The sequence below is a fragment of the Verrucomicrobiales bacterium genome, from assembly GCA_016793885.1.
Lineage (GTDB): Bacteria > Verrucomicrobiota > Verrucomicrobiia > Limisphaerales > UBA11320 > UBA11320.
Window position 1 is genome coordinate 1 of the sequence record JAEUHE010000183.1, and the last position, 57,671, is coordinate 57,671.

The 57,671-nt window shown below is 59.9% G+C and carries 36 protein-coding genes; 16 read left to right on the plus strand and 20 right to left on the minus strand.

What is annotated here, in order from left to right:
- Both JNN07_21245 and JNN07_21250 read right to left on the minus strand, forming a co-directional pair.
- On the minus strand, positions 1-369 hold a 369-nt coding region (locus tag JNN07_21245; protein MBL9170275.1), incomplete at its 3' end, for a hypothetical protein.
- Between the two features lie 323 nt (positions 370-692).
- On the minus strand, positions 693-2,189 hold the full coding sequence (locus tag JNN07_21250; protein ID MBL9170276.1) for a serine/threonine protein phosphatase: 1,497 nt from the start codon (positions 2,187-2,189) through the stop codon (positions 693-695).
- A 428-nt stretch (positions 2,190-2,617) separates the two neighbouring features.
- Between JNN07_21250 and JNN07_21255 the strand changes: the two genes are divergently transcribed.
- Entirely contained in the window at positions 2,618-8,050 is a 5,433-nt protein-coding gene (locus tag JNN07_21255) for a VCBS repeat-containing protein (protein MBL9170277.1), read from the plus strand.
- Positions 8,051-8,333: 283 nt separating this feature from the next.
- Here JNN07_21255 and JNN07_21260 read toward each other — a convergent pair whose 3' ends face one another.
- Entirely contained in the window at positions 8,334-8,948 is a 615-nt protein-coding gene (locus JNN07_21260; protein MBL9170278.1) for a sigma-70 family RNA polymerase sigma factor, read from the minus strand.
- A gap of 201 nt (positions 8,949-9,149) precedes the next feature.
- Between JNN07_21260 and JNN07_21265 the strand changes: the two genes are divergently transcribed.
- Entirely contained in the window at positions 9,150-9,653 is a 504-nt protein-coding gene (locus tag JNN07_21265) for a hypothetical protein (GenBank protein ID MBL9170279.1), read from the plus strand.
- Between the two features lie 30 nt (positions 9,654-9,683).
- On the opposite strand, the gene JNN07_21270 is transcribed toward JNN07_21265, so the two are convergent.
- The 3 genes from JNN07_21270 to JNN07_21280 form a co-directional block, all read right to left on the minus strand.
- Positions 9,684-10,976: an ADP-ribosylglycohydrolase family protein gene (locus tag JNN07_21270; GenBank protein ID MBL9170280.1), complete on the minus strand. Its 1,293-nt coding sequence runs from the start codon at positions 10,974-10,976 to the stop codon at positions 9,684-9,686.
- Positions 10,973-12,058 carry a phosphotransferase gene (locus JNN07_21275; protein MBL9170281.1) on the minus strand — a complete coding sequence of 362 codons (1,086 nt, stop codon included), beginning with the start codon at positions 12,056-12,058 and terminating at the stop codon, positions 10,973-10,975. Before JNN07_21275 ends, JNN07_21270 begins: the two co-directional genes overlap by 4 nt.
- Before the next feature lie 86 nt (positions 12,059-12,144).
- Positions 12,145-12,408 (minus strand): hypothetical protein, encoded by a 264-nt coding sequence (locus tag JNN07_21280; protein MBL9170282.1) that lies wholly within the window; start codon positions 12,406-12,408, stop codon positions 12,145-12,147.
- A 568-nt stretch (positions 12,409-12,976) separates the two neighbouring features.
- Here JNN07_21280 and JNN07_21285 point away from each other — a divergent pair.
- Positions 12,977-13,909, plus strand: a complete 933-nt coding sequence (locus JNN07_21285) for a DUF533 domain-containing protein (protein ID MBL9170283.1) — start codon at positions 12,977-12,979, stop codon at positions 13,907-13,909.
- 288 nt (positions 13,910-14,197) lie between these two features.
- Here JNN07_21285 and JNN07_21290 read toward each other — a convergent pair whose 3' ends face one another.
- From JNN07_21290 to JNN07_21300, 3 genes are read right to left on the minus strand one after another with little or no spacing between them, the layout of a single operon-like run.
- The gene (locus JNN07_21290) at positions 14,198-15,415 is read right to left on the minus strand and encodes a hypothetical protein (protein ID MBL9170284.1); all 1,218 of its coding nucleotides are present in this window, start codon (positions 15,413-15,415) and stop codon (positions 14,198-14,200) included.
- A 21-nt stretch (positions 15,416-15,436) separates the two neighbouring features.
- Positions 15,437-16,666, minus strand: a complete 1,230-nt coding sequence (locus JNN07_21295) for a mechanosensitive ion channel family protein (protein MBL9170285.1) — start codon at positions 16,664-16,666, stop codon at positions 15,437-15,439.
- A gap of 26 nt (positions 16,667-16,692) precedes the next feature.
- Positions 16,693-17,286 (minus strand): hypothetical protein, encoded by a 594-nt coding sequence (locus tag JNN07_21300; GenBank protein ID MBL9170286.1) that lies wholly within the window; start codon positions 17,284-17,286, stop codon positions 16,693-16,695.
- A gap of 150 nt (positions 17,287-17,436) precedes the next feature.
- On the opposite strand from JNN07_21300, the gene JNN07_21305 reads away from it, so the two are divergent.
- The 5 genes from JNN07_21305 (at position 17,437) to JNN07_21325 (ending at position 24,139) form a co-directional block, all read left to right on the plus strand.
- Positions 17,437-17,577 (plus strand): hypothetical protein, encoded by a 141-nt coding sequence (locus tag JNN07_21305; protein MBL9170287.1) that lies wholly within the window; start codon positions 17,437-17,439, stop codon positions 17,575-17,577.
- A gap of 241 nt (positions 17,578-17,818) precedes the next feature.
- Positions 17,819-19,414 carry a hypothetical protein gene (locus JNN07_21310; GenBank protein ID MBL9170288.1) on the plus strand — a complete coding sequence of 532 codons (1,596 nt, stop codon included), beginning with the start codon at positions 17,819-17,821 and terminating at the stop codon, positions 19,412-19,414.
- Position 19,415: 1 nt separating this feature from the next.
- Positions 19,416-20,135, plus strand: a complete 720-nt coding sequence (locus JNN07_21315; protein ID MBL9170289.1) for an HAD family hydrolase — start codon at positions 19,416-19,418, stop codon at positions 20,133-20,135.
- Positions 20,132-21,406 (plus strand): putative Na+/H+ antiporter, encoded by a 1,275-nt coding sequence (locus JNN07_21320; protein MBL9170290.1) that lies wholly within the window; start codon positions 20,132-20,134, stop codon positions 21,404-21,406. Before JNN07_21315 ends, JNN07_21320 begins: the two co-directional genes overlap by 4 nt.
- 6 nt (positions 21,407-21,412) lie before the next feature.
- Positions 21,413-24,139, plus strand: a complete 2,727-nt coding sequence (locus JNN07_21325; GenBank protein ID MBL9170291.1) for a cation-transporting P-type ATPase — start codon at positions 21,413-21,415, stop codon at positions 24,137-24,139.
- 8 nt (positions 24,140-24,147) lie between these two features.
- On the opposite strand, the gene JNN07_21330 is transcribed toward JNN07_21325, so the two are convergent.
- Genes JNN07_21330 through arsD form a run of 5 tightly spaced genes read right to left on the minus strand, consistent with a single transcriptional unit; the run spans position 24,148 to position 29,415 of the window.
- Positions 24,148-24,843, minus strand: coding sequence for an ABC transporter ATP-binding protein (locus JNN07_21330; protein MBL9170292.1), 696 nt, complete (start codon positions 24,841-24,843; stop codon positions 24,148-24,150).
- A complete protein-coding gene (locus JNN07_21335; GenBank protein MBL9170293.1) occupies positions 24,840-26,054 on the minus strand; it encodes a hypothetical protein in 1,215 nt (404 codons plus the stop codon). The genes JNN07_21330 and JNN07_21335 overlap by 4 nt, the downstream gene beginning before the upstream one ends.
- Positions 26,051-27,277: an efflux RND transporter periplasmic adaptor subunit gene (locus JNN07_21340; protein ID MBL9170294.1), complete on the minus strand. Its 1,227-nt coding sequence runs from the start codon at positions 27,275-27,277 to the stop codon at positions 26,051-26,053. The genes JNN07_21335 and JNN07_21340 overlap by 4 nt, the downstream gene beginning before the upstream one ends.
- 3 nt (positions 27,278-27,280) lie before the next feature.
- Positions 27,281-29,086, minus strand: a complete 1,806-nt coding sequence (arsA, locus tag JNN07_21345; protein ID MBL9170295.1) for an arsenical pump-driving ATPase — start codon at positions 29,084-29,086, stop codon at positions 27,281-27,283.
- Positions 29,083-29,415, minus strand: a complete 333-nt coding sequence (gene arsD / locus JNN07_21350) for an arsenite efflux transporter metallochaperone ArsD (GenBank protein MBL9170296.1) — start codon at positions 29,413-29,415, stop codon at positions 29,083-29,085. The genes arsA and arsD overlap by 4 nt, the downstream gene beginning before the upstream one ends.
- A gap of 397 nt (positions 29,416-29,812) precedes the next feature.
- Here arsD and JNN07_21355 point away from each other — a divergent pair, with 397 nt between their 5' ends.
- A complete protein-coding gene (locus tag JNN07_21355) occupies positions 29,813-33,127 on the plus strand; it encodes a HEAT repeat domain-containing protein (GenBank protein ID MBL9170297.1) in 3,315 nt (1,104 codons plus the stop codon).
- Positions 33,128-33,547: 420 nt separating this feature from the next.
- Positions 33,548-34,474, plus strand: coding sequence for a hypothetical protein (locus JNN07_21360; protein MBL9170298.1), 927 nt, complete (start codon positions 33,548-33,550; stop codon positions 34,472-34,474).
- 839 nt (positions 34,475-35,313) lie between these two features.
- Here JNN07_21360 and JNN07_21365 read toward each other — a convergent pair.
- Positions 35,314-37,341, minus strand: a complete 2,028-nt coding sequence (locus JNN07_21365; GenBank protein MBL9170299.1) for a hypothetical protein — start codon at positions 37,339-37,341, stop codon at positions 35,314-35,316.
- A gap of 73 nt (positions 37,342-37,414) precedes the next feature.
- On the minus strand, positions 37,415-39,364 hold the full coding sequence (locus JNN07_21370) for a phosphodiester glycosidase family protein (GenBank protein MBL9170300.1): 1,950 nt from the start codon (positions 39,362-39,364) through the stop codon (positions 37,415-37,417).
- A gap of 229 nt (positions 39,365-39,593) precedes the next feature.
- Between JNN07_21370 and JNN07_21375 the strand changes: the two genes are divergently transcribed.
- Positions 39,594-41,417 (plus strand): autotransporter-associated beta strand repeat-containing protein, encoded by a 1,824-nt coding sequence (locus JNN07_21375; protein MBL9170301.1) that lies wholly within the window; start codon positions 39,594-39,596, stop codon positions 41,415-41,417.
- A gap of 12 nt (positions 41,418-41,429) precedes the next feature.
- On the opposite strand, the gene JNN07_21380 is transcribed toward JNN07_21375, so the two are convergent.
- Positions 41,430-42,812 (minus strand): hypothetical protein, encoded by a 1,383-nt coding sequence (locus JNN07_21380; GenBank protein MBL9170302.1) that lies wholly within the window; start codon positions 42,810-42,812, stop codon positions 41,430-41,432.
- Positions 42,813-42,861: 49 nt separating this feature from the next.
- Positions 42,862-44,220 (minus strand): Gfo/Idh/MocA family oxidoreductase, encoded by a 1,359-nt coding sequence (locus tag JNN07_21385; protein ID MBL9170303.1) that lies wholly within the window; start codon positions 44,218-44,220, stop codon positions 42,862-42,864.
- 532 nt (positions 44,221-44,752) lie between these two features.
- Here JNN07_21385 and JNN07_21390 point away from each other — a divergent pair.
- From JNN07_21390 to JNN07_21410, 5 genes are all read left to right on the plus strand, one after another.
- Complete coding sequence (locus JNN07_21390) at positions 44,753-47,326, plus strand: immunoglobulin domain-containing protein (protein MBL9170304.1); 2,574 nt, start codon at positions 44,753-44,755, stop codon at positions 47,324-47,326.
- A 175-nt stretch (positions 47,327-47,501) separates the two neighbouring features.
- Positions 47,502-50,249 carry a hypothetical protein gene (locus JNN07_21395; GenBank protein ID MBL9170305.1) on the plus strand — a complete coding sequence of 916 codons (2,748 nt, stop codon included), beginning with the start codon at positions 47,502-47,504 and terminating at the stop codon, positions 50,247-50,249.
- Positions 50,243-51,832 (plus strand): hypothetical protein, encoded by a 1,590-nt coding sequence (locus JNN07_21400; GenBank protein MBL9170306.1) that lies wholly within the window; start codon positions 50,243-50,245, stop codon positions 51,830-51,832. The genes JNN07_21395 and JNN07_21400 overlap by 7 nt, the downstream gene beginning before the upstream one ends.
- Positions 51,833-51,935: 103 nt before the next feature.
- Complete coding sequence (locus tag JNN07_21405) at positions 51,936-52,589, plus strand: hypothetical protein (GenBank protein MBL9170307.1); 654 nt, start codon at positions 51,936-51,938, stop codon at positions 52,587-52,589.
- A 119-nt stretch (positions 52,590-52,708) separates the two neighbouring features.
- Positions 52,709-53,173: a hypothetical protein gene (locus tag JNN07_21410; protein MBL9170308.1), complete on the plus strand. Its 465-nt coding sequence runs from the start codon at positions 52,709-52,711 to the stop codon at positions 53,171-53,173.
- Positions 53,174-53,457: 284 nt separating this feature from the next.
- Here the strand turns inward: JNN07_21410 and JNN07_21415 are convergent, their stop codons facing one another.
- Both JNN07_21415 and JNN07_21420 read right to left on the minus strand, forming a co-directional pair.
- On the minus strand, positions 53,458-54,753 hold the full coding sequence (locus JNN07_21415; GenBank protein MBL9170309.1) for a Gfo/Idh/MocA family oxidoreductase: 1,296 nt from the start codon (positions 54,751-54,753) through the stop codon (positions 53,458-53,460).
- 78 nt (positions 54,754-54,831) lie between these two features.
- Positions 54,832-57,090: a hypothetical protein gene (locus JNN07_21420; GenBank protein ID MBL9170310.1), complete on the minus strand. Its 2,259-nt coding sequence runs from the start codon at positions 57,088-57,090 to the stop codon at positions 54,832-54,834.
- Between the last annotated feature and the right edge of the window lie 581 nt (positions 57,091-57,671).

The window sequence follows — 57,671 nt, forward strand, 5'->3', positions numbered from 1 at the left end:
GGTGAGGATGTGCTCAGGCTGTGTCTGGAGCACCGGTAGATCTCGGAACGTATCAAGCGCAGCCTGCTTGAGCCCTCGTTCATAGCGAGCGGCGGTGCTCGGATCATTCCCAGCTTTCGAGCTTACGAGGGCATCCATCACAACTTGCCAGGTTCGCGTGGCAACGGTTGGATCCGCCGCAGAGAGGTAGGTGCGCGCCAGGTGAATGTTGAAACCAGGATGATAGGCGGATTCGTTCTTGGCGTTGAGCAGCCGAACTGCCTCGGCTTTGTCGGATGTCCCGAGGCTCTCCTGCTTGTTCGTTGTGCGGTCCTGGGCGTAGTAACGACCGCTGGCACCCCGTCGATACAATCGGTATGTTGGCTTCATAATCTTTGTCGGTTATGAGCCTAAGGCGCTGAAGCCAGTCCGCGTTAGCGAGCAGTGACGGAGTATCGCCACCCTTATCCAGAGCTACTCCGTAGTAGCTCTTTCGCTGGCCAATCCGCTGGCAAACCCCGCTAGAACAAAAAGCAACCAGTTGATGCACACGCACCTCGGTTGAGGAAGAAAGGGCCGACACGGCCCACACTACACTGTAGCGACGTCCGTCCTCGGACGTTCCAACCCCGATGGGCCGACACGGCCCACACTACACTGTAGCGACGTCCGTCCTCGGACGTTCCAAACCCGATGGGCCGACACGGCCCACACTACATCCCGGTCGTCCCGGCTTTGCTCTCGATATTGATCACCCGCATCCTCCAATCCTCGAACGATGGCTCCGTTCGCAAAATGCAGAACGCATCGAATTCGTATCCCAGCCGCAAACCATAAGGAGTATCTGGCGACACATTCACCGTCCACACCGATCCCTCGGCAATCCGCCGTCCCACCTCAGCGTCCACCTTCGGGTCCAACTCCTTGGCCGGAGCGGTTGGCTCTTCCTGCCAATGCCGATACACCCCTCGATTGGCGAGTAAACGACTCATCATCGGGTTCAGAACGGTTGAATGTTGATGGGCACGAAACACCGCGCGAAGACGCGTATTGGGCCCAGAGCCCAGCCGAAGTATGGCCTGCGTGGGACCCGGGCCGAAGATGGACGAGCGACCGGGATCGTAGGCCAGTGCCGGTTCTTCAGAGGTCACCGTGAAGTCGTTCCACATGAAGCCCAGGTTGACGGGCACCGTCGGGCTGGAGGGCACGCAATCGATGAAACGAGGTGAAAGCTCAGACCAAGCCAGGCCGTCCACCCCCTTCAGCACGTCGGGATGCTCGCGAAAAAAAGTCGCCTGCCGTAAAGCCGCGATCCGCTGATACCGCACCGTTGCCGGAGCCTCCAACAGGCCGGCTGGGTTGTAGCCGGGCTCGACCCCTCCATGATTGCACTGGGCGTAATTGGTGCCGCTGCCTAGATACAACGCGACCGGAAGAAAATCGAAGATTCGGGCGATCTTGACCGGGTTGAAGCTTCGGCCGTACTTAGAGACGCCTTCCTGGAAGAATCCGTAGCTGGCCGCGAGACGATAATCCTCATGATTGCCGCGCACCAGAATCACCTGCTGCGGATTCTCAAGCTTCAGCCGCAGAATGGTGTACAGGACCTCGACACCATAAACCCCGCGGTCGACATAGTCCCCCAAGAACACCAAGCGAACCTCGGGGCGGATCACTTTGAAGCCGCTCAAGTAGCCCTTCTGATTCAACCAGGCCAGCCGTCCCAGGATGGAGTGAATATCTCCATGCAAGTCGCCATTGAGGATGACCTCCGTTCCTGGACCAACTTGCTCCCGTTGAACAAAAGGTTCAAAGGCGCTGGGCTGGCGGAAGAAGTGCCCGCGTTGCAGATCGTAAAAGTCAGGACTGGGCGGGGTACCCAGCCAAAGTTCGGTTCGGGCCAGAGCGCCTGTGCGACTGGTCGCGCCGAAGGAGTCCAGCAAAGCATCCAAAGGGGCGAAAGAGCGCAACGGCAGCAGCTCGGTTGCCGGCAACCGTCCGCGCAAGACCCGGTTTTGTGGCAGTTTTGCGCAAGCCGCCTGCCAATCCGCATAGGAGGGTTGGAGCGAGTCGGGAGGGGCGAGTGGCTGCGCCAAGGCACCACCCCAGGCGATTGACCAGAGCAGGCAGAGAGCGTATTGCACCGCAGCGCGCCGAGAACGCCGGCGGCTCGTCTCCAACCACTTCAAATGGAATCGTTGTGGATTCACTCAGGTCATTACGGACTTGCCATGCCACCCTAGCGACCGACGGCCAGTTTCCCAGCAAGAACTGGAGGTGATCGAACCCCGTAGCAGTATGGAGTTGATCGGGCACCGATCCGACGAGGGTTATAGTTCCATAGTCCTGTAGCCCTCTGCAGCTTTTCGGCACCCCCGGAGGGGGATCCCAGCTACGCCGGGAGGACCCAAGCGGCAGAGGTCTGCCGCACTCCCTATTCGTCTGCCCCCCACCAGGAAATCATCACACCCGGTTTCGAGATTGAAAGCATCGGCCAAATGACCTATAAATAAACTCTGCTGATACGCATGATCCAACACCGGCCGAGTGAATAGTCTATTCTGACTGCGCTCCCTTGAACGCCCCCACTTTGCAACCCACTCGCGCGAGCTTCAAAACGAGATCGATCCCTCTGCTCTTGGCGCTAACCCTAAATGCCGGCACCTTGGATCTCCACAGCGCTCAGCCCGGCGGATGGCTGGAGGGGGAAGGATTTCGCTCCCAACCTCTTCGGGTCGCTGGCCCCGGGCCAGGCAAGGCAGGTTTCTCGAAGATGCCCGCCAGCGAGACTGGCCTGAACTTCACCAACATCCTTTCCCTCGCGCAGGCTTCCAAAAACCGGATCCTTTACAACGGCTCTGGTGTCGCAGCCGGGGATGTGAATGGCGATGGCTGGTGCGATCTCTATTTCTGTCGGCTCGAAGGCCCCAACCAGCTCTATCTGAATCGAGGCGGGTGGAAGTTCGAACTCAGCTCCGCCAATGAGACCATTGCTTGCGAAGGCCAGTTCTCCAGCGGGGCGTGCCTGGCCGATCTCGATGGCGATGACGATGTGGACCTGCTGGTCTCCAGTATCGGCAAAGGTGTGCGCAGTTTCCTCAACGACGGCACAGGCAAGTTTCAGGAATCCACCGCTGGCAGCGGCTTGGCGCAACAGTTCGGCAGCCATTCCATGGCTTTCGCCGATATCGACAACGACGGCGACCTCGATCTCTATGTGGTGAATTATCGCACCACGACCATCAAGGACGGAGGACTCACGCGCTTCGGCCTCAAGCGGGAAGGCAACCGCATCATCGTCCCCCCTGAGCACCGGGATCGATTTCGGATTCTCAAGAACGGCGACGACATCTCGGCCGTTGAGATCGGCGAACCCGATCTGCTCTATCTCAACGACGGTCATGGAACGTTCACCCTCTCCTCCTGGACCGAAGGCCGGTTCTTGGATGAGGCCGGCGATCCGCTCAAGGAAGCCCCTCACGGCTGGGGGCTGTCAGCCATGTTCCACGACGTCAATGCAGATGGCGCTCCCGATCTGTACGTTTGCAATGACTTCTTTTCACCCGACCGACTCTGGCTCAACGACGGAAAAGGCACTTTTCGTTCTGCTCCCGGACTCACGCTGCGCAAAACGCCCCTCTCTTCGATGGCCGTCGATTTTGCCGATATCAACCGCGACGGCTGGGACGACTTCTTCGTGGTCGACATGCTCAGCCGTCAAGCCGTGGATCGCCAAACAGAGCGCAGCAACTTCGAAAACGCCTTGGTGCCGTGGTGGGGATGGCCGCTCGACATCAACGCAATGGACTCCCGCCCACCCGTCCAGCGCAATACCCTTTTCCTCAATCAGGGAGATGGACGCTACACCGAAATCGGCCAGCTGGCCGGACTGGAGGCTTCCGGTTGGTCCTGGGGTTGCACGTTCGTCGATGTCGATCTCGATGGCTATCCCGACGTGTTGGTACCCAACGGCCACGGCCAAAACGCCATAGATTCCGATGTGCTCAAGGCCCGCGGCCGACGCGAACGCGAGCTGGGAGAAGCCGCCGCACAGGAGCCGTGGCCGGCGTTACGAACGCCCAATGTTGCGTTCCGAAATCAAGGCGATCTCACCTTCGAGGAAGTGGGGAAGGCCTGGGGATTCGACCTCCCCGGGATATCAAACGGCATGGTCGTGTCCGACCTGGACAACGATGGGGACCTCGATGTCGCGCTGAACAATCTCAACGAGCCAGCCACGCTGCTACGCAACGACGCCACCGGCTCGCGCATCGCGCTTCGGTTGCGCGGAACTGCTCCCAACACGCAAGGCATCGGCAGCCGTATTGAAGTGAGCGGATTCGGCGCACCACAAAGTCAGGAGGTACTGGCCGGAGGAAGATATCTCTCGGGAGACGATCCATTAAGGGTGTTCGCCACCGGGAGCCGAACCAACTCGCTCAGCATCCAAGTCACCTGGCGTTCGGGAGCGGTCAGCCGCATCACTCAGGTGAGTCCTGACCATGCTTACCTCATTCAGGAACCCGCCCGGGCGGCCGCTACAGTCGTCGCCTCCCCATCCCCTGCTGCAGCCGCACCGCCGCTCCGCACGTGGTTCGAAGAATCCACCCCACCGCTCCGTCACCAGCACGTGGTTTCAGAAACCGGAGGAGATGCACGGCAGCCTCTGCTCCCTCGCAACCTCAGCCATTCAGGTCCGGGCGTTACCTGGGCCGACCTCAACTCCGATGGACAACTCGATCTGGTGGTGGGCGCAGGAAAAGGCACCACGCCAGGAATCTTTATCAACAATCGACGAGGCAGCTTCAATCCGGTGCAGGCACCCGCCTTTCAACTCCAATCTCCCGAGGATCTATCCGGCATCGTCTGCTGGGCCACGGCCGGAAGTACCAACCGATTGCTTATGGGCATTTCCTCACACCAAGCCGTCAGCCCAGACCACGGATCCATGCTGGAGTTCGTGCTCACCGGCCAAGGCCCGGAGCGGCTGCCGAATTGGGAAGGCGGAGAAATCAATCCAGGCCCGCTCGCCATGGGCGACATCGATGGGGATGGCGACCTGGATTTGTTCGTGGGCGGCCTGAGCGTTCCTGGACGATATCCTCGAGCCACGCCCTCCCGACTCTACCGGCAATCGGGAGGCCGATTCTCAGCAGACACCGGCAACACCAAGATTCTTAGCCAGGCCGGCCTGGTTAACGGAGCGGTGTTCACCGATCTGGACGCTGACGGGTTGCCCGAGCTGGTACTCGCCTGCGACTGGGGCCCAGTTCGGGTGTTCCAGAATCGGGGTGGACAGTTTACCGAAGCCACGACGTCGCTGGGATTGGATCGCTGGATCGGCTGGTGGACTGGTGTCTCAGCGGGGGATTTCGATGGCGACGGACGAATGGATCTAGTCGCCGCGAATTGGGGTCGCAACCATAAGTATCAAGCCCATCTCAACCACGGACTCCGGATCTATTCCGGCGATCTCGATGAGAATGGCACCTGGGATATTGTGGAAGCCTATCTCGAACCCCGACTGGGGAAGGAGGTCCCACTGCGCGATTTCAAAACCCTCTCCCAAGCCATGCCTTTTCTGCGTGAATCGTTCGAAACGTACCGCGCCTTCGCCTCAGCCAGCACCGGCGAGATGTTCGGGGATCGCCTTAAGGCGACTACCATCCACACAGTCAACTGGCTCGATTCCACCCTATTCCTCAACCGCGGCACCCGATTCGCCGCCCAGAGCCTCCCCATCGAAGCGCAATTCTCACCCGCGTTCGCCGTTTGCGTTGGCGATGCGAATGGCGATGGCCACGAAGATGTTTTCCTCAGTCAGAACTTCTTCGGAGTAGATCGCGAAACCGGCCGCTACGACGGTGGCCGAGGACTGTGGCTCCAGGGCGATGGGCAAGGAGGATTCACGGCGGTTGCCCCCCGTGAATCAGGCGTGCAGGTCTACGGAGAGCAACGAGGCGCCTCCCTAGGGGACTTCGATGGCGACGGCAGATTGGACTTGGTCGTGACCCAGATGGGAGCCAGCACCAGGGTCTGGCGCAATAGGAGCGCTCAACCGGGTCTGCGCATCAGCCTGAAGGGGCCAGCCGAGAATCGGAACGGCTTTGGAGCTCAACTCCGCTTCGTTCAGGGAACTCGGAGCGGGCCGATCCATGAGCTGCACTGTGGATCGGGATTCCTGTCCTCAGAAAGCCCAGTCGTGGTCCTCGGCTGGCCGAAGGGTCCAGCGCAGCTGTGGGTTCGCTGGCCCGGCGGAAAGACCATGCTGAAGGATGTGCCCGCCGGCACCCTGAATCTTCAGGTGAGTTTCGAGGCCACCACGACACCCCCAGCTTCCAACCCGGATCCCGCAACCGCACAACCTCCCCGACTGCCCGGCTATTCGCACGAAGCCAAAAAGCGTCTCATCGAGCGATTGCCCAAACCCATGTTCCGGGAGGTTTCCAGGGAGGTCGGCTTGAACTTTCGCCACTCGAGCAACCCAGCCTCCATTCCCAAACGCGCTGTCCTGGAGATCCCCATGGACATCGCGGGAGGAGGCGTATCCGCCGGTGACTACGATGGAGACGGGTTCGACGATCTCTTCTTCGCGGGCTTCGGGGGGGGCCGACTCTTTCACAACGAAGCTGGCCTACGGTTTACCGATGCCACCGCAAGCGCCGGACTGGCGCTCACCGGGGAGAGCCGGGCGGCCTACTGGGTGGACTACGACAACGACGGTGACCTGGATCTGTTCATCACCGGAGTGGCTCAACCCTGCCGGCTCTTTCAGAACTTGGGAGGCGGCCGTTTCGCTGACGTGAGTGACGAATCGGGTTTCTCTAGGCATGCAGACATCACCCACGAAGCCGTTTGGTTCGATGCCGACAACGACGGCTGGCTCGATGTCTACACGGCCAGTTTCGGTCGATGGGACCAGGGCCATGGACCGATCCGCAGCCAGCAGAATACCAACGCTGAACCCAACCGACTCTATTACCATCGCGTCGAAGGTGGGCGCCATCGCTTCGAAGACATCGGGCCGCAAGCGGGGGTCAACGACACCGGCTGGACACACTCGGTGGGAGCTTGGGATTTCGATCGCGACGGAAAGCCGGATCTCTTCTCGTTGAACGACTTTGGAAACGCCCGGATCTATCGGAATCTGGGGCAGCTGAAATTCCAGGAATGCAGCGAGCAAATCCAGTTTCAACCGCTCAACAATGGGATGGGATTCTCCGTCATGGATTTGGATCGAGACGGAAGTTTCGAAGCCTTCGTATCGGAGATCAGCATACCCGTGTATCAGGAAGGCCAGGCGATCCGGTATCGGATGGATCCAGGAACCATTACCCTTCCCGATGACACGCTGCATTTCCTGTCCGTCACCGTGAACAACCGCCTCTACACTGAAACTGGACGCGGCACCCTGACCAACCGCTTCGCTTCGCTGTTCGAGCCCGCCGAGATGGGATGGTCCTGGGATGGCAGCGCCATCGACTACGACAACGACGGGACGCTGGATTTCTCGATCCTGAACGGCACCGAGGAGCGCACCCCTCGCCTGAAGGGAGAGCGACGCGAGATGCACCTGGCGCAGGCCCGCTTCATCAACCGCTATGCCAACGAGCCCAACCTGTTTTTCATGCACCAGGAAGGCCATTGGTATCATGTGGGAGATTTCTCCCAGACGGACTATGCGGGCAATTCCCGTGGCTGCGCCGTGTTCGACTTCGATGGCGACGGAGATCTAGACGTGGCCATCAATGATTTCGAGGCACCCTGCAAACTCTTCAGAAACGAACAAAACCTCGGCAACTCCTGGATCCGCCTTCAACTTATCGGACGAAGATCCAACCGCAATGCAATCGGTGCCCGCGTAGAGCTCCAGGACAGCCGGGGTGAGCGCCATCACGCGTTAGTCGTCTCACGAAAAGGTTTTCTATCTCAAGATCCGATCACTCTCCACTTCGGCCTCGGCAAAGCGGAAGGAGTCACGAACGGGGTCATTCACTGGCCGAGCGGTGCGACGCAGAGCCTGGGCGTTCTCGCTGGACGAAAGAAACACCAGATCGAAGAACCGCGCTAAAAGCTCGACCACTGATAGTTGTAGCATGACGTTTACTGCCCTTCGTCTTCCGACCCCCGTGGGGGTCATAAAAATAAGCCGGGCGATCGAAGATCCCCGGAATCGACGCCCAAAAAGCAAAAGCATCGCGCAGCGATGCCACGTCTTGGAAAGGGAAGGGTGGCACCCCCATGCGGGGGTGCGGGGTTTTCGGACCCCGAACCCTTCAGGTTCCTGACGGACCATTCCGCTGCCCGTGTTCCGAGGGAGGATCTCACTCGTCCAAATCACCTCCCCGCCTACCTCATCGATTGCTCTCTAAACGTTTCACGATTTTCTTCACTAGCGATCCAACCCGATGTTTCGTCAGGTAGACCTGAGCCGACGACACGCGCAGGGCCTTAGCAACTTCACTGGCACTCATCCCTTTGGCCATGAGCAGATAAAAGATTTGGAACTGCCGCGGCGTGACTTCGGACTTCACCCGATCCAGAGCCGCCTGAAAGAGGTTCTCCTTCCACTCCTTTTCCCAGTAAGCCTCGAGTCCGAATCCGGAAGGGTCGGCAACCTTGTTCACGGGACCTGTTGTGCTTTCGTGGTCGACCTTGGGTGCAGGCTGAACATGCGCAGGCGGGCGTTTACGCAACACATCAATGATCCGTCGATGGGTGATCTTGAGCAGCCAGGACTTAAAAGAGCCCCGTTCGGCCTTGGTCTCCAGACCCGGTATTGACTTAAACACCGAGATAACCGTCTCTTGAACAACATCCTGAGCCTCGGTTTCCGTGCAACCCATCTTGCGCGCTGCCGAATAGATCAGACGCCAATAGGCATCGAAGAAGTCCTGCCAGGAACGGGAATCCTCCGTCTTCTTCAGGCGCTCGATCAGCGTCCACCGGGTGGGTGCAAGGTCATCCATGGGTATCGGGTCTGAGTTTTAGGCCATGGAGCTACTCGAGGGAAGACCACGGCTTCTTTCAAACAAAAACGAAATGGTGATAAACGGCACCAAAGACACTCGCGCCGAAACCTACGCCCAAAGGCGAATGGCGCACACCCAGTGCCCGTGACACCATTCACCGACTCAGCGAGTGAGAGACCCGAACAACGCAACGACAGAATGAACCCGATTACCCTTCAAGGCCTCGCCACCGGCTTCATCGCCACTAGCATCGCGATGGGCCTTCCCTCCCTAGCCACGCTGCTGCTCTATGCGGGCCATCAGATCCGGAATCGCCTGACCGCCCCAACGGCCGAACCCAACTTCGGCGACAACCCAGATGCGATTCTGCTGATGCTCAAAGGGATGACCCAAGCCATTGGCCTGCTGGGGCGAGCCGCAGGAGCGTTAGGACAAATGGCCATGAACCTCCTGGCCGGGGTCTCAGTGGTTGCGTTCGTGCTCGCAGTCGCCCTCTGGTTTACCGGACGTGGCCTGCAAGCCGAGGCCAACTGGGCGCGCATCAGCGGCTTCATCCTACTCTTACTTGCCCTACTCCCGTCGCTCCTGCTCGCTCTGTCGTTCCATTCCATCGGCCGGCTGCTCATGATCACCCTGATCGTCCTCTGCGCCCTGGGAATGCACGCGCTTTGGATGGGCTACACGCCCCAGCCCCAGGGATAGTTCATTGTCCATTGCACCAAGTCCGAAACCTCACGCCTCAGCCACGAGGGTGCGACCCTGGGCGTCTCGATGAAGCCGGGTCAAGAATCGGCACTCTTCATCCAAATCGATGCCGTGATCCGCTTTCAAGCGCTCGGTTACCGCTTCGCGCCAGGCAGACGGAAACAACGACGCTCCGTGAATGGCACCCACGATAGCACCGACTAGCTGGGCGTAGGAGTCGGTGTCGTGTCCCCATTCCATGGAAAGTTGAAGCGCTGCCAGAGGATCGTAGTCCGCCAACTCCAGACACGCGAACGCCACCACAAACGGGACCTGGGCCTCCCACTTCGTGGTCTGGGCGAATTCGTGATCGAGCGAGACGAACAATCGGGCGGGCTGACCCTCAGCCGATTTCACCATCGACGCCGCCAGGTTCAGCCATCGGTTGACCGCTCGCTCGGACCATCGGATCTTCTGAAACCGAAGCGGGTCGGTCTCGCGCATGGACTTCACCAGGGCCTGATAGGGAGCCGATTGAGCGCCGGGTTCATAAGAAACCGTAAGCGCGTGTGCCAGGCCCGCCACCAAAGCCGCGTTTAAATCCTTCCCGATGCCATTGTCGAAAAATCCCAACGTATACGCCGCCCGATAGGCCGCCGTCGGCTGCCCAGCATACAACACCGCCAACGGCAAGAGAGTCATCTGACCACAGCACGTGGCCAACCCTTGCCACATTCGCTCCGGTGGCAGCGCCTGCAGCAGATCTCGTTCTCCCAAAACCCATCTCGCGCCCAGCTGCCACTCCTCCAGCCAGTCTTTGGCCAGCTCCGCGTAACCGGCCCGGCCCACGACCGCCGCAGAACTGGGCCACGTCAGAAAGGCTTGCGCTAGATCCTTCACCGTGAACGGCCATCGCTTTTCACGATCAACCTGATGCAGCCCATGAAGCAGCACCAACTTGTGGCGGGAGTCGTCGGTGATCGTTCCGGGCAAGGAGTTGGGGTTCCATTGTCCATAGGACTCCGTCCCCGGACGCAGATCCCGATAGGATCGTAGCCGTAACCGAGCTGCGGCAGCCGCCCGCCCATCCGCATCCAACGTTTCACCATTCCGCCAGACCTTGGGGGGATCCGTCAGACCCTGAACCCGCTCACGAGCCTGGAACTCAATAGGCCCGCCCAATGCGTCACCAATGACCGTTCCAAAAACCAGGCCTCGAATACGATCCCCCAAATCTACCGGCGGACGCGCATCGGCTCCGACACCGAGCCGAGGAAGGGCACCCCACGCCAGACTCGCAGCGCCTAGAGTCAGAAATTTGCGCCGATGGATTCCTCTCATAAGTTCCCGGACTGCTGAGCTTCAACGAGGCGCAGCAGGCTCTGCTGCGGCTCAAGAACCATCTGCCGAGAGATCCGAAGCAATTCAGACTTCCGATCCAACCCGTATCCCACCGGCAATTGCGCGTAGCCAATGATGCGCCGCATGATCTCCACGCCCGCCAGTTGGATCATGAGCCTGTCGTCGAATGGGGCAGGAGCGAGATACGCGCGACGCCAGAGATCACGCAGATGCGCGGGTTGGCTAGAGAGGAGGAGATGAGCAAGAAAAACACCCACATCGAATTCCGCCGGGCCGTAAAATCCGAATTCAGGATCGATCACCCGCGGCCCACCGGCAGTGCGAAGCAGGCTGCCAGGATAGAAATCGCCATGCAGCAGGCTGTCGCCATCCGCAAGATAAACTTCCCGCCCCAAACGTGCCACCTCGCGCACATAGCCTTGATCGCCCTTCAAGATCCGGCTTTGCGCCGCCAGCCCATCCGTGATCGCATCCAGATCCAAACCATTGTCGACGGCTAGCGGAATCTCGAAGAGATGAGCATGATTCAAGGCGCGCATCTCGCGATTGGGCAGACGTGAGCCGTTGGAGTTGCGCCTCTCATCACGGTGAAGGCGCGACAGAAATTCGGCCAAAACCTCGATCTCCCGAGAGGAGATCTGCTGCCCGCGATACATCCCAGTATAGTCGCTGGCGATTCCCAGATCCTCGAGCACGATGACATGTGCCACCGGATCAAACGCTATCAGACGCGGCATGAGGCTCGCCAATGGGGGGTGCGCGTCCACGATGCGATAGAACTCCGCCTCGCTGAACGCACGCTCCCAGGGAGCGGCAAACTGAGGATACTTTTCAACCCAGGGCCGCGCCTGCTTCACAATCAGCGAGCTGTCTGTGGTCTCGACCCTTAGGGTGCAGTTCATATTGCCATCCCCGGCCCTGGCGGCTGACCGAACCTTTTGACCCGGACTCAGGATTTTCAGCGACAACAGGTAACCCTCAAGTTCCGATGGCTCCCCGGCATCGAGGAAGAATAGGTTCGGGCAGGTTTCCTGCCATCGGGCGCGCGGTGTAAGCTTCATAGAACCAGGTGTCGTGAGACCCTTAATCATCCCTACCTCCTCAGCACCCTGTCAAGCGACCGATGGTGGATTGCGATCCCCCTCCTTCAGTTGGGGGATCCCGAGGGAATCGGCTTCTCAGCCAACACCGGCCATCCCGGCGGTTCAAGACCTAAGAACACCGGATCGGGTGGCGCCGACTGATAGGTCGAGTTAAGAAAATCTGCATGGACCGTGATCGATTCTCCTTCCAAGACCGTTCGATTGACGAAGTCATCATTGACCGCCGGAGTTCCAAAACCCGTGCTATCCAGGAACCACGCTGCGACGAACACGCCGAGCCGCCACCTCATCCATGAGTTGTGTGCCATAGGATTCAGAGTTCTATTCAATCATGCTCGCAATTCACGCCATGATCCAGCCATTCGTTTACTCTGACGGCGTGTTGAACCCATGCACACGCTGTCCGTACGCTTCGAATCTCGTGCCAGCGTTTACAAAGCTTAACTACCTTACCGAAGGCCGTTCAGACCAAGCAGGTGTTCAACATGTTACTCGGACTCGGCTTTGCCAATCTTTCAAAGATTCTTAACCACTCCACCAACCGTTCACTTGATCCGCCAGCTCCGCCTAACAGAGTCGCTCGTTCATGCGGGCTAATGAGACAGTGTACCTTGTTACTGTCCATATGAGATTGCACCCTGCCAGCGACTAACCTATACAGACCGATGCCAGGCCATTCCCGTTTCTAGGTTAAAGTGGGTGAGATCAGTCGTTCCACCATTAGGGTTGCCGACTCCGTCGGCGGAAAAAAGCTGTAGAGGGCTACAGCAGTCCACGCCACAAGGATCCATGGGACACCCGAACCTTCGCGGGGAGTTGCCAGAGGCTTCGGACAGGCTAGTTTAAAGCGCGCATATGAACTAGCCATGCCGACTTATGACCACCGTTGAACAGGAATCCATTCTCACTCTCGCGCTCCAGGCCGCCTTCGCCGATGGGGCTAAACACGACGCCGAGCGGGCCGAAATCAAACGCATCGCCGAGGGTTTTCCGCACTCCGAGGTAAATCCGGCGGCGCTTTACCAGCGGGTGCTGCTCAAACAGGTCACGCCGGCGCAAGCCGCGGCCCAGCTCCAATCCCCCGAACTGCGCCAACTCGCGTACGAAATGGCGGTCTGCGTCTGCGATGCCGACGGCGCCCAGACGGAGGCTGAGAAGTCCTTTCTGACGGGACTGAGGCAAGAACTGAAGCTGGCGGAGTCAGCAACGGCGCCCGTCACCCACGCGGCCGAAGCGCTCGCTCTCGAACCGCTGGCGGACACGACACAGCCGCTCGGGCTCCCTTCCGCATCCCAGAACGCGGACGTGGAGAAAATGGTGATGAACTACGCCATTCTCAACGGCGCACTGGAACTGCTGCCCGAATCACTCGCCACCATGGCGATTGTGCCTCTGCAAATGAAAATGGTCTATCGCATTGGCAAAAGCTACGGCCATGAGCTGGGCCGCGGCCACATTAAGGAGTTGTTGGCAGCGGCGGGGGTCGGCCTGACTTCTCAAGTGCTGGAGGGCTATGCGCGGAAGCTCCTGGGGGGATTGTTGGGCAAGGTAGGCGGCGGAATGGTGAAGACGATCGGCAATCAAGCCACCAGCTCGGTGATGTCCTTCGCCACAACCTGGGCATTAGGCAAGTTGGCTCAGCAGTATTATTCGGGTGGACGACAACTGTCGGCCATCGAGCTGCGCTCGACCTACGGATCCCTCGTCGAACAGGCTCGAACGCTTTACTCTCGCTACGCGGGCGATATCCAGCAGAAGTCCCGAGGCGTCAACGTCAGCCAACTGCTGCCCCTCATCCGCGGGCAGTAAAGCCAACCACCTATCTAGACTCTCCCCATGAACCTTTTCCTCTCCGCGTTCTCCGCGCCTCCGCGAGAAAAGATCCTTCCCCTGACTCGGAAGGGCTGCCGGAATCCCTCGCGGAGGCGCGGAGAACGCGGAGGAGCACTAAATGAGTGAGAACCGAAGGATCGTGCAAATCAGCCCGATCATAGCCAGCTCCCCTCCATGAACCAAGCCTCGTCACCTCGGCTCCTACACTTCGGACTGTAGGGAACGCTCGTCCCGCTATAGCCTCGGCGACGGCGGTGGCTTCTGCTAGAGTGAGTTCCCATTGTCGAGCTGGACTGCTTCTCGCATCTGTTCGAGGAAGTTTGGTAGAGCAGATTGAACGCGATTCCAATTCGGGATGGGCGGAGTTCCGAGCGGATCTTCCATAAATGCCTTGGCCGCAGCTCGAATACTGCGCACGAAGGTGTTAACCGCTACCTCCTCTTCGTGACGATCGTAAGAAAGACCGTTGATCAGGGCGTCCGCGTTGTAATGCCGCAAGGTATCCTCGGCTCTCCGGATGTAGGCGCTGTAGAGCGTGTCGAAGAGTCCGGCGTCGAGTTTGATTCCTTCTGCCGCCATCACCCGAAAGATTGTCTTGGCAATGTCGGTTGCCATCCGATTGAGACCCTTGTCCACATCGCGAGCCGAGAGCTCCTGGTGCTTGTGGTCATATCGATCCGAAAGCCCCGACTGGCAAATTGCCCGGGGTGCAGAGTTGCGATAAACCTCCGCCAGCATCCCTACCTCCAGACCCCAATCAGAGGGCACGCGAACGCGCCGCACCAAGTCAAGGTCCAGGCAAATTTCACCCGAAAGGGGATAACGGAAGGTGTCCAAATAGATCAGCAAGGGTTGTGAACCCAGGATGCTCTCCAACGAACGAATGAGCGGCGTAAACATCAACCGCATGACTCTCCCGTGCAGCCGAGTGCTATAGCGCGCCGTGTAGCCCTTGCAAAAATCGAGTCCCAGGTTCGGATGGGCGACCGGGTAGCACAGCCTGGCCAGCATTTCTCTCGAGTACGTCAGAATATCGCAATCGTGTGACGCAACGATGGTGGCCCTCTCTGCGGCCAGGACATATCCAAAACAGGTCCACACGTTACGCCCCTTGCCGGGGAGCCCCAACTCGAGGTCAGCATCCGCGAGTTGAGCCTGAAGCCGTTGCATCCGCGGCCCATCATTCCACAACAAGACGGGCTTCTGAGGCAGGGATGAGAAGAGCTTCTGAGCGCGCTTCCAGTCCCGCGAGCTAGCTCCATCGATACCAACGACAATTTGGCTGAGATACTTCACTTGCTTCAGCTCCTTCAAGATGAGCCGGAGCGCAGTCGTCCCGAGTTCCCGAACATGGCATGGAAGCACCAGCGCAATGGGCGTTTCCTCCGCAAACTTCGCCAACTCACCCTCCATTCGCGTGAGGTTGGTAGGGCCGAGACGATGCAAGGTGGCGATGGCGCCGGTTTGAAAAAAGTCAGACATAAAATCGATGGGGCTGCACGCTCAGGAAGCACTCTGCTGGGGCTTCTGCTCCTGTTTAAGGTGAAGTGTTTGGGTGGGAAAGGCGAACTCGATTCCGGCTTGATCGAAGCGTTCCTTGAGCCGCAAGTTCATCTGCTGAAGTCCGGCCAGGTAAGCTTTGTAGTCCGTATTACCCCACCAGTGCACCACGAGGATGTTGAGGGAAGAGCTCTCGAATCGGTTAAAACTAACAATTAAATCGGAGGTGTTTTCATGCTGCCGATAAACTTCCTCAATGATCCTGACCGCTGCATCGACGCCCTGGGTTGAAGTGTCATAAGTGATCCCGATGTTCATCACGGTTTTGATGTTGGGTCGGGCGGTGATGTTGACAATCGTCGCATTGCCCATCGTTTTGTTGGGGACGGTAACCAGATGACCGTCGAGGTTCCTCACTCGAGTGCTTCGGAACCCGATCGTCTCGACCGTGCCGTCGACTGCATCCAGCTGAATTCGGTCTCCCACTTTGAAAGGCTTGTCCACCAAAACAGCCACAGCACCGAACAGGTTGGCCAGGGTATCCTGGGCCGCAAGACCTACAGCCAGCCCTCCAATGGATAGAGAAGCTATCAAACCGGTGACGTCAAAACCCAAGTTTTGAGAGGTCACCAGCGCCACGACGATGATAATGAAGAGTTTCAAACTCTTGCCAATCAGCGGCAAGAGTTGCTTGCCGAACTGCTCATTCTCGGGCGTCGTCGTCCGTTGGTACCACAAGCCCACCACCAGATCCATCGCCTTCAGGAGAACGTAGGTGATGGAAACCGCCACAATGATCTTGGAGGACTTAGAAAACACCTCCGCAAGCACATCGGGCCAGGAGTAGACCCGCATCCCGATGTGCAGCAGGATCACGAAGGATATGATCTTGACCGGCCCACGGAGCAACTGGACTAGCAGGTCATCCAGTTTCGTCGAGGTGCCCTCTGCCCATCGTCTGACTCGTCCCGCAATGAACAGGTCCAGCACCTTGGACACGTAAAAAGCCAGGAAGATGTAGATGAGCGAAGCCATGTATTGCCACAGCGGGATCCCCGCGACCGGCGCCTGATGGAGCCACTCGATCCGATCGAGCCCAAAGGTTAACCAAATCTGCGGGCTTGCGGCCGACGTGGTGGGCAACGATGGAGGTGAAACGGGAACTCCGTTAGACTGGGCGTCCACGGCGATCACGCCGCTCAGAGCCGAGATCACCATCACGAGACAACACATGCAAAGGCTACTGATTCGACCGGTGATCATCTCCGTCGTGCCTCCTCCCCGTTCGGTAGACTGGCGCGCCTTCGAGCCGACTTCCACTCCTCGGACTCGGAAGCACCAGTCGCATCTCTCGTGGAGGCTCGTGATCGGAGGTCAGCGGAGGACGTTGATGAATCCAGCATGAGGGTTACCCCAATGTGGGCCACCGCCATCAAGGTTCCGACGGTAATTACAACCATCACAGTCGCCAGGATCGCCAGGTTTCGAGTCCCGGCGACCGGGTCGCCTGCCGGCAGCCAGTTCATGACGGCTTGCGATATCATGACGAACGCCGTGGCGGAAAGAGTCAACATGGCCCAGCCACGCTGGGGCTTCCCCCAAAAGCCGAGTAGTGCCCATAGCACACTGAAACCGCCGCCCAGCAAGCCCACAATCCCACTGAGGCGGCTCAAATCGGGAACCGTCTGAAGTGCTAGGAATCCCAGCAAAATCGAAAGTAGGCCGTGAGAAAGAAGCACCGAAGGAACAAGTTTTTTCATGGACCAATCAGGGTTGTTGATCGCACGGATGCAAAGCACCACCGGCTCGTAGCGCCACCAGGCATCGACCCGCGCCCGCCGACGCTGCGACATGATGCGCCGCATCCTCGCCAATCAAGTCAGTGTAGAGAGTGGCGGCCCGACCACTCCGATTGCCTTCAGAATCTAGCGACTCCGAACCCTTAGGCCGCCCGATGCCCAGCGGACATCAACCGGCTCCGGACGAACGAACCACTCGGTTCAATGGATGAGGAAAACCAAATCTCTCAGGGAGGCATCGATGGGGAGCAGCTTCCCCTGAATGAATACCGGCTCGGCTGCGGAGAGGATCGTGAGATCCGAAAGCCCAACAAAGCCGAACAAAAGGTCAAACAATTCCAATGAGGAGACATGGCCACAGTTTACCCGACGTTATGGAATGGCGGCCCGACCATTCATGTAGCCTCCAGGATCATTAGACCCTGAACCCTTTGTGAAGCTGCGACGGACACTGAAGCTTCAATGTTCACAATAGACAGTCTGCCACCCGTCGCTGTCAAGTGTCACATTCCAGTCTCCCACCACGAAACACAGCGCATCGAGAAATCTCTTCGCTCCCTGTTGGTCCCGCGCTTACAGTGTCCCCGTGCAACTGGTCATCCTCCACTATCACTTCCGCACCGGAGGAGTCCGCCGTGTCATCGAGTTGGGGACCGCGGCGCTGTCCAGCGCATTGGGCTCCTCGCTTACGGAGGTAGTGCTGCTAGGAGGTGAAGCCCCTGCTTCACTCTGGCTCCGAATGTTCCGTGAACAGATCCGCCCAGCCAAGGTGCATCACCACATCGACTCCTCTCTGGGCTATCTCGCTGAACAGACCTCCCCCCTCCCTCGCATCCGCTCTCGCCTCAGAAACTTCTTCGACATGCTGGCCGGTCGGATCGATGTTTCGAACTGCCTGGTTTGGGCACACAATCTCGGGCTCGGTCGAAATCTGCTGCTGGCCCGCGAGTTGACTCAGTTCTGCGAACGGACGAATGTCCGACTCCTGCTGCATCACCATGATTGGTGGTTTGATCATCGGTGGAGTCGCTGGAGCGAGATGAAGAAAAGTGGCTATCGATCCATCCAGGAAGTCGCGAAAACACTCCTACCGAACAAACCATTCATCAGGCACGCGACGATCAATCATCGAGATTTCTCCGTCCTGAATCGGCACTTTCGTGGGAGAGTGGGGTGGCTGCCTAACCCCAGCTCGCCAGGCTCACCCCCCTCACCGGCACGACAACGACAGACCACCCGATGGATACAGAAATCATTAGATCAGCGTCCTGGTCCGATCTGGCTTTTGCCCTGCCGGATGCTCCGGAGAAAGAATGTTTGCGAAGCCCTTCTGTTGACCCGTTGGCTCCGTCCCGAAGCATGGCTGATAACGACCGCTGGCGTTAGCTCGGCCGATGAGTCTCGTTATGCGGAGCAGCTGGCACTTGCGGCTCAGAAATCAGGTTGGCATCTTCGCTTGAGCCTGCTGGACCACGCGGGTGAGAGAGCCCCCAGCGTGAGGGAACTGATGGCCGCCAGCGAAGCAATACTCCTGACCTCCATCCAGGAAGGATTCGGCCTCCCGTACCTCGAGGCAGCCGCGGCTCAACGTCCTTTGATCTGCCGCACACTCCCCAATGTCGCTCCGGATCTGGACCGTCTCGGGTTTCAGTTCCCGCAAGCGTACCAGGACATCCTCATCGACACGCATCTGTTCGATTGGTCCCGTGAGCAGGCGCGTCAGCAAGAGCGCTTCAAACAATGGCGAACAGCGCTTCCCCAACGAGTGCACAGTCTGGTTCATTCCCCAACCTGGCTGTCACGGGCCACCGCCCCATCATCCCTGCCGTTCAGTCGTTTGACATTGGAAGCTCAGATCGAGGTACTGTCCCAGCCCGTCGCCCAATCTTGGCGACGGTGCGCGCCGCTCAATCCCTTCTTGTCGAAATGGCGACGACGCGCGGCCGAGGGACGCCTGCAGTCGCCACCATGGCCAGCCCAGGCCGGACGCCGGCTTTCCGGAGCTGCCTACGCCGAGCGGCTGCTCCGTCTCGCCGAGACGGGTTCTCCGCCCGCCGCACCCGCCAGAGCCCCCAGGGCCAGAAACGTCGCGGATTCAATAGAATCACAACGCTGTCAGCACGAGTTTATCCGGACGGCCTCGCGCCCCGATTCCATGTTCCCCCTCCTCTGGACCCGCTGATATGAACCCACAAGCCATCATTTTCGACCTCTACAACACCCTGTTACGCGTAGCGCTGCCCAGGACCGATGCCGATGAAGAATGGACGAAGCTCTGCAGCGAGATGCTAGGGTCGCCTCCGCCTCGGTCTCACCTCGAGTTCTCCCTGGCCTGCCGGGAAGCGGTCTCGAAAAAACAACAAGAGGTCAGAGCGCAGGGAATCGCCTTTCCGGAAGTCGACTGGCCTCAAATAGTAGCCACAGCCTTGCCCGCCTTCAGCTCACTCTCATCTCATCAGCAACGAGAATTCATCCGACGGCAGATCGCCCTCGTTCACACGATCAGTCTCGTTCCGGAGGCGGTGGCCGTTCTGAAAAAGATGAGCGATCGCGGTGTTCTCCTCGGAATCGCCTCGAATGCCCAAGCTTACTCCCTCAATGAACTCGCGGATGAACTGGCTCCCCATGGCCTTGGACTCAACCTCTTCGCGAAGGAACTCTGCTTTTGGTCTTTCGAACATGGATTTAGCAAACCGGATCCTCATGTGTTTCGCATACTCACCGCGCGCCTAGGCGCACGAGGCGTCGATCCGGACCGCGTTCTGATGGTCGGAGACCGATTGGACAACGATGTTGAACCCGCTAGGTCCCAGGGGTGGATGACCTGGCATATCACTCCTTCCCTCGATGACAGCTGGAAAGAGCTTCATCTCGCACTCATCTCTAACCCCGTCTCCAGATGACCCCATCCTCCTCCGAACTCCTGGCATCCGTCCTCTTCGGACTCGCGGTGCTGCACACCTTCTCCGTGAAACGATTTGCCCACTGGGCACACCACTATCCTCCGGGATCCGTGCAGCATCAACTTCTGCATTTCCTGGCGGAGACCGAAGTCGTCTTCGGGCTCTGGGCAGCGGCTCTGTTCATGGGCATCGCTGGATTGAAGGGATCGATTCACGACGCCGTCGCCTATGTGGAGTCGCTCAACTACACCGAACCGAAGTTTGTCCTGGTGGTCATGGTCGTGGCCGCGACACGCCCAGTGGTTACGTTGGCCGAGCAGTGCATCTCGCTGGCTGCACGTTGGCTGCCGGTTCGCGAGGGCATCGGGTTCTATTTGGCAGCGCTGATCCTGGGTCCGCTGCTCGGTTCGTTCATCACGGAGCCAGCGGCCATGACGTTGCTGGCCCTGCTGCTGAAGCGTCGCTATTTTGATCGCGCCATCAGCCGAAGGCTGGCGTATGCCACCCTAGGCCTGCTTTTTGTCAACGTTTCGATCGGGGGCACGCTCACGCATTTCGCCGCTCCTCCGGTTCTCATGGTGGCGGCCAAATGGAATTGGGACATGGCGTTCATGCTGCAGACCTTCGGCTGGCGGGCCGCGGCCGCATGTGTCGTGTCGACCGTAGTCGTGGTTGGGCTCTTCCGAAAGGAACTCAGCGCCCTGGAGCCGGAGCGCCAGCCATCACGTCCCATCCCCGTGTGGTTGACGACCGCCCACCTGATGTTCTTGGCGGCAGTGGTGGGTTTCGCTCACCATCCCGATGTATTCTTCGGAGTGCTCATGCTCTTCTTGGGGCTGGTGACCGCCACACGCGAGCACCAGGACGACCTCAAACTTCGCGAGGGGCTGCTGGTGGGATTCTTTCTCGCCGGCCTGGTCACCCTTGGATCGCTGCAGGCCTACTGGCTTAAGCCACTACTGACCAGTCTTAGCGGAAGCGCCTTGTTCTTTGGCGCAACCGGACTCACTGCGCTCACCGATAACGCCGCGCTCACTTACTTGGGTTCGCTGGTCGAAGGACTCTCGGACGAACTCAAGTATGCCCTGGTGGCCGGGGCGGTGACCGGAGGCGGTTTGACGGTCATCGCCAATGCGCCCAACCCCGCCGGAGTAGGCATTCTGCGGGACGCCAAGGTCTTCGAGGACGAGGGCATCAGTCCGTTAGGCCTGTTCCTGGGGGCATTGATGCCGACCACTGTTGCCATTCTGTTCTTTTGGATCTTGCACTAGATCGTCATGGAGAATCGAAGCACAATTTCCTGGCACGAGTTGTCGACCGCAGAAGTCGCACGCCTGCTCGAGGTCGATTTTGCGGCCGGACTCTCGGCGGATGAGGTTTCGAGCCGACGCCAGAAGTCCGGCTTCAATCGCGTCACCTCTAGGCCCGCGACGCCGGCGTGGCTCAAATGGATGCGGCAGTTCAATCAGCCGCTGGTTTACATCTTGCTGGTGGCGGTCGGGGTCACGGCCTTCCTTGGCGAATGGGTGGATTCGTCGGTCATCTTCGGCGTCGTGCTGATCAATGCCGTGGTCGGTTTCCTGCAGGAGGCGAAAGCCGAGAAAGCGATCGAGGCGCTCGCCAAGATGGTCGCTACCGAAACCACCGTGCGGCGCGACGGACGGAAGTCGCGCATCCACTCGGAGCAACTGGTGCCGGGGGATGTGGTCCTGCTTCAGGCCGGCGACCGCGTGCCCGCCGACCTGCGCCTGTTCCAGGTGCGGAACCTGCAAGCGGATGAGTCTGCCTTGACCGGCGAATCGCTTCCCGTGACCAAGCATGTTGGCGCCCTCGCGCGGGACACGATCCTGGCTGATCGGAAGAACCTCGCCTACACCGGCACCCTCGTCACGAGCGGCGAGGCGGCAGGCGTGGTGTGGGCCATCGGAGACGAAACGGAAACCGGACGAATCTCGCATCTCATTTCCAGCGCGGTGGAGTTGTCCACCCCGTTGACGAAAAAAATCGCGCAGTTCAGCAAACTGGTGCTGTGGGTCATTGTTGGACTGGCAGTAGCCACCTTCGCGCTCGGTGTGGGACGAGGTGAGAAGCCAGTCGAGATGTTCATGGCGTCAGTGGCTCTGGCAGTTGGGGCAATTCCTGAAGGCCTTCCGGCGGCGGTCACCATTGTCCTGGCCATCGGCGTTTCTCGCATGGCCAAGCGGCAGGCCATTATCCGTAAGTTGCCCGCCGTCGAAACCCTGGGCAGCACCACCATCATCTGCTCCGACAAGACCGGCACCCTTACTGAGAACCAGATGACGGTACAGGAGATCTTCGCGGGGGGAAGGCTATACCAGGTGACGGGGGCCGGCTATGAACCCGCAGGTGAGATTCTCTTCGATGCGAAGTCGGCAAATTTGCAGGAACATCCCGCGCTCGCGGAATGCCTGCTCGCCGGAGTGCTGTGCAATGCGTCGCAACTCCTGCGCGAGGACGGACGACTCCGAGTCCAGGGCGACCCCACCGAGGCGGCGCTGCTCGTCGCCGCCGAAAAAGGCGGAGTCATTCACGCCGACGTGCACAGCCGGACGCCAGTCATTGACACGATCCCCTTCGAGTCCGAGCACATGTTCCGCGCCACCTTGCATGAAGCACGCGAGGGCCGGGTGATTTACAAAATCGGCGCGCTGGAACGATTGCTGGAACGTTGCACCGACGCGCTCGGGGATGACGGGGCGCTCACCACACTCGATAAAGACGCCGTCCACCGTGCCGCCGAGGCCATGGCAGTGAGAGGACTCCGCGTCCTGGCCATGAGCCGGCGTGAAGTGGAGTCGCACCACGCCAGCCTTGAGCACTCCCATGTGACGCAGGGATTCACCTTTCTGGGCTTGCAGGCGATGATGGATCCCCCGCGGCCGGCCGCCATCGCGGCCGTACAGCAGTGCCAGCGGGCTGGCATTGCCGTGAAGATGATTACCGGCGACCATCTTGTCACCGCGCGCGCCATCGCCGGCAAGATCGGGTTGAAAGGTCGAGAGGAGCACGGGAGCCTAGTCGCCTTGTCTGGACGGGAGTTAGAGGCGCTTTCCGATCAAGAGCTTCTCAATGTCGCTGAACACACCGCCGTTTTCGCTCGGGTCGCGCCCGAGCAGAAGCTGCGCTTGGTGAAAGCGCTGCAGGCCCGCGGGCATGTCGTTGCCATGACCGGCGATGGAGTGAACGACGCCCCGGCACTCAAGCAGGCCGACATCGGGGTGGCCATGGGCATCAGCGGAACCGATGTCGCCAAGGGTGCTGCGGCCATGATCCTCACCGATGACAATTTCGCCAGCATCCAAGCAGCCGTGGAGGAAGGCCGCGGAGTATTCGACAATCTGACCAAATTCATCGTCTGGACCCTGCCGACCAATGCAGGCGAGGCGATGATCCTATTGTCAGCGATCGTCCTGGGGACTCAGCTGCCGGCCGTGCCGGTGCAACTTTTGTGGGTGAACATGATGACGTCCATCCTGCTTGGGCTGATGCTGGTCTTCGAGCCCAAGGAGCACGACTTAATGGAGCGTCCACCTCGGCGGCCTGAGCGCCCACTGCTGACCTACCCACTGATCATGCGCACCGGGCTGGTGTCGCTCATCATGCTAGCCGGGGCGTTCTGGCTGTTCTACTGGGAGCTAAAAATGGAGGGTGAAACCCTGGCTGAAGCGCGCACCGCCGTCATCAACGTCATCGTGCTCGTGGAAATTGCTTACCTGTTCAGCTGCCGCTCCCTCAACCACTCCGTCTTTACCATTGGACTGTTCACCAATCGGTGGGCCATCGGTGGCGCGCTGGCAATGCTCTCCGCGCAACTCCTGTTTACTTACGCTCCGGTGATGAACAGGCTGTTCCACACCGCACCGATCAGCGCGGAATCCTGGCTGCGGATCATTCTGGTGGCGGTTGCCGCCTTTGCTGCGGTGGAGTTAGAAAAGTGGATCCGGTTCGGCGGGCGCCGCGGAGAGCATACCATCCCCGAATGAGACCCGTTTTACTTCAACCGTCCGTCCTCCATCTCGACGATGCGATCAAAGATTTCGAGGGCGCGTGCGTCGTGGGTGACGACGATGACCGCCGCGTTCTGCTCGTGCGCCACCTTGGCGAAAAGCTCCATCACCTGCCGACCCCGGTGACTGTCGAGCGCAGCCGTGGGCTCGTCGGCCAGAATCAAGCTCGGCTGGTTGGCTAGCGCGCGCGCCACGGCAATGCGCTGTTGCTCGCCACCAGATAGCGCATCCGGCAGGTTGTCGGCCCGATGAGCGACACCCAAATAGTCCAGCAATCCCATTGCACGCTGGCGGGCGACGTTGGAGGGAACATCGTTGATCTCAAGCGCCACTTGAACGTTCTCCCGCGCATCCAGGAACGGGATGAGATTGGCTTTCTGGAAAACGAAGCCAAGGTGCTGCCGCCGAAAGGCGCGCAGATCCACCAAGGCGGTTGGGCCATCCATCACCAACTTTCCACCGATGCGAATCTGGCCGGCGGTCGGCGGATTGATGAGCGCCATCGCGGTCAGCAAGGTGGACTTCCCCGCCCCGCTGGGGCCGAGCAAGGCCACAATCTCCCCACGCGCCACGCTGATCGTCACATCTCTCACAGCCACGACCTCGGTATGTCCGCGCCCATACACCTTCGTCAACCCGGTCGCCTCAACCCCGACGGATGGCTCAGTGGCGACGCTCATGTGGACAGGACGGTGTTAGCCTCGACGTTCAGCGCCTTCCAGATACCCAGAACACTCGCCAGCATCGATATCCCGAGGACGATAAACGCGAGCTGAATGAGATCGGGTGTCTCAATCACGACGAGGCGTGGAAAGTGCGGAAAGGCGAAGCTGCCCATCCACCAGGCAAGACCGTAGCCGAAAGCTCCCATGAGCAAAGCCTGCTGGAAGATGAGCCCCACAATGACGCGATTGCGCGCACCAATTAACTTCAGCAGGGCGATGTCACGGATCTTGTCGATCGTCAGGGTGTAAATGATGAGGGCGATGATGATGGTAGAAATGATGATGAGCAGCACGCGGAAGAGCCCAAGTTGACGCGTTGCTTTGTCGACCATGCCGGACAGCAGCAGATCCTTTTGTTGCTGGGTGGTGTACACAGTGATATCGGGCCAGGTCGAAAGGGTTGCAGCCACGCGCCCAGGCTCCTCGCCGGCCCGCAGTGTGACCAGCACCGCGCTGACCATGGGCGGGGCCAGGGCCGGAAGGCCGCTGGCTGGACCCACCGCTCGTTCGAGTAGCAGCGGTTGCACTCGTCCAATATCGAGACCTTCGGCGCGGGAGCGGCGGGATGCGCGTTCGAGGCGAACAGCCTCGCCCGGCATATCGAACTGAATCGCCATCGCATCGCTGACCGTGAAGAACGAAAGGCCATCGCCGCTCGATCCCACCATCCCCCGAGTGATACCCACGACCTGATAGATGTCCTTGCCAAGCTGAACTTTCTCGCCGATCGGAAGTCCCAATGTTTGGTCAGCAATCATTTCGTAGTGCGCCTGACCAAGCGGCCGACCCGCTTCCAAGGGAACCCAGCGGCCATTGTCTTCGGGCCACGACAGGCCTTGCACCACCATTCGCAACGGCCGGCCCAGGTGCTCGCGCTGGATGGTGTGCGACACGAACCGTCGTGCTCCGATGACGCCGGGAACCGCACGCACGCGGTCCTCTAAGGTGGCTGGCAGCCGAGAGACCTCGGCGAAGGGCCCGCGCGTGTTCCCCTGCACCACCCAGAGATCGGCGCCCACGCGATCCACAAGCAGCGTCGCTTCATAGATCAGCCCTCGATAAATCCCGCCCATGCCCATCACGATCATGAGCAACAGCCCGATGCCGATCGTTGTGAAGGCAAAACGGCCGAAATTGTGGCGCACATCTCGAAGGGCGAGGTTCATGGCGTGCTGACACGTTGCCCCTCCGACAGTGGCCCCTGCCGTACGGCAAGCGGTCGGATAATCTGTTCTCCCGCGGACAGACCCTGGACCACCTCGAGTGTTTGAGCCCCGCGTAGTCCCAGGGCAAGGTCCCGCCAGCGCGCTCTGCCGTGGTCGTTAACGAACGTGCCCGGCTTGCCTTCACGCCACACGACAAACGGTGCAGGTATGATCACAACACCGGACCGCCGCCCCGTTTCGATAAGCACTTCAGCGCGCTGCCCTACCGTCCAGTTGGACGGCAGTTGGCGCACTCGCACGTCCACCAAGAACTCACGCGTCTCTCGATCCGCTTCACGGCCCAGGCGTGCCAGTTCACCGACAAAGCTCCGGGCAGGCTCAGATCTAAAAACCACACGCGCAGTCTGGTTCGTGGCCAGGGTCGACATCGCCGTTTCATCCACCCAGGCGCTGATCCAGATTTCGTTCGTCGCGATGAGCTGCAGGAGCGAGCCACCCGGCATGACCACGCCACCAGGGTCGCGGTCGCGACGCGTGATGAGGCCGTCGTAGGGACTCCGAAGCTCGGTGAACGCCAGCTGCTCCCGGCGATACAGAAGGCTCTTCTCAGCCGTAAACACCTGGCTTTCGGCTTCAACAATGGTGGCCTGCGACCGCTTCAAATCCGCCTCAGCCAGCAGGAGAGATTCCACGGCTTTGTCGAAGTCAGATTGCGAGGCTACCTTGGTTGCCATCAGGTCCCCTACACGTTTGTGATCCAGCTGCGCTTGTTGGATCACCGCCCGGGCACGGGACTCATCGGCCCGGACCCGCTCGACGGTGGCTCGAGCTGACCCTAGCGCGGCTTCAGCGACAGCGACCTGCTGTTTGAGTTCCGCGTCGTCGAGCCGAGCGAGCAATTGCCCCGCCTTCACGGCATCGCCCTGGTCGACCAGCACCTCGGCCAATCGTTCCTGAATCCGCGGGCTGATGGTGGTCTTGATCCGCGCCTCCAACGTGCCCGTGCCCATGACTTCGCCATGAACTTCGCCGGTGAGGACAGTATGGACGGCAGCCAGGGACGGCCGGAACTTGATACGGTAAACGCCGAAAGCGACCACCACCAGAGCAGTCAACCACAGAAGCCCTCGCCGGACCAGCAGGCTCCTCCCGGGGGGCTGGCTGGTAGTACGTTCCGCGGCGCCCTGGGCGGAAGGCTTAGGAGTTACGGGGGCAGTGCTCATAGTTCACATCGAGGGGAAGGCGGGGTGGACACCCGACGCCGCCAGCCGAGCCAGGGCGTCAGGCCCGACGGGTTCCTCGGGTTGCCACGGCAGCCACGCAGTGCGGGTGGAATGCTGTTCCACCACCTCGCTCAAGTAGCGATGCTCGGCCTGCTCGCGGCGCTGGAGCAGTGGATCGCATGACCCGCTGCGGAGTAAACTTTGGTTAATCACCCAGCCGAACGGCTCAATGTGGGCGCGGCGCAAATCTTCCTGCAACGCCGCCGCCTCATGCACCGGTGTTGCCTCCGGCAAGGTCACCAGCAAGATGCGCGTAAATCCGGGATCGCGGAGCCGTTCCAGCAGGTGCAAGACCGCCTCTGGTTGGGAGCTGCGGGACTGACGTTGAAGTTCACGGTTGTACGCCTCGCTGGCATCGAGCAGCAGAAGTGTGTGGCCGGTGGGTGCGGTATCCAGCACCACAAAACGGTCGGCACCCTGCCCCACCTCGCGGGCGAATGCGCGAAACACAGCGATCTCTTCCGTGCAGGGCGAGCGCAAGTCCTCTTCCAAAAGAGCGCGACCGGCCTTGTCCATGGTTGCGCCCTGAGCGCGCATGACTTCCTGTTGATAGGCAGCCGTCTCGGCCAAGGGATCTATCTTGCTGAGCGTGAGGCCATCCACCTGCCCCGCCAGTGTCTGAGCCACATGCGCGGCGGGATCGGTCGTGCTCAAATGCACGGCATGGCCGCGTCGCGTCAGCATCACCGCGATGGCGGCAGCCACCGTGGTTTTGCCGACGCCCCCTTTACCCATGGTCATGATGACGCCGTTGCCCTGCCTTTCGAGGTCAACCACCAGGGACTCGAGGCTCTCCAGATGGGGTGGTGCCCACTCGATCTGGCACTGCGGAGCCGAAGCGACTTCCGCCTCCCCGTCCAACAATCCGCGCAAGCCGCCCAGTCCAAGGATGTTGATCGGTCGGAGCGGCACAACGAAACTCGGTAAACTGGCGATGAAATCCCGCGCGGATTCCAAGGCCGCTTCGCCGCGCTGCTGCATAGCTTGCGACGTCAAGTCGTCGGGACAGTTCGTTTCGAAGAGGCCGTTGATGACCAGCCACTGGTTACCCACGCCGAGGGCACGGAGTTCTTTCGAGGTCCGCTCCGCTTCGTGAAGAGCGGCCAACTGCGGACGACTGACCAGCACCAGCCTTGTGGCCGAGGGATCACCCAAAAGTGCGACGGTCCGTTCATAAACGGCGCGCTGCTTTTCCAAACCAGCCAAGGGACCAAGACAGGATGTGCCGCTCGTGTTCTTATCGAGGAACTGGTCCCACGCTTTCGCCAAACTCATCAAGCGCAGCGTGTGTCCGGTTGGCGCGGTATCGAAGACGATATGGTCGTAGTCCTTTGCCGCCTCCGGATCTCCGATCAAGCCGGAGAATTCGTCGAAGGCCGCAATCTCGATCGTACAGGATCCCGAAAGCTGCTCTTCCATGCTGCGTAGGGCCGCCTCCGGCAAAAGCCCCCTCATGGGACCTATCAATCGCTCCCGATAGGCCGAGGCTGCTTCGACCGGATTGATGTTCATCGCATCGAGTCCCGGCACACCCAGGATGGAGGTGGGTTGGTTTGTAAGTTTCGTCTCCAGCACCTCATCCAGATTGGACGCAGGATCAGTACTGACCAGCAATACGCGTTTGCCGGATTCGGCAAGTCTCAATGCCGTGGCGCAGGAAAGCGAAGTCTTACCCACGCCGCCCTTGCCGGTAAAAAACAGATAGCGTGTCGTGGACTGGGTATCACTCTGGTATAAAGGAAGCTTCACGACGTAGCCCCCGCTCCATCAGCGAGGACCGCATGCGCCAATGTCACGCGCTCTTCATGGGTCAGGTAGCGGCCTTTCAAGTACACCGCGCCATCCAGCAAAACTACCGGCAGAGCCTCCGTGCCCTCTTGGTCAATCATGGCCTTGACGATTGGATTCTGCACGAACGCCATCGGCTGCTGTCCCATGTTGTAGCGCTCCACCTTCACGCCCTTCTGCCCCAGCTCAGTGAGCAGGGCGGCAAAGCTCACCAGCGCGGGATCAATTACAGTGCCGCAGAGACCGGTCGAGCAGCACATCGGCGGATCAAAGACTTGGATGGTTTTCATAGGGTGGACATTTCCATTGCAAATTGCGGTTATTGGGCCCCCAGACTTCGCCTCCCCAGTCCCCGGTGCTGGCGTTCACGGCCTCGATGCACTCAAATAAGTTGAGCACGCCAGGCATCCGCAGTCGGCGAAAGACTAACAAGCCAGGTTTCTCATCCTCCGGAAGACCGGCATTGCACGATTAGTTCAGGTGCCTAGAGGATCAATAGCCGATGGGTAAGGACTCAGCTCCACAGGGTTTGTCCGATGCCAAACGCGGCTTGTGAAACGGATTTCGAGCCAGCGGATGTCGACTGGCTTTTCTAGCACGTGAACGACCCGCAATTCCCGCATTCGCACAAGTCACGAGCGAGCTTGAGATTTCCTTGTCCGAGCTTGAGCAGACCTGTTACAGGCTATGAATATGACACGTCCCTGGCGCCTCTGTGTTTTTGCGATCAGCCTGGCAGCGACCGTTTGGGTTCCAGCGGCCGAGCCCGCGGCGTTTAATCCAAAGATTGAACCGGCGTCCGATGCCCCCGAAAAAGCGATGCGAGCGATGAAGTTGCCGGAGGGTTTTGGCATTGAGTTGTTCGCCGCAGAACCGATGGTGTCGAGTCCAGTGGGGATTGCAGTGGATGAAAAGGGCGCGGTTTACGCGGCGGAAACCTTCCGGCATGGGACGTCGGTGCGAGGACACTTTGAGTGGCTGGAGGACGATCTGGCGGCGCGGACCGTGGAAGATCGTGTTGCCTTCACGCGCCGTCTCGCCCCGGACATCAGCCTTTACACTCGGGAGCACGAGCGGGTGCGGATGTTGGTAGACACGGATGGGGACGGGCGGGCAGACCGGTCCACGGTGTTTGCGGATGGGTTCAACGACATCGCGGCAGGGTTGGGGGCTGATGTGATGGCGCGACGAGGGAAAGTCTATTTCGCGTGCGTGCCGGACTTGTGGCTGTTGGAGGATAAAGATGGGGATGGGCGGGCTGATGACCGGAAGAGTCTGCACCATGGGTATGGCGTTCATATTGGTTACACGGCCCACGACCTCCACGGATTAGAGATGGGGCCGGACGGAAAGATCTATTTCACGATGGCGGATCGGGGAATGCATGTAGTTCATGAAGGAAAAACGTTTCCTTACCCGGATACTGGCACGGCGCTGCGCTGCAATCCGGACGGATCTGAATTGGAGGTCTTTGCCATCGGATTGCGCAACCCGCAGGATTTGGCCTTTGATGAGTTTGGCAACTTGTTCACCGGCGACAACAACGCCGATGGGGGTGACAAAGCGCGGGTGGTTTACATCGTGGAGGGCGGGGACAGCGGCTGGCGGATTGGGTATCAGTTTATCCCTCCGGCCAACCGGCCATGGAACGCCGAACGGTTATGGCATCTCCCATTCTCGGGGCAGGCGGCGTATTTAATTCCGCCCATTGGGCATTTGGCGTCCGGGCCGTCGGGGCTGGAGTATTATCCTGGATTGGGTTTTGGGGACGAGTATCGGGGATCGTTCTTTCTTTGTGATTATCGCTATAGCCCCTCAGCAAGCACGCTGTTTCGCTTTACGGTGCAGACCCAAGGCGCGGGGTTTGGAATGGGGCTGGTGGAGAATTTCTTGAAGGGATCGGTGCCGACGGACGTGGAGTTCGGACCGGACGGCTGTTTGTACGTGTCGGAGATGGACGGCGCGCCGCCTTCAGTCAATCGAGGTCGCGTGTATCGGGTATTTGATCGGGCGCGGCGAACGGACGCCGCGGTGATGGAGACGAAGGCGCTGTTTGCGGCGGGTTTCGAGTCGCGATCCGAAACGGAATTGGAGAAGTTGTTAGCCCACTCGGACATGCGTGTTCGGTTGGAGGCGCAGTTTGCGCTGGCGGAACGGGGAGCGGCAACTGTGTTGACGCGGGTGCTTCAAGACTCGTCGCATCGACTGGCCCGGCTGCACGCCATCTGGGGCGTTGGACAACTGGCGCGCAAGGCGGCCTCGGCCGCCACGCCGCTCACTGGGGTTTTGAGCGATCGGGATCCGGAGGTGCGGGCGCAGGCAGCCAAGGTGTTGGGTGAAGCCCGCTGTCTTGCGGCATTCGAAGCGCTGGCGGCGCGGTTGAAGGATGAGAATCCTCGAGTGCGATTCTTCGCGGCGCTGAGTTTGGGAAAACTGGGGCGAATCGAAGCCATCGGCCCGCTCCTGGGTATGCTGCGGGAGAACACGGGAAACGATCCATACCTCCGCCACGCAGGCGTGATGGGTCTGGCTGGGATGGGAACGCCGGAGAAACTTTTATCGGCAGTTCGCGGCGCTTCGGGCGCGGAGCGGATGGGCGTGTTGTTGGCACTACGCCGCCTGCAGCACCCTGGTGTCTCGGAGTTCTTGGGCGACTCGGATCCGCTCATCGTGGTGGAGGCTGCACGGGCCATCTACGACATGCCGATTACTCCGGCGCTGCCGGCTTTGGCGGGATTATGGGATAGCGCGAAGGGGGGCTTGGCTCGCGTGGGAGACGATAGCAGCGCGCTGATGCGCCGCGTCATCAGCGCCAACTACCGACTAGGCGAGGCGGAACACGCGCAAGCATTAGCCCGCATCGCCACTGACGCGGAGTTGACGTCCGGTTTACGAGAGGAAGCCATTGATTTGTTGACGCGCTGGGCCAAGCCTTCAGGTCGCGACTCCTACCTGGGGATTTGGCGGCCCTTGCCCCCGCGTCCAGGACGAATTGCCCGGGAAGCGCTTCAAGGGTCGGTGGGGAGCCTGTTGCGTCAAACCGCGGAAATTGCGGTTGCAGCAGCGCGATTTGCCGGCGAGCACGGTGTGAACGAAGCCAGCGAGGCGCTCTTTGACGCGGTGCAGGCCGCGGGACGTCCGCCGGAACTGAAAGTGGCGGCGTTGAAAGCGTTGGAGCAGCTGGGGAGCAGGCGTTTGACCGAGGCGGTGATGCTGGCGACGGAAGCTCCCCATGCGGCGGTGCAGGCCGAGGCCAGCCGACTGATCCCCAAGATAGCCCCCGACAAAGCCGTTGAATTATTGGAAAAGTCGTTAAGGAGTTCCTCCATTCGCGTTCAGCAAAGCGCCCTGACGGCCTTAACCGCATTGCCGGTATCGCGAGCGGATGAGGTCCTGATCTCCCTTTTTGAGAAGATGGAGAAAGGAGAGCTGCCGCCCGAGCTGCATCTGGAACTCTTGACGGCAATGGAAGAACGAAAAACCTCAGAACTAAAGACACGACTGGCATCGCGCGCGCGGGGTCTCTCCCCCACGGATCCACTGGCGGGGTATCGGGAGACGCTGGCCGGAGGGGACGCGGGCCGGGGACGAAAGCTTTTCTTCGAGAAAGCGCAGGCGCAATGCGTGCGCTGCCACGTTGCAGAGAGAACCGGAGGCGAAGTTGGCCCCGACTTGTCGGCACTGGGCAAGCGAGCCAATCGGGAACAGATATTGGAATCACTCCTGGATCCGAACCGCACGATTGTTCCAGGCTATGCCAACGTCGAACTAACCCTTAAGGACCAGGAGAGCGTCACAGGAGTGTTGAAGAGCGAAGGGGCCGAAGCGCTAGAACTGGTGGATTTGAGTGGAAACAAAGTCCGAGTACCCAAGGATCATATTGTCGGGCGCCGGGAGGGTCTCTCCTCGATGCCAACAAATATGGCGGAGTTTTTGACCAAGGCCGAGATACGCGATTTAGTGGAGTTCCTCGCGAATTTAGGAGTTCCAAAGATTCGGTGAAATTCTCTGGACCCAGGACTCTGCGCCGCCACATCAAGAGTGGTTTGATGGACCGAGCATGGGCAGCTGAGGGGCTCGAGGCGATCACAACTCGGCTGGGCACCTGTCACCTGATCACATCTGCACCACACCTCGAGCGATGCCATGAGCGTCAAGTCGAGGCAGGCCCCAATCATCACCGGTTCGAGATACCCCCTTTGATGTGATCCGAACTTTGGGCTTTCGGAGTAGCGGCGGATGAACTATACATGCTCGGTTCCGGAGCTGGGTGCCGATCTCTTGGCACGAAGGATTCCAGGATACACTCGCAGGGCTAACCTAGGCTGTTCATGACGTATGTTGTACAAGCGCTTATTATTCAGATTGGGACTTGGGAACTTCACAACCTCACTGGTATGCACCGCGTCAATTCTTGGCACTGTGGCTTCCGGGGCTGCGCTCTTCGAAGACGTACCCGCGCTGTCATCAGAGGCCCGCAGCTTGCTCGTCGCCTACTATGATGGCCGAGTCGGCATTCTGACCGACGGCTCTCATCGCGTGCTTTCCTGGACGCCGGTCGACGGCAATGGGATGCCCCTCGCGTCCATGGTAGTCACCCAGAGCGGTTCCGGGCTCGACTTCATCACCTCCGATGGGTCGGGCAAGTTGGCCTTCTCATCGACGGATGGAAGCACCAGCCGCCAGCTCCAGGGCAGGCTGGTCGTGACAGCGGGCACTGCCTATACCATCCTTTGGAAAGGCTCCCACTCCACTCCAGCTCCGTTCCAAGGTCAGGGCAACTATGTCTACAACATCGGAAATGAGCTCAATCATCAACGTCAGGTCGCGTCGGGCGTGCCCGCAGTCGAGTTGTACGATGGTTCCACCACCCATCGGGGCACGGTGAACGTCAATGTGATCGACAACGCCACCACGGTGTGGTCGACTATCTATAATGGGCGCACTCATCAAGCCTACGCGGATGGGTTCAACTTGGGAATTCCCGGCACTCCCAACTACAACGTCCCAGCGAACCCCGTTATTTTCATCGGAGCTTTCAATCCGGATGGCTTCAACTTCAACGGCCGACTGAGCGACCTGATTATCTTCAAAGGAGCGTTAGGCGAAACCGATCGCCTTCTACTGGAACAACACCTCACCAAGCCCGAGCTTGCCATCACGCGACTCGAGTCGGCGGCCCGTCTCGTTTGGCCGGCGTCCGCCGGACAGTTCGTGCTCGAGGCAGCAACCAGCGTTGAAGCACCTGATTGGAAGCCGGTGCCGATCACACCCATCTTGACGCGTGGGAAATGGGCCGTCACCAACTCGACATCGGAGGCCCGCATGATTTTCCGCCTAGTGCCATGAGCCAGGTTGGACGCGGGGCAGCCCTATGGAGCGCGGTGGCACGACCTCAGCATTGCCCACAAGTTCAGAAGATATTCGACCCCTATCCCAACGGGATAACGCCTCCAAGCCCAGGGTTGCGAGGCACGAGCTACCCTGGGAAAAAGCCCCATCTAATCCAACCCCAAGGTGAGTTGCGAATTTTCACCCGCTCGTTCGAGAGCCGGGATAGACCCGAGAGCCGGCATGGGGTGAACCACGGATTTCTCGGATGACACGGATTATAAACCAGGTTCCTGAATTGATCGATGGGTAATGGCGATCTTCAGGTGGAAAGTGCCCATGCTTTTCCATCCGTGTCATCCGAGAAATCCGTGGTCACCGTTGGCGTTTCTAGTCTGAAGTCTGATCCGCAACCCACCTTGGGGTTGTCCGAATACGCACAACTCACCCAGGGTAGGCGCTCGTGCCTCACGCCGACCCTGGGCTTTGCGGCGGAATCCCTTCGGGATACGGCGCGGCAATCGGGTCTGCAGACCGAAAAGATGCGGGTAATGCTCAGGGCAAGACACCGCCTTCCCTGTACCGTCCACCAGGGCTTTGGGGGATTACAAGGTTACCAGCGCAGACGCCCGGCTCTCTTGACACAAATTTTCAAGCTCAACTGCCTGAAAACTTCGTGTACCAATTCTTCCGGCCGCTCGCCGTCCAGCCGGACGGGAGGATTGTTGTCGGGGGCTACTGAAGTCTACAGGGCGAGGCTGGATCACGGTTCCTCGCACGACTAAAACCGAACGGCTCCCTAGATCAGAGCTTCAACCCAGTTGGGATTACTTGTGAATGGGGTGGGGACGCTATTTTCAAGGCCTGACGCGTAGGCGCATGAAAAGCTCAGGCACTCCCATCGGCAATTCCGCCCAATAGAGGTCGGTATTGGAGACCTTGCCCTGGGGTACATTCTGAGTCCACGGGGTTTTTGTTAGGGAGGGCGTCGCCTGAGGTTCGAGGCGATAGGCGTTCCCGGTGCCCAGGGCGGCATTCGCGGCGCTGAGACGGTATTCCATTCGGAGGTAACCCTTCTTCGGTGCCAGTCGCGGAGCCCGCGCGGCGGCGGGATCGGTGCCGCCCGCGGAGCTGTTCAGAAGGGGATTCGTGCCGCAGAGGAACTCCACAACATTGACGAAGCTGTCCCCGTCTGGATCTGCGTTGGGCTCGCCGGACGGCCCAGCCAGGGACGGGTACTGCCCCCGCCAGACGCTGTAAGCGTGACCCTCGCTGTGGTAACTGAGAATGGTGAGTTGCGTAGGGCTCCCCACGGGCAGCGGCAGCGCGAGGGCACCGCCGTAAGCACCATATTCCACCGGGAAAATCGACGCGGCGTCATAGACAGCAAATCCAAACCGATACGTCCCTTCCTGGTAATCGGTACCCACATTGAAGGTGGTGCTCCACGTGCCGTCCTGAGCCGTTCCGGCAGTGCGGGTCATGAAGCGAGTTCTCTGGGAGGAGGGGCGGTCGGAATCCTGGAATCGAAGCTCCACCTTACTCACCCCCACGTCGTCGGTGACCCGCGCGGTGATCGTAACGGGCACGGAGGTGAATTCGACGGGTCTGATCTCCAGCGGTGACAACGTGTTCGACATCAGTACCGGCCTCGCCGCTTCTACCGGCCCCGTGTTTTGCACCGTAAGCTCATCGGAAACGCCTCCGGGAAATGGCAGACCTCCAAATCCATAAACAGACTCGCGTGCCTGACCATCCAGGCTGACTACCCTCCAGCGATAGGTCCCGGGAGCGATGTAACGCGGCACCGTAGCTCCGATGGTCTCTTCCACCGGAGTGGCCGGGTAGGGTGGACTGCCGGAGAAAAACGGGATGTCGAGGGTGTTCTCGCCCCGCGCATTGATCAGAAACAGCCGGGCGCCTCTCAGGCCGGAAGGAGTATCGTGGACGGTGACCGTGGCAATGACCTGCTGCGAAGCCGCAGTCACATTCACCGAGCTGCGCGAGAACGAAATCGCGGTGACCACCGGCCCCGACGTGTCAGCGGATCCCGTATTCACCACGGTGAGCGTGGGCTGAGCGGCCGGCGGCGGCACAAGCCCGCTGCCTTGAACGTAGGTCCGCCCTCGGTTGGAGCGGTCGAAAACCTCATAGCGAATTCTCCACTCTCCCGCCGGGGAGAAGGGGGGGAGCTTCACGGTTCGGCGCCAGGTGCCCGACTGTCGGTTGCCGGAAATGATCGTGGAGGCGTTAAGGGAGTGGTATTGCACCGAGCCCGTGGGAGGAACCAGGCCCACCCGAATGTCCTGCAGTTCGCGATCGTCGGAGGCTTGCACGGTGACGACCAGGTCCTGCTCCGTGCCGCCCGAAGTCACTGGATTGGGAGTAACCGATCCGGAGATGAGCACCGGCCACTGGGTATCGGCCACCCCGGAATTCACAAAGGTGACCGAACTCGTGGAGCCCGCAGGGAGCGCGGGATTGCCCGGGCCGCCGTAAACGGTCTTCACGTTGTTTTGATCCGTCAATTCTACCATTACCTGCCACTCCCCGGGCGCCCGTCCCTGGGCGAGGAAGATCTCCCGGGAGAAGGTGCTGCCCGAGTAGGAAGGAATGGGTGCTGGATAACCCAGATCCACGAAGCTAACCACTTTGTCACCGGCCGCATTGACGAAATTCACGTAGGCCAGTTTGAGCAGACCAGGAGCCGTGAACTGAATCTCAACGCCAATCTTCGGACTGCCGGTGGTTATGTCCACGCTGCTGGCGGCGAGGGTCACTCGTTGCAGGGAGGGTGCCTGAGCCAAAACCGTCGTCACCGGCAGGACAACGGCTAGCAAGGCCAAGAGCCACGGATAAGCCGGACGAGAGTAAGATATACCCATCTCTGCACCCTAGCGGCTCGGAGAGTTACCAGCGAGTCTTTTTCTGCGGCTGATAGAAGGATTATGGGCAATCTCATGGACCGCGCAGCCGAAAAAAGGCCGTGTCCTCGAATGGGATGAACTGCGGGCTAATCGTCGCGTTCCCGGGAAGGTCTTCCCAAGCTTCCGGATTGTTCGCGATGGTTTTCAATCGCTGGAGGGTGTATCCTTGACCGTTCCAGTAAAGCACAACGCCCGCGCCGTCCACCACCGCGCGCAGCAGCGGAGGTAAGGCCTGAGGCCGGAGCGCGCTCAACGCGCAACCAAACACGATGTCAGGGCTGCCGCGACTGTAGTTGTGGACCTCCACCGCGAGCACATTCTCAGCGGCCAATAATCCTTCGAGAAGCCCAGGCTCAACTGTAAACACTTGGGGACAGTCTGGCGTTGCATCGCCACCGCATCCGTAACTCGTCGCCAACGTTTGATTCGATACCACCATCGACGATGTCAGGTGCAGCCGGTGAATCTCCCTTCCGTTGAGGTAAAACACCGCTCCATCGTCGAGGAAGTTCGAAAACACCAGGGAAACACCGGACCGCTCGCCCTCGAATGGGAACCGGGTTCGGAAGTAATAGGTAACAGGGAGCCGTCCCCCGATCCCGGGTGGGAGCAATGTGCTTTTTGGGGATACCGGATTGGCCGCGTCCTCGACGTATAACAGCCCCGAACCGGAGCCGAGCCAGTCGTCCTCGGAATGGGTCGGCGCGGTCCAGTCCACCGCGTCAAGGTTGTTGGTGGTATAGGTCCAGACCTGAGTCATGCCGAACACCGGCGTCGCCTGCCAGCCGGCAGAACTGGAATTGTGGAAGCGGCAGGCCACTTCATTGGTCTCTCTCGTTGAGACCGAGCGCGCTCGAAAGTAGTAGAAACGATCGGGGGCAAGATCGCGAAGGGTGACGACATGTCGCGTCATCAGACGGATCTCCGATCGATGCGAGCTTCCGTAGGCGGATGTCAGTCCATAGTCCACCTCGGTCGAGGCCGGAGCGGCGGTGCGCCAGGTCAATGTCGCCGTGCCTCCGCCAATATCCACATCCAGATCCAGCAGGCCGCGGTGGTAAGGGGGAGCCGCGACCCCAAAATGGCTTCCGATGTAACGCTCGCGGCCCCGAGATCCCACGTAGCTTGAGTGGTTGACTGCCATGGGATTTCCCTCGCAATCGGACCGATACAGCGCGACGGATCCCCCGCCGTCCATGTTGATCGCATCGGCAGCACCAAACTGGATCATCCACGCGGCGGATTCGGCATCCAGGGCGCCCTCACTATAGCCCGACTGCCTTCCATCGATGGTCATGACGAAGAGGTATCGTTTGTCACCAGAGACTCCGAAAACCGTGCGCGGCTGGGGATCATGGATGGAGCTGTCGGGATAAGCGCTCCGAGCCACGGCACCGATGTTCACCCCGTTACTCAGAATGGGATAGTACCCCGATACGGCCGTGTAGATCCCCTCGAGACTGGCTCCCGGGGGGCGGTTGTGGAAGGCGACGATCGGTTGGTTGTTGGTGGTGAATAGGATGGCAGCGTGGCGGCCGTTAGAGTCGGGACCCGATTCCGGCAGAGAGACGACCGCCCCGGTGCAGACCTGCAAGCCGTAAACCCATCCCGGGACACCCTCGGAGCCGACATCGGTTCCACTATTCGAGTCGTAGAAATTGCAATTGGAAGCAACGGCAAGTTTTTGTTCCTTGAGAAAATTGCTCACGCTGAGGAAGAGCGTTTCGCGGGTTCCACTCACATAGTTCGGTGCGGGAGGCGTGGTAAAAAGCCGGACATCGGGATCCTGTAGATCGACCCGAAAGCAATGGGCCACCTGTCGTCGCGGGATAGTGATGTCAGCGATGTTCGTTCCAACCGAGTGGTCAATTCCCTTGAAAGCCGGCACCCACGGGCTGAGTAGCATCTCACCCCGCGCCGCACTCAGATACACGAGGCATCCGAGCCCCAGCAGTAGTCCGCTGATACTTCGTTGCATCATGCTGAAACTGCCATACTGCCGCGTCCCTGGGAACGGATTTCATGTGCCAAAATGGTTACGTCCCTCCAAACCGATCGAGCATCGCCCATCTCAATTCCAAAATAAGAACTACCCATCGGGCTTGCAAAACCACCCTGGAACGTTCAAAGTCAGACATCCCCGTGAAGAAGCTTGTTCCAGTCGATCACTCAACAGCAGCCCTGCACAGAAGCACCTCCCCTTCAAAACTATGAAACCCTGCACTACTGTTCTAGCGGTCAGCATGATGCTGGCAGCCGTCACACCTTGGCAAACGCGCGCCGCCGAGAACTTATGGAATAACAGTTCGGCCAATTCCCTGTGGGATCTGGCCAGCGCCAACTGGACCTTGCCGACGATCTGGTCTGATGGCGACGATGCGATCTTCGGACCGACGGGAGCGGGTACCGTCATGCTCGGCGGCCCCATCACCGCTCAGCGCCTGAACTTTACTGCGGCTGGTTACACCCTTGAGGGGAATGGCAACGCTCTGACCCTGGCCGGCGCGAGCCCGACCTTGACGGCCACCGAGGACGTGACGATTGCAGCGAGCATTGTGGGGGAGAACGGTCTAGTGATTCAAGGGTCCAAAACGATCCTGCTCGCCGGCGACGCCTCCGTCCCGGATGCCAACCATTACACCGGCGGCACCTACATCCGGAGCGGCACGCTGATCCTCCAGGCGGCCGGTGCAGGCAACGGAGCCACCGCGGGAAGCCCTCACGCCGTGGACAGCATCGAAGCCTTGGACACCGGCGCCACTCTAAAATTCGGCACGACCTTCGACGACTCCGCACCCCTCGCCAGCCAATGGGTATCGGCGCCCGGTGAACAAATTGGAGCCCGGATCCTGGGGACACGAATGGTCATGACCGGCGGCACACTGGATCTCAACAATGACCCGAAGAACGAAGTGATCCGGGTTCCAGAAGGTTTTGGATTGATCGTCAACAACGGTTCGAGCGTTCAAGCGGGACTGAATGTCATCATGGATGGCCTGGACCACACCTTCTCTGGTGTAATCGCCGACGGCAACAATGGGGTGCTTGTTGGTGACAATTTCGCCGCTGGCGCCACACCGCAAGGGCCAGGCTACCAGATCGGCATCGTCAGCATCTCGGGAACCGCTGGCTCCACCTGGACCCTGGCAGGCGACAACACCTACTCGGGATCCACCCGCATTGACGGAGGCACCATTGTCAAGCTGGCGGGCAACCATAGCCTGGGCATCCCGACGCTCACTGGAAGTCTCACTGGCCCCTTGCGAATTCAAAATGGTTCCGCTCTCGATCTTAATGGGCGTGATCAAACCATCGCGCTGATGACGGCCGGACAACCGGGCGCGAAAATCTACAATAGCGCGGTCGGAACCGTTTCCACCCTGACGGTGGGCTACGGGAATGAACAAGCCGGTCGGAACGCTCCCTACCAACTCATGGACAACCCGGGCGTGGGCGGCATTCTCGCCTTGAGAAAGATCAACACCCAGCCGTACGACCTGGTGCAATCCAACATCACCACTCTCGAAGTCACCACCACCCGTGTTACCGGATGCACCCAGGGGCTGCGCAATGACTGCGTGGCGACTTACAGCGGGGACACCTCCATCGAAAGCGGCACCTTGGATGTGCAAGGTCTGACCGCGATTAGTGCGAACAGCGCCTACCGTATCACAACGACCGGGGCGTTCGGACCTGGCGTGTTGAAACTGAGCTACGAAGGCGACGCCCTTTGCCGTCAGTTGTGGATCGACGGAGTTCAACAACCCAACGGCACTTATGGCGCAGGAACTGCCGGCATTGATCCCAACAGCACCGGCACGATCACCGTCACGGGCTTTGCACCAGCGACCATCGCCGTGGTGCAGTCCGGCAGCACTCTCAACCTCTCATGGGGCGGCGTCTACAAGTTGCAGTCCAGCACCAACAACATTCTCGGACCCTATCACGATCACGTTGGAGGCGGTTTGAACACCGCAGTCATACCCATGAATCCGGAAGTCGGAGCAGTGTACTACCGTCTGGCGACCTACTAAGAAATCCCCCGCTCAGCGGTCGGTGCGGAACAGGTTCACCGGCAATCCCTCGGCCGTGAACAGGTTGGGGATCGCGTCGCAGGTGAACGCGAAGCGGACGGCGACCGGACTGGGCACCTCCGGACTGGAGACGACCACCGACTTGCCGTCGATCACGGCCTGAGCTTCGACGAATCGGCCGTCGGAACCGGCCACCTTGAAGTGCGTGGGCGGTCCGCCGCGCGAGACCAGCGTGGTCGGAACCGGATTGAACTCCACGCGGATGGAGGATCCCTCCACACGATGCGAGCGATAGGTGGGGCTCCGGTGTTCAGACCCCGGGACGGCATAGGTCTCGGCCAAGGCGTAACGGGCCAGCCGAGCGGCTACCTCGCGCTTCATCTGCGGATGGATGTCCTTCACGTTATCGACCAGGTCGCTGGTCACCACCATGCCCGTCTTGGGGTGCGCGGCCGCCTGGGTCTGCGCCTCGCGCAGGAAGGCCGCCCGGGTCGGGTCATCGTAAGTGTAAGGGGCGATCTGCGCGAAGTAGAAGGGCAGTTCAGCCTTCCACGCCGTGCGCCAACCGTCGATCATCCGGGTGAAGAGCTTGCGGTAAGTGTCGTGGGTCGGGACGTTGCTCTCGCCCTGGTACCAAATAACCCCCGCGATCCGGAACAGGGTGATGGGGTGGATCATCGCGTTGAAGGCCACCCCCGGCTCATGAGGCCACCAGGCGAACGGCTTGAGCTTCGCCGCCGCGGCCCGCAGGTCCGGATCTTCCTCGACGATCTCGCGCGGCGTCCACACCTCGGCCGGGGTGCCGCCCCAGTTACTGTTGATGAGCCCCACGGGCACCCCGAGCTTATCGTTGAGGAGCTTGCCGAAGAAATACCCGACCGCGCTGAAGTGCAACATCTCCTCGGGCGAACAAACGACCCAACGGGCCGACACATGATCCTGCGGCGTCGCAGAGGTAGCCTTGGGAATGTAGAAGAACCGGATCATGGAGTTCGTGGCGTGTGGAGCCTCCTCCTTGCACTGAGCCAAACCCTGATCGCCCGACCATTCCATATTGCTCTGACCACTACAGACCCACACCTCGCCTATCAGCACGTCCTCGAGCACGATTTCGTTCCCTCCACGGATGCGGATCGTATGCGGACCCGCTGCCTGCGGGGTCTCGATCTCGGTGGACCAACGCCCGCCGTTGGATGCGGTCGTTTTCCAGGTGTCGGTGGACCAACTGACCGACACCGTGACGGCCTCGGCCGGTGCGGCCCACCCCCAGAGGGCGGCCTTAGGCCCGCGCTGCAAAACCATGTGCGAGCCGATGACCGCCGGCAGTCGGACGGCGGCGGCAAGCGGAGCGGCCAGCATGACCAGGGCGGCGAGAGAGAGGAGCAGTCGTTTCATGGCGATGCGGCAAAGGCGATGGACGGATGTTTAATGGAGAGTGACTCGTTCACGCTCGGTGCGAATAGGGCAGCTTCCAGGGCTTCCGATATTTGACGCCGACGAGGCGGTCCGCCTCAGGGCTGTTGGTCACCCGCTCCTTTGCGGCATCCCAAACCAGTTTGGTCTCCGAGCGAAACGCAATATTGCCCAGATGCGCGAGGGTGGAGACATGGTGTCCGAGTTCAGCGTCGAGCACGGGACGTTGACGCGACCGGACGCAGTCCAGGAAATTGCGCACGTGCGCCGGATGAGCGTTGCCAGTGCTGGGACGTTTGAAGGGCTCGAGATTGGCCTTGCGCCGTTCCACTAAGAGTTGCCACCCCTCGTCGTTCATGAGAACGGTACCTTCGGTGCCGCTCCAAGAAACACCCCAGGAACGGCCATTCATGCCCAAGCCCACGCCGCTCTTGTGTTCCCACTGGAGCATAAAGTCCGGAAACTCATACAACGCTATCTGCGAATCCGGCGTGTCTCTCATGTCAGTCTGGACGTAAGTGCCCCCGCTCGAACACACCGTCTTGGGCGAAACCACAGGCATACCCATCATGGCCATGTTGATGAGGTGCACGCCCCAGTCGGTCATCAACCCGCCGGCGTAATCCCAGAACCAGCGGAAGTTGTAATGGAACCGGTTCTGATTGAAGGGGCGTTTCGGAGCCGGCCCGAGCCACAAGTCATAGTCTACGCCAGACGGCGGCGCGCTGTCCGCAGGACGCCCGATCTCTGGTTGCCAATCCAGCCAGGCCCAAGCTCGAACCATGCTGACTTTCCCCAGTCGGCCGGACTTCACAAATTCCGCCGCATCAATGATGTGCTGGCAGCTCTTCCACTGAGATCCCATCTGCACGATGCGCTGGTGCTTCTGAGCAGCCGTAACGATGGCCCGCCCTTCGTCGATGGTCGAGGCCAGCGGCTTTTCCACATACACATCCTTGCCGGCCTGGCAGGCCATGACGGTAGGAAGGGCGTGCCAGTGGTCAGGCGTCGCCACCAGCACGATGTCAACGTCCTTGCGGTCGAGCACGCGTCGGAAATCGCGGACGGTGTCCGGCTTGGTCTTCCGATGTTTGGCCACGATCTCCGCTCCCTTGGCAGCCCGCGCGTCGTCGACATCGGCGATGATGACACAGTCCACCTCTGGATTGCGCAGGAAGGCATCCAGGTCGCCACCTCCTTGCCCCCCACAGCCAATCACCCCGAGGCGCAATCGACTGTTGGCTCCAGGCTCGCCAGCGCGGGCCAGGTTGAAGGACGATGGGCCGGCCAAGGCGATTCCCCCGGCGGCCACAGCGGCAGTCCGAAGGAACTGGCGGCGATTGGGAGTGTCATCTTGGCAGGCTCTGGATGTGAGATGCGGGATGTTCATGGGCTGATTGATAGCCGCCCTAGCGCCGACAAGAAAGGGGAAAGGTGGAATAGGACGACTTCGGGGTATGATTTAAGGTGGGTGAGATCACCCGACTCCGTCGAGTGCCGAAAAGCTGTAGAGGGCTGCAGGACTATGGAACTATAACCCTCATCGGACCGCTTCGCGTTCAACTCCAAGACGCTTCGCGGCGCGCTTGACCATTTGGAGTGCGGCAGGCCTCTGCCGCTTTTGTCCCCACGACGAAGTCGGGATCCCCTGATCTCACCCACTTTACCCCCCCCGATTGAGGAAGGTCAGCTGGCGTTAAATGAACAGCGAACTGAATTTCCAAGCGCCAGCCGCAGTCCAGTAAACCACCACTCACACGGGTTGATTAGGCTCAAACTCTCGGACCGTTATGGAAAGAAGAACCTTTCTCCAGGTTGTCGGGCAAGCATGCACCGCTGTGTGTCTCGCGCCGGAAGTCGTCGGCGCGGACGCCAGTCAGAGTTTACTGCCCCGCTCCCGATCATCCGGGCAACCTGGGTCGATGCCTGATGCGTCGGATTGGGAGACGATCTCGGTGCTGCTCGACAGCGCCTCCTCCACCTACAGCGAACCCTGGGATGACGCCACCTGCCGAACGTTGATGAAGGGCGGTTACCTGGGCAACGGCGACTTCGGAGCCCATCTCGGCGGCACGAGGCACTCCCTGAAATACTATTTGGGGAAGAACGGATTTCATGCGGGGAATGACGTAGTAGGGTTTCGCGGTGGCGACGACCCGGCCCCCGGGCCATACAAGCAACACATCCTGAACCTCGCGATCTGGACGATCGAAGCAGCGTCCGGCATGGAATCAGGGAGCGCTTATCGCGTCACCCAGGACCTGAGAAACGCAGAGATTCGGGCCGATTGCACCATGGCAGGGGCTCCGGTCCTGACGAGAGCCTATCTGTCCGCATCCAGCAACGCGCTGGTGTTGGAGTTGTCTACCAACGGGGGTGCCGACGTACGGCTGCAGGCCACCCTCTCGATTGTTGGCAATCAGTATGTCGCCAAAAGCGCGGGCACCTCCGGCGAGGTGATCTGGGTCACCAAGGAACCTAACGCCGAAGGCGCGCCTTTTTATGTGAAGGGCGCAGTAGCCGCCCGGGTCTTGGGCGCAACGAGCCTGGCAACCACCGACGACCGCAACTATTCCAGGTTGACCTTCACCCTGCCCGCCAACGGCGGAATCGTGAGACTTTTCCTTCAAGCCGAACACACAAAGAATGCCCCTTCTCCCCTCGCGGCGGTGTTGGCCTCCGCTCGGGATACGACGGAAGTGGGTGTGGCCGATCTCTCCGCTCAGAACCGAGCCTGGTGGAAACAGTTCTGGCTACGATCTTATATCCACTTGGACGATGAGGTGCAGCGCTACTGGTATAACCACCTCTACATGATCGGTTCCGCCGCACGAAGCGGCAGCGACAATGGTCCCGGCAAAGCACCCGGGCATTGGGGTCCTTGGAACCGGACCGACGATATGAAGTGGTTCGGGAATCTGGGTATGAACTACAATGCCCAGAATCCCTACTATGGGACCTTCGCCGCCAACCACATCGATCTGGTCGATCCCTATATCCAGACGATCAAATACTATGCGGAGAACACGGCCAGAAAACGTGTCGCCAACCGGTGGGTCTCTCCGGAAATCGCCGCCCGGATGCCTGCAAATTGTCGAGGTGTTCAGTTTGAAGGGTCATTCACGGCCCACGGCACGCCATCCACCGGAGGGGGCACCAATGGGAGTGAGGATTGCTGCATGGCCACCAATGCGGTCTTTGGCATACTGCCCCTCGTCTGGAAGTGGAAGTATGGCCAGGACCGCTCCTTCCTGTCCGAGACTTGTTATCCACTCATGCAGGAGGTCACGGATTTCTTCGACGATTACATCGGCAAGCCGGTCAACGGGCGTTACGACGTCTACGGCTCGGTACACGAAGGGGCGAACTGGTTCGCGAAAAATGACATGTTCAGTCTCGGAGCCATGCGATTTCTCTACCGTGAGATCATCGCGGCAAGCGTGCATCTCGGACGGGACGCGAACCGACGAGCCCACTGGCAGGACATTCTGGACAACTTGAGCGAGTATCCACTGCAGGCCTGGGAGAACAAAGTGACCTTCAGACCCGATGCGGTCCATGACATCATGGAAGCCCTGCACTATCAGGGCGGAGCCCGGAACACGGGCGTGATGTTTACCACCACCTTCGACAACATCAGCCATAGAACCCTGCCTGCCTACAAACTCGCGACCTGCCACACCCTCGACAAGGGGAATATGTTTCATCCCCAACGCTGGTGCGGTTGGCAAAATGGAAATGACTTCGGCATGATGTTTGTTATGGCCGTCCGGGCTGGCTACCGCCCCGATCGCGTGCTCGAGGCGATCAAGAAGTGGAAACCCGAACCCAATGGCGTCGTGTCCCAGAAGGATGGAGGGGGGATCGAAACCGCAGGGATTATCGAGGCCATCAACAACATGTTGCTGCAGAGCCACGACGGCGTCATCAGGGTATTTCCCAACTGGGACCGAACACGGGACGCGGCATTCAAGGGGCTCCGGGCAGTGGGTGCTTTTCTCGTCGGCGCAAGATACCGCTCGGCAGCGCAAACAATTGACTCAGTGCGGATCTTCAGCGAAAGGGGCAATCCGTGTGCGCTGCAAAGCCCATTCGACGGAGACTGCATTACCGTAACGCGAGCGGACAATCGGCAGTCGGTCCCGGTCGTCCAAAACGAGGATGAGTTCACTTTTAACACTGAGTCCGGCGTGACCTATCAGATCTCGCGAGCTGACTGTCCAAGCCCATCGGCCGAGGCACCGGTCATCACGGCCCAACCCGAGGACGCAACAGTCGTACTGTCCGAGACAGCCACGTTCAGAGTTTCAGCCACCGGCCAGAACCTGCGCTACCAGTGGCAGAAGAACCGGGTCGATATCCCCGAAGCGACCTCACCCAGCTACACCTCGCCCAAGACGACGCTGTGGGATATCGGCAGCACGTATCGATGCGTGGTATCCGATGGTTCACTCGCGACCCGAAGTCGTCCCGGAACCCTTCGGGCAAAGGAGTGATCCAGAGACTGTTCACGATGGGAAAGCAGGGGGCTTTACCCCTAGGTATCGTACACCGACGCACCGTTTGCTCGGTGCCGCCAAAATTCCCAGCTGACTGCGAACGGGTCGCCAGTGGGTCCGAAGCTCAGATCTTGCCCTACACCCTTAAATTCCGTCAGATTCAAGAACTGGCATGCTATTCACCGAGAAAAACCATTCCGAATCGCGACTGGGAACGGTAAATCTCCTCAAGGCGGAAATCCGTCGGTTGATCAGCTTGAGTGCCCTCCTGCTGGTCTATTCAGTTCCGATCGCCTTGGGGGAGACAGTGTTTCCCGGCCTGGCTTCCAGCCCGCTCGATCCGCAGCTGAAGGGGCTGGTGCTGATCGAAGAGTTGAATTGTGTCGCTTGCCACCGGGGTGACACATCCATATTCGCTCGCTCTAAGAAGGCACCTCGCCTGGCGGAAATCGGCTCCCGGGTGAATCCGCACTACCTCGAGTCGTTCATCAACGATCCGCAGGGGACCAAGGCAGGCACCACGATGCCAGACGTGCTGACGCAGTTGAGTTCTGAGGAGAGGAAACGGACAGCCACCGAGTTGACCCACTTCCTGCTTTCGTTGAAGCCAGCAGAGTTCAATTTGCAGCCGCCGGATGCCGTGGCTGCGCAGCTCGGGAAGAAGCTGTTTCATTCCCGCGGATGCGCCGCTTGCCATTCACCCCGCGACGATCAAGGAACGGAGTTGCTTACCCAGGCCTCCGTGCCGCTGGGAGCATTGGATCGCAAATACAGCTTCAGGAGTCTGGTCGAGTTTCTCCGTCAACCGCACAGCAGCCGACCATCGGGTCGGATGCCAGATCTGCGGCTGCCCGGCCGGGAACTCGAACGGATCGCCCATTACCTGCTGCAGGACATTCAGGTGCCAGGCCATCTGAAGTACACCCTGTATCGCGGCGATGTGTGGGAGGGCTTAGCGAGCGAAAACGTGACTCCGGAACGGGCAGGCCACGTGAAAGATTTCCAACTGGAAAGTCTAGGCAAGCCACAACATCACACGGCAGTTCGCTTCGAAGGTTGGATCAACCTCGCCAACCCGGGGCGCTACAGGTTCTTCGTGACCATGAACGGAGGAGCGCTCACGGTGAACGGCACGCAACTCATCCAGCTCGACCCCAGCGACCGGCGCGGGGTGAAGCAACTCGAGGGCTCGGCTGAGCTCAACGCGGGCCGGCATGCCATCCAGCTCACGTACATCCACACCGGCCACTCACCTAGGTTCTCGTTCGAAATGGAAGGCCCGCAGTTCGCTCGAGCAACGATTCCGTCGTCGGCCCTGTCCGTTTCCAGGGAACCCATCCCGGCTTTTGAACCGCTCCCAGTGAACACCGAGCTCGCGATGCGCGGACAGGAACGGTTTGGAAAACTTGGCTGCGCGAACTGTCATGATGATCTCAAGGTTGCGGCCAGCTCGTTCACCGCTCTAGCCAAGCTGGATTCGAGCCGTGGATGCCTGAGCAAGGCTTCCGGCGCTTGGCCTCGCTTCGACCTGAGCGAGGAGCAACGCGGTTGGATCACCAAGGCATTGCCTCGCGTGGAAAACCTGCAACTCGACGACCAGCAGCAAGTTCACAAGACACTTGTCACGTTCAACTGCATCGCCTGCCACGAACGGGCCGGCGTCGGCGGCATCGCTCCCGAGCGCAACTCCCTCTTCACCGGGACTCAGCCGTCACTCGGCGATCAAGGGCGCCTGCCGCCGCCTCTGACTCACGTGGGCGCGAAGCTGACCACTCACTGGCTCGCGGAGGTGCTGCTGCGCGGAAAGCGGCAGCGAGACTACCTTGACGCCGCCATGCCGCAATTCGGCGAAGCCAACGTTCACCATCTCGTCGAGTTGTTTGGCAAGGTTGACGCCCTAGAGAGCGCGTCGATTCCCCCTGTAGCGAGCGTTCCGGACTCGAAGAATGCCGGCCACGACATGGTGGGCAGCACGGGGCTAAGTTGCATCGCGTGCCATGAGTTCAACGGACAGAAGCCAGGCGAAATGAGCGCGCTCGATCTCGCGCAGGTGACCAGTCGTCTGAAGAAGAACTGGTTTCACCTTTACCTCCGTCAACCTTCCCGCTTTCACGCGAATGTGATCATGCCCACCTACTGGCCGGACGGTGAGTCCACATTGAAGAACATCCTGGACGGCGACGCCGGACAACAGATCGAGGCGCTCTGGGCCTTTCTGGAGGACGGACCACGCGCCAAGAAGCCGATCGGATTGTCGCGGCAATCCAGCGAGCTTCGCGTCGGCGATGTGACCGAGATCTGCCGAGGGCAGAGTCCGGTGGGATATCGTGGCATCGGGGTGGGTTATCCGGAGCGCATCAACCTGGCGTTCGACGCGGGCGAGATGGCGCTGCGCCAGCTCTGGAAAGGCGAGTTCGCCAGCGTGGAGCCCGGTCATTTCCGCCCGCGCGGAACGGACCCCATTTCCCTTCCTCCGGGCATTCCATTTCATCGCTTGAAATCACTCGAGGACCAATGGCCCTATAAAGGGAAGGCCAACCATGCTTTCCCGCAGGATCACGGCTACCAGTTCGGCGGCTATCGTCTTGATGCTGCTCGCCGTCCGACGCTGCTCTACCGCTACGGCGACATCGCGGTGGAGGATTTCTTCGAAGACGTGCGAGGCCAGGACGGCAAGGCGTACTTTAAGCGAATTCTCCGCTTCGAGGCCGCCGCCGAGCAGCCGCCATTCTATTTCCGCGCCGCGGCTGGGAAGAAGCCAACCGCGCAATCTGAGCGCACATTCACCATCGATAAACTCCGTCTTCGGATCCTCAGCGACCACACGGGAACCGTCCGCGAAGGTGAAGTAGGCGACGTGTTGATTCCTCTGACGGTTCCCAAAGGTCGCTCCACACTCATCCTGGAATACCAATGGTGACACCCCGAGCTTACACCGCAGAGGCGGGACAAGGACGCAGAGAAGAAGTTCAGCTCCTTTACACTACCCCTCTGCGCCCATCCCGCCTCTGGGGTGACTATCTCCGGTTGTTCTCAGTTCTGGCCTTGGCCCTCACCCCACTGCTCCGCGCCGAGGAAGAACTAGGCGCGATGTGGGGCACCGCCGCGGAGGAGGCGAACTATTACCCCATCGTCAACATCTCGATTCCCGCCGGAGTCCCGATGAAGCCGGGCAGTTTTGAGGTTCTTCCCGATGGACGGCTGGCGGTGGGAACCCGACGTGGCGACATCTATTTCGTCAAGGGCGCGTTCGAGACTCCACCGAAGCCGGACTACCACCTGTTCGCCAGCGGTCAGGATGAAATCTTCGCGCTCTCGTGGAGGAACGGCGCGATGACCGCCACCACCTGGGGCGAGGTCACCCGCATCTCCGATGTCGACGGCGATGAGGTCGCGGACCGCTACGACACCTTGACGAGCAATTGGGGCTACGCCGAAGGGCATGAGTTCGCCTTCGGCTCCAAGCCCGATCCGGAAGGCAACATCTGGGTGGCGCTGGGCCTCAGCGGATCCTACGAGTCGCACAACCTATTCCGGGGTTGGGCGGTCAAGGTGACCCCCAAAGGAGTGATGATCCCGATTTGCAGCGGGCTGCGCAGCCCGGGCGGGGTGGGCGGGAATGCGGAGGGCGCGATGTTCGTCACCGAAAGCCAGGGACCCTGGAATGGATGCTGTTCGCTCAAACATCTCAAGGAGGGCGGCTTCCTCGGGCATCCCGCGAGTTACAACTGGTATCCGTTCGTACCGGGCAGGAAAGCTCCAGAAGTTGAACCTAACGACAATTCGCGCCTGAGCGTCGAAAGAAAGCGTATCAAGGAACTCGTGCCTCCGGCCGTGAAGTTTCCTTACATCAAGATGGGAAGATCCGTCTCCGGCTTTCGGCTGAACAACACTGGCGGGAAGTTTGGCCCGTTCGAGAATCAGCTTTTTCTGGGCGACTATAGCCTCAGCCTGATCATGCGCGCGACGACCGAGCAGATTAATGGGGTATGGCAGGGCGCGTGCTATCCCTTCCGCGAGGGATTGGCGACCGGGATCATGAACGTGGAGTTCTCGCCCCAAGGACAACTGTTCGCCGGAGGCTTCACCACCAGTAGGCAGTGGCCCGTGCGTGGGACGGCACCCTTCGCCATCCAACGCATCGATTGGAATGGCGTCGTACCGTTCGAGATCCAGGAGATCAACATCAAGAAGGAGGGCTTCCTCATCACCTTCACCAAGCCAGTGGACCGCCAGGTCGCCGCGACAGCGGAGTCGTATAAAATCACCACTTACACGCATGTGTACCACGCCGGCTACGGCAGTCCCGAAGTGGACCACACCACGGCGCGTGTAACCCGGGCGATTCCCTCAACCGACGGGATGTCGGTAGCGTTACACCTAGAGAAGATCATGGAGGATCACATCCACGATTTCGATCTCGGCGCAATCACGGCGCCGGACGGCCAGCGCCTGCTTCACCAGAAAGCCTACTACACGGTGAATGAAATACCGAGAGACTAGTTTATAGCGCGGAGGCGGGTATTTCTACCACCTCCGAAACCAAACTCGATTCTCGGTGTTTCCACTCTGCGCACGCACAGACAAGGCGAATGGCATCAATAGGATGAACTTTATATTCAAATCAAACGGTTGGGATGGGGCGAAACGAAACGTTCTGGGACTTACGCTGGTCTCCGCAGTGCTGCTCTGCGCCGAGCTAGCGGCGGCTGGGGCCGCCGGGGAGTTGAGCGCGGTAGCACCGCGGGACGATATTAATCCGGCTTTGCTCTACTGGCAGGCATTCGATCGGCGAGTGGAACTTCCCACAGACATTCACAAGGGGATGTTTGCCGAACCACCGACCCTGGCGCTGGCGGAAGCCGAACCGCACGTCGTCAAGTATGATGTCATGTTTGAATGCCTGCGCCGCGCGGCTCAGATGCGAGTGCCGTGCGATTGGGGATCGGATCCGGCGGACGGCCCGGGCGCATACATCCCAAACCTGCTGACCCTGCGGAAGACGGCCCAGATCGTGCCGGTTCGGGTGCACTACGCCGTCGAGGCGGGCCGCGATCAGCGAGCTGTGGATGACGCCATGGCCATACTCATCCTGGGACGTCACACGGGGCGGGCGCTGACTCTGGTCCCGACCATGATCGGCATGTCGATCGAGAGCCTGGCGCTGAGGACGGTGGCAGATCATTTTCAGCAATTGGATCCGGCCGCGTTGAAGTCGCTGGAGGCGCAGCTGGATGCAGCCCAGCCCGGGCGACCGTAAAGCAGGCGATGGCAATGGAACGAACGCGGTTCCTAGACTGGACGATAGCCCGCCTCGAGGGAGTGCGGAGGGAGTATGGCGGCGACCCTACGAAAGCGTCTGAAGAATGTCGTGCGACGATGGAACGAATCCTAAATCAGGAAATCCGCGACGGGCTTGCCCCCGCGGGCCGATCGCTGGACCAGATGGTCGCCCTCTTCAGGGCAGCACGTCCGATTTATGACTGGCTGGAACCGATCATGTCAGCGACACCGGACAGGCTTGCGTGGGAGCACGCGGAGTTTCAGCGAAAGATCGACGCGCTCAAGAATCCGCTCGTGGAAGTGTTAGTGCCAAACATTCTCAAGGCGCGACAAACGGAGCTACGCCTCGAGGCTCACCTGGCGATGCTCCGCGCCGCCATTGCCCTTCGGTCTGGCGGCGAGGGGGCATTCCGGCAAATCCGCGATCCGTTCGGCGACGGCCCCTTCATTCTGCGGCGTTTTGGCTCCGGCGAGCACGCCTCGTTCGAGCTGAGCTCGAACCTTCGCGAACCCGACAAGCGGGAGGTAGCCCTGAAGTTTGTCGGGAGCCGCTCCGAGTAGTCGCTGGCGCGCGGCGGAGCGAGGGCAGGCTATCCCGGGGCCGACATGATTGCGGGATGCGCCCGGTGTCGGCCCCGAGGATGTGTGGAATGAACCCGCCAAAGCAGGGAGACTTAGCCGCAAAATACGAAAGATGCCGAAAAAAGAGTGCAACCCATCGATTCTCCGACCCTGTATCTGTTCCGGTTTTTCGTCGTCTTTGGTTCTTTGCGGCTAAGGGCCGTGCAAACCTAGATTCAGGTTTTGCTGGAGGAACCCCAACCGCACTTCCCGGTTCACATGCGTCAGCCCAACTTCCACTCACCGCGATAGTTGACTGCTTTGAGCAGTTTGTCGGCGGTCGGATCATCGATAACCTGTTCGCTTTTCGGATCCCACTTCAAGGCTCGACCCAGGGCGGCGGAAACGTATCCGAGATGGCCCGGCGTGATCGAACGATGGGCGGTCTCGGCGGGCGCGATGCATTCCTTGCGGGATCGAACCCCCTCGAGGAAGTTCGCATGATGATCTCCGGAGACATAGGCCTTGATGGGGCCCCGGTTGAAATCGGGACGAATCCATTCCTCATTGGAGGCTTCAATCTTGCCGCGATCCACGAAAATCCAACCGTTTTGCCCAACCCACTTGGTGCCCATCCGGTTTTTGTTGGAAAGGGAAGAAGTGATGCCCCCTTCGAACTCGCACTTGACCTCGTAGTTGATGGGATTGTCCCACATTCCCTTCTCGGGATAGGTAAATCCGACAGCCTCGACTTTGGTCGGTCCGCTCTTGTCCATTCCGAGGCCCCAATGAGCGATGTCGTTATGATGGCCGATCCAGTCCATGAGCTGTCCGCCGCCGTAGTCCAAGCACCATCTCCAATTCCAATGCAGGCGGTCCGGATGAAAGGGCAGATAGCGACTGGGGCCGCACCAGAGATCGTAGTCGAGGTCGGCGGGAATCGGGAGGCCGACCCTGCCTTCCTTGTCCGTTTTATTGCCAGTGGGCAGACCGATCTCGACATGCTGAATCTTGCCCAAAAGCCCATTTTGAACCGCTTCCACGGCAATGCGAAAATTTCGGTCGGACCGCTGTTGCGAACCCGTCTGGAAGATCGCCTTCCGCTTGGCGACCTCCTTGTAGATAGCCTGGCCTTCGCCGAAGAGATGAGTGATAGGTTTCTCGCAATAGACATCCTTGCCGTTGCGCAGCGCTTCCATCACAGCCAAGGCATGCCAATGATCTGGCGTGCCCACGATAACTGCATCAATGTCACGACGCGCGCACAGTTCCCGAAAATCGCGATAAGCGTCGCAGCCTTTGTAAACACCGCTGTCCTTCTTTTCAGCGTAGTATTTCTCTACATTGGCCTTAACGGAATTACGGCTCGCAGACACGTCACAGACGGCCACGATTTGGAAGCCGCTCCGTTTCATCATGCTGTTCATCACCCCAGTTCCTTGGCCTCCCGCTCCAACGAGTCCAACATTGACACGTTCACCGGGTGAGATGGTCTTGCCTTGTCCGAGGGCTGAGGAGGGAATGAACGTGGGAGCCACAATGGCCCCCGCCGCTAGTTTGACAAATTGCCTTCGCTTCATGTGACGAAAGGTATCCGCTCATTCCCCCACTTCAACGAAAATGTACAGATGTCTGTTCGGAGGCAGACCGGGGTGTGATTATTTCTCGGAGAGGACTTCGTCCGGGAGCATGCTCCCGCGCCAGACTTTGAAGTGGTGCGGGATCGTGCTGCTGGCGGTCAGGTCCCAAAGGGATGTTTTCATCTGGCGCAACGCCAGCACGGAGAGAATCTCGCCCGAAATCCAACCCGTCTCCATGCTGTAAAGGCTCCACCCGATGTCGGCATCGCTACCCCAGTATTCCCAGCGACGATAGTCGAACCCGCGGAACCATCCACCGTCGAGCTGAGGCTGGGCTTCGCTCTTCACCTGCACTCGGCATAAGAAACGCACGATCTTGTCTGCAGCCTCGCGATAGAGCTCCTCGCCGGTGGCCGCAAAGGCTTCGTGTAGGCCCACCAGGGCGAAGTTCACGGTGTAGAGTAAGTCGGTGTTCGGATCCCCGTTGGCTTGAACAAGGGTGGTCTCCCCGGTGCCATACGCTTCGTTGCTGGCGGGACCCTGTTTGATCTTCGTAAGGATCGCACCGCAGGGATCCATGTCGCTGGTGAGATCCGTCGCCATGCGCCGCAGCCACTCCCGATGTTCCGGCGTATCGTCCAACCGGACCAACCAAGCCAGCGCCAGCAGCATCCGGGCGCGCTCCTGATTGTACTGGTCGTTGGTCGCCGACCACCCTTGCGGATAGGTCTCCATCATTCGTCGGATGCCTTTGGTGGCGCGCTCCCGGAAGAGTGGGAATCCGGTGGCTTTGGCCCCCCACAGAAGACATGCCTGCACGTAGGACTGGTAGTGCGGCGACAGGTCTTCGGACGCCCCCTTGAAGAGGTGTTCCCACCCTCCACTGGCCAGGGCTGGCAGCTCAGTGTGCGGAACGGTGAAGCCCTTGCGCCCGGTCAGTCGCAGCATCGCGAGAAGCTGCTGAGTCAATCGTTCGTCGAAGCGATCGGTCCGTAATGCTGCTGCGGTTCGTAGCAAGCCAAGCCAGGCCCGCGCGTTGTCATCGGCCCACAACTGGTGATACCCGTGCGCACCGCCGAAGTATCGCGGAACGTCGTTCCACCCCGCTAGGCCGAAGGCCGCATGCTTCGGATCGGTAAACGCTCCGGTGTAGAGCACCGATTGACTCGTCAGCCAGTCGGCGAGATTCGATCCGATGCGGGTAAATTCCGGCTGGTTCAGCACGGAACCCGCCAGAGCGAGCGCTCCGGCCGATTCACCGTGATTGTCCGCGCGACGCCACCACAGCACCGATTGCGATCCGTCGTAGTAGATCTTCGAACGAAATCCCTCGAGCAAACCCAGACTGCCATCACCGGTTGCCGTGTCCCTAGGCACCCCAGGTCCCGCGCGATGGCCATCGGGCCAGTCCGCGGTAGCTGGGCCTTGATTGGACGGGCGATCGTAACGCGCCCGCCACGACGGATGAACCAGTAGACCAGACTTTCGATACCACTCGGCTCCGCGCTGCAGAGCCCGTCGTTCCACATCCGCCGGCAACCCAGCCTCCCGGCCGAACGATGGATGGACGGTCGGTTTCCAACGAAGCGTCGGGACTTCGGCATCCGGCTGCACCCACTTCAGGATCATCCGCCACACCGGCTCCCAGGCATCCAAAGGCGCATAGCGAGCTGTCACGAACTGGCTGAGCTTGGTGGTCGCGACCAACACTCCGCCACCAGGAAGCTCGAAAAGGATTGGGTAAACGTTGGTTTTCGGGAGCCCATACAACGCGTCGTCATAACCTGCGACCCGGGCGATCACGACATGCGGCTGGGCGGCCTCGACAGGCAGATAGTGGCAATCGTGAATCATCAGGATGCGCATTTCTTTCAGCGCGGCGCCGAAGGCGTCGCCGACCACGACCGTTCGTTCCAGGATGTTACCCCAGTGGCCGGTCTTCAGGGTCGCTGGTGCGCCAAGTTTTAGCGCGGGAACGAACGATGGGTATTCCACGTAGAGCCGAAGCTTCTTGTCGCGGACCTGATCAAACCATTCGGGAGTGACGCGAGTGGTTTGCTGCGGATACTGATCCGCCAGCACCAGCACGCCGGCACCCTCCGGTGACTGCTTCACGGCGGCGGCAGCATCGTCGAATCGTTCCACTTTTGCCCCGGCATCTTGTAGCACGCGGACGACATCGTTGTCGGCCCGGGCGACGATGCGCCAGGACAGCTCAGCTCCGGTAGCCTGCGTCACGAAGTAGCCGGACAACCACAGGAGGATAAGGTGGACGATGCGTTTCCGTCCGTAACAGGTTGGCTGGGTCATGCCAAGGGTGCGATCAAGGACATTCATTTCTGATCAGTAACGGAGGTTTGCGTGGATCGGACGAGGTGTCAGGCCGATCGACCAGATTTCGGCTAGGAAAAGTCATACTGTAGCGGAGTTGCCAAAGCAAATCCCTTCGCGACGAAAGGATGGTGAGTGTCATGTGTCAATGCCGGATGGAGCAGTTGGATGGGACTTCGGGAGGGTCGCCGAAGTAGCTCTTGAGTGCTACGCAGAGACGATCTCATTTCCCTCCGGGATTTTGGGGTACTCCGCTGCGCTAAGGTCTCCGAAGGCGGTAAAAGCGGGTCGGCTGAAGCATCCACGGGAGACGTCGCCAAGGTAGGGAGAGACTCCGTCGAGCCCATGCATGCCCAATGTTTGAAAAGGAGACATGAGTCACGGCGAAAAGCCACGATGGGTGATCGAAGTCAAAAGACTTTAACGGGCTGCCCTGTTGCTTGGAGGCGAGCCTGGGGCCATTGAAGGCTCGACGAGATCAGAACTCCTCCTCCATTTCACTTTCTAGGTTCAACAGGGCTGATGGCCCCAGTCGTTCTCCTTCAGGTCCTTTTCATACAGGGCCATCTGTTCCTCCGCCGATAGCT

What these genes read in the sequence shown, in the direction of transcription:
- JNN07_21260 (MBL9170278.1), bottom strand. Translation starts at nt 8,948, where the DNA reads ATGGATGACCTTGCACCCACCCGGTGGACGCTGATCGAGCGCCTGAAG.
- JNN07_21265 (MBL9170279.1), top strand. Translation starts at nt 9,150, where the DNA reads ATGAACCCGATTACCCTTCAAGGCCTCGCCACCGGCTTCATCGCCACT.
- JNN07_21270 (MBL9170280.1), bottom strand. Translation starts at nt 10,976, where the DNA reads ATGAGAGGAATCCATCGGCGCAAATTTCTGACTCTAGGCGCTGCGAGT.
- JNN07_21275 (MBL9170281.1), bottom strand. Translation starts at nt 12,058, where the DNA reads ATGAAGCTTACACCGCGCGCCCGATGGCAGGAAACCTGCCCGAACCTA.
- JNN07_21280 (MBL9170282.1), bottom strand. Translation starts at nt 12,408, where the DNA reads ATGGCACACAACTCATGGATGAGGTGGCGGCTCGGCGTGTTCGTCGCA.
- JNN07_21285 (MBL9170283.1), top strand. Translation starts at nt 12,977, where the DNA reads ATGACCACCGTTGAACAGGAATCCATTCTCACTCTCGCGCTCCAGGCC.
- JNN07_21290 (MBL9170284.1), bottom strand. Translation starts at nt 15,415, where the DNA reads ATGTCTGACTTTTTTCAAACCGGCGCCATCGCCACCTTGCATCGTCTC.
- JNN07_21295 (MBL9170285.1), bottom strand. Translation starts at nt 16,666, where the DNA reads ATGTGTTGTCTCGTGATGGTGATCTCGGCTCTGAGCGGCGTGATCGCC.
- JNN07_21300 (MBL9170286.1), bottom strand. Translation starts at nt 17,286, where the DNA reads ATGTCGCAGCGTCGGCGGGCGCGGGTCGATGCCTGGTGGCGCTACGAG.
- JNN07_21305 (MBL9170287.1), top strand. Translation starts at nt 17,437, where the DNA reads ATGGATGAGGAAAACCAAATCTCTCAGGGAGGCATCGATGGGGAGCAG.
- JNN07_21315 (MBL9170289.1), top strand. Translation starts at nt 19,416, where the DNA reads ATGAACCCACAAGCCATCATTTTCGACCTCTACAACACCCTGTTACGC.
- JNN07_21320 (MBL9170290.1), top strand. Translation starts at nt 20,132, where the DNA reads ATGACCCCATCCTCCTCCGAACTCCTGGCATCCGTCCTCTTCGGACTC.
- JNN07_21325 (MBL9170291.1), top strand. Translation starts at nt 21,413, where the DNA reads ATGGAGAATCGAAGCACAATTTCCTGGCACGAGTTGTCGACCGCAGAA.
- JNN07_21330 (MBL9170292.1), bottom strand. Translation starts at nt 24,843, where the DNA reads ATGAGCGTCGCCACTGAGCCATCCGTCGGGGTTGAGGCGACCGGGTTG.
- JNN07_21335 (MBL9170293.1), bottom strand. Translation starts at nt 26,054, where the DNA reads ATGAACCTCGCCCTTCGAGATGTGCGCCACAATTTCGGCCGTTTTGCC.
- JNN07_21340 (MBL9170294.1), bottom strand. Translation starts at nt 27,277, where the DNA reads ATGAGCACTGCCCCCGTAACTCCTAAGCCTTCCGCCCAGGGCGCCGCG.
- arsD (MBL9170296.1), bottom strand. Translation starts at nt 29,415, where the DNA reads ATGAAAACCATCCAAGTCTTTGATCCGCCGATGTGCTGCTCGACCGGT.
- JNN07_21355 (MBL9170297.1), top strand. Translation starts at nt 29,813, where the DNA reads ATGAATATGACACGTCCCTGGCGCCTCTGTGTTTTTGCGATCAGCCTG.
- JNN07_21365 (MBL9170299.1), bottom strand. Translation starts at nt 37,341, where the DNA reads ATGGGTATATCTTACTCTCGTCCGGCTTATCCGTGGCTCTTGGCCTTG.
- JNN07_21370 (MBL9170300.1), bottom strand. Translation starts at nt 39,364, where the DNA reads ATGATGCAACGAAGTATCAGCGGACTACTGCTGGGGCTCGGATGCCTC.
- JNN07_21375 (MBL9170301.1), top strand. Translation starts at nt 39,594, where the DNA reads ATGAAACCCTGCACTACTGTTCTAGCGGTCAGCATGATGCTGGCAGCC.
- JNN07_21380 (MBL9170302.1), bottom strand. Translation starts at nt 42,812, where the DNA reads ATGAAACGACTGCTCCTCTCTCTCGCCGCCCTGGTCATGCTGGCCGCT.
- JNN07_21385 (MBL9170303.1), bottom strand. Translation starts at nt 44,220, where the DNA reads ATGAACATCCCGCATCTCACATCCAGAGCCTGCCAAGATGACACTCCC.
- JNN07_21390 (MBL9170304.1), top strand. Translation starts at nt 44,753, where the DNA reads ATGCCTGATGCGTCGGATTGGGAGACGATCTCGGTGCTGCTCGACAGC.
- JNN07_21395 (MBL9170305.1), top strand. Translation starts at nt 47,502, where the DNA reads ATGCTATTCACCGAGAAAAACCATTCCGAATCGCGACTGGGAACGGTA.
- JNN07_21400 (MBL9170306.1), top strand. Translation starts at nt 50,243, where the DNA reads ATGGTGACACCCCGAGCTTACACCGCAGAGGCGGGACAAGGACGCAGA.
- JNN07_21405 (MBL9170307.1), top strand. Translation starts at nt 51,936, where the DNA reads ATGAACTTTATATTCAAATCAAACGGTTGGGATGGGGCGAAACGAAAC.
- JNN07_21410 (MBL9170308.1), top strand. Translation starts at nt 52,709, where the DNA reads ATGGAACGAATCCTAAATCAGGAAATCCGCGACGGGCTTGCCCCCGCG.
- JNN07_21415 (MBL9170309.1), bottom strand. Translation starts at nt 54,753, where the DNA reads ATGAAGCGAAGGCAATTTGTCAAACTAGCGGCGGGGGCCATTGTGGCT.
- JNN07_21420 (MBL9170310.1), bottom strand. Translation starts at nt 57,090, where the DNA reads ATGAATGTCCTTGATCGCACCCTTGGCATGACCCAGCCAACCTGTTAC.